The organism is Blautia sp. MCC269 (assembly GCF_018785655.1).
Taxonomy (GTDB): Bacteria; Bacillota; Clostridia; order Lachnospirales; family Lachnospiraceae; genus Blautia_A.
The window spans coordinates 1-57671 of sequence record NZ_WQQE01000001.1 but is presented as its reverse complement, the minus strand read 5'-3'; the positions used below and the strand labels follow the sequence as shown (position 1 = coordinate 57671).

Below are 57671 nucleotides of genomic sequence, written 5' to 3'. Positions count from 1 at the left end.
ACAGGCAAAAACCTTTTCCAGGAGACCACAGGACTTGGAACCATGATCGAGGATATCCACACCATGCTGACCACGGATGATGATTCCCTAGATAACCTGACTTACATGCACAAACTGAAATAAACGAAAATACGGCTTTACACGAATTACACCACAGAAGAGGAGTGTACCAGAAAAAATGAATGACAGAAAACGCGCGGTCCGATATGGGATCTCTTTTGTGATCCTTGCGGTACTTTTGATCTTTTTATTTATATGGAATGTAAATTCCGGAAGTATCCACCTCTCTGTGCAGGAGATCCTGAATATCATATTCCGGCATCAGGGAGATGAAACTTCTTATAATATTGTCTGGGAGATCCGTCTTCCAAGAATTCTGGCAGTTATCATCCTCGGCGGAGCACTTTCTGTTTCCGGATTTCTGCTGCAGACCTTTTTTAATAACCCTATCGCGGGACCTTTCGTGTTGGGAATTTCTTCCGGAGCCAAGCTGATTGTGGCTTTTCTGATGATCTTTCTTTTGAGCAGATCGGTATCCATCGGTTCCGGAGCCATGATCCTGGCTGCTTTTGCCGGTTCCATGATCTCCATGGGCTTTGTGCTTCTTGTGGCAAAAAAAGTCCACAATATGTCCATGCTGGTCATCAGTGGTGTTATGATCGGTTATATCTGTTCGGCCATCACGGACTTTGTGGTGACGTTTGCGGATGATTCCAACATCGTGAATCTCCACAACTGGTCACTGGGAAGTTTTTCCGGTATGACCTGGGGCAATGTGCGTACTATGGCTGTGGTGGTATTTCTTACCATGGTGATCGTATTTTTTATGTCAAAACCCATCAGCGCTTATCAGCTGGGCGAGACTTACGCACAGAATATGGGAGTTAATATCAAAGTGTTCCGGATCCTTCTGATTCTGCTTTCAAGTATTCTTTCTGCCTGTGTGACTGCATTTGCAGGGCCGATCTCTTTCGTGGGAATCGCTGTGCCCCACATTGCAAAAAGTCTTTTAAAAACAGCAAAACCGCTGCTTGTGATCCCGGCCTGTTTCTTAGGCGGTGCAGTGTTCTGCCTGTTCTGTGACCTGATTGCAAGAACCGTATTTGCACCGACGGAGCTGAGCATCAGTTCTGTGACGGCAGTTTTCGGAGCACCGGTAGTTATCTATATCATGATTCGCAGACAGCAGAGGATATAAACCATGAAATCATATTTTTTTTATACCGATCAGCTGACCGTAGGGTATGACGGAAAACCGCTGATCAAAGAGATCAATATTCAGCTAAATAAAGGAGAAATCCTCACACTGATCGGTCCCAACGGCGCCGGAAAATCCACGATCCTGAAGAGTATCACAAGACAGCTTTCCCTGATCAGTGGAACCGTATATCTGGAACAGGAACAGATGAGCCGCATGACAAACAAAGAAGTTTCCAGGAAGCTAGCTGTAGTGCTTACTGAGCGCATGCGTCCGGAACTTATGACCTGTGAAGATGTGGTATCCACCGGACGTTATCCGTATACCGGAACTCTGGGAATCCTTTCCCCGGAGGATAAGAAAAAAGTGAAAAATGCCATGGAGATGGTTCATGCCTGGGATCTGAAAGACCGGGATTTCACAGCCATCAGTGACGGACAGCGTCAGCGTATTCTTCTGGCACGTGCCATCTGCCAGGAACCGGAGATCATCATTCTGGATGAGCCGACTTCCTTCCTGGATATCCGCCACAAACTGGAGCTTCTTGCAATCTTGAAAAAGATGGTACTGGAAAAACAGATGACTGTGATCATGTCTCTCCATGAGCTGGATCTTGCTCAGAAGATTTCTGACCAGGTGATCTGTGTGCATGGAGACCACATTGAAAAATACGGAGCGCCGGAAGAGATTTTTACCTCGGATTATATCCGCAGACTTTATGGAATTACCCGTGGAAGCTACAACGCAGAGTTCGGCTGCGTGGAAATGGAACCACCGGCAGGGGAACCCCAGGTGTTTGTAATTGGCGGAAACGGAAGCGGAATCCCGGTGTACCGGAAACTACAGCGCCAGGGAATCCCCTTTGCAACGGGAATTCTTCATACCAATGACGCAGATTATCAGGTAGCAAAAGAGCTGGCTGCAGAGACTATTACAGAGAAGCCGTTTCAGTGTATTTCTGAAGAAAATTACAGAAAAGCACTGGAGGTTATGGAAAAATGCCGGGAAGTTTACTGTCCTCTGAAGGACTTTGGCCCTGTAAATGAGAAAAACCGGGAATTAATAAAAAAAGCAGAACAGATGGGAAAATTACAGAAACTGTGAAAATATCTGTAAGAAAATAAGAGAACATAAATTACAAATTCCCATATATCTGTGCTATAATATGAAACAGAAAAAACGGCAGTCCGGAATTTATATATGGAGGGAAATTTCATGAAGAAAAGAAATCTGATTGCAGCAATTCTCTGCAGTGCATGCCTTGTGGCAGGAAGTGTAAACCCTGTATTTGCGGATGCATCAAAAGTAGTAACACTGGGTGCAGACCTCACAGATGCCCAGAAGCAGACCATGATGAAATATTTTAATGTAAGTGCGGATCAGGTACAGATTATGACCATTACCAATCAGGATGAACATAATCATCTGGATAATATCGCACCACAGTCACAGATCGGTTCCAGAACCTTAAGCTGCGCTTACGTAAAACCTACACAGTCCGGTGGAATCAAGGTTCGTACAGCCAATCTGAACTGGGTAACCGGTAATATGATCGCCAGCTCACTTTCCACATCCGGAGTTAAGAACTGTGAAGTTGTTGCGGCATGCCCGATGGAAGTATCCGGAACAGGTGCCCTCACAGGTATTCAGATGGCCTATGAAAAAGCCAGCGGACAGAAGCTGGATGAGACCAAGACCAAGCTTGCCAATGAAGAAATTGTCACAACCGGTGAGCTGGCAGACAAGGTCGGAAAAAATGAGGCAACAACTGTTGTAAACCAGTCCAAGATTGATGTCATCCAGAACAATGTACAGAATACACAGGAAATTCAGAACATTGTTGTCAATGTGGCACAGGAGAACAATGTCTCTGTAAGCCAGGAGGAGATTGACAAGATCGTATCTCTTCTGGAAAAAATTGCAGAGCAGGGGTATGATTACGACGATGTGAAGGATACACTGGAGCAGGTAGATGCCAACACCACAGGCAAGACTACTACTGACGATTCCCTGGACGGTGAGAATACAGACGAAACAGTAGATCCCAATGAAGCGACAGATGATGATGACGATATCATGAATAACGTAGATGAAAGTGCTCTTGGCGGAGATGTAATTCAGAGTTCCACAGAAGATCCGGATCTTGAAAAGGAGACCGGAGATTCCGCAGACAGCAGTAATGAGACAGGAATTCCGGAAGCAACAGATGATGGAACTTATGTCGGTGAAGACAGTACGGATGAGAGTACCGATGATACAGTTACTGTAGATGAGAGTACAGCTGATGAGTCCAATGCAGATGAAAGCACTTCAGAAGAAACTGACCAGGATGAAACAGGAATTCCGGAAGCAACAGGGGATACAGACAGTTCTGAGGAAACAGAAGCAGCCGGAGAAACCACATCAGCAGAAACAGACAACACAGAAGTTGACACTTCGGTTCTTGGCGATGAGGCAAAGAACAACTATGACAGATTTGCCCTCTTTGCGAAGGGAGAATACGAAGGGGATGCAGACTCTCTTCTTGCGGCAACTGAGAATACAGAATCCACAGCCACAGTTGTGCTGGATGAGCAGACCGGAAAGAGCCTTGCAGATACCGTTGAGAAGGATTATTACGACGTTCTGAAGGACGGTGCGGCATCTTATGTGGCAGATGGAACAGAAACATATGTCAGTGCAGAGCTGAATATGATGGATCAGAAGCTGAAAAAACTGTTCGGCATTGATGCTACGGAAGAAAACACAGACGTTACCGACGAAACTGCAGTTCTTCTTGCGGATGTACCGGAAGAAGACAAACAGACACTGTATAAGGATACCATGAAGTTCCTTGCAGGTCTCTATGGAGAAAATACAGACGCCACAGAGGAGTCAGCAGCAGAATAAAAATATATCATTGCCATCAGAGAAACCGGAAAATGACAGAGCTCCGGTTTCTCTGGTGGCTTTTTTGTGTGAACGGGAAATAAAAAGATCATGAAAATTCTGTGATTTATCTTAAGGATTCGGGTAAGCACTGGAAAAATGATTTTTTCTGTGATAGAATTGACCATAAATCGGTTTTATGGAATTCATACACTGTAAACCGTCACAGGGAAATGAGAAAGGGAAAAGGTAGAATTTATGAGCCTGGCAGTAGTAACATTAAAAAAAGGCGAAGGCAGATTCCTGAAATCAGGAGGCCTCTGGGTATATGATAATGAAATCGCAACCATTATGGGAAGTTTTGTAAACGGAGATATCGTTCTGGTTCATGATTTTGACGGATATCCGATGGGAAGAGGATTTATCAACACCAATTCCAAGATTATGGTACGTATGCTTACCAGAGATGAACATAAGGAGATCAACGAAGAGTTTTTGAGACAGCGTGTCCGTGACGCATGGGAGTACCGCAAGAAGATTGTGGATACAGGAAGCTGTCGTGTGATTTTCGGAGAAGCAGATTTTCTTCCGGGACTTGTTGTGGATAAGTTTTCCGATGTGCTGGTAGTACAGTCTCTGGCACTTGGAATTGACCGCCTTAAGGGAACCATCATTGATGCACTGAAGGAGATTCTTGCAGAAGACGGAATTCAGATTCGTGGTGTCTATGAGCGAAGCGATGCCAAAGTCCGCCGCCAGGAAGGAATGGAACTTACCAAGGGATTTATCGGAGAAGAGTTTCCTACCCTTGTCCAGATTGAAGAAAACGGCGTGAAATACGAAGTAGACATCAAAGACGGACAGAAAACAGGATTTTTCCTGGATCAGAAATACAACCGTCTGGCAATTCAGAGACTCTGTAAAGATGCAAAGGTTCTGGACTGCTTCACACATACCGGCTCTTTTGCCCTGAATGCGGGATTTGCAGGGGCAGAAAGTGTTCTTGGTGTGGATGCATCTGAGACTGCCGTAAATCAGGCAAGAAGAAATGCAGAACTTAACGGGCTGGAAGGAAAAGTGAAATTCCTCTGCGAGGATGTGTTTGAACTTCTTCCGGAACTTGAGGAAAAAGGTGAGAAATTTGATGTGGTAATCCTTGATCCACCGGCATTTACCAAGTCCAGAAGTTCTGTCAAAAATGCCATAAAAGGATACCGTGAAATCAATCTCCGGGCTATGCGCCTTGTAAAAGACGGAGGTTTTCTTGCAACCTGTTCCTGTTCTCATTTCATGACCTACGAACTGTTTACACAGACAATTGGTCAGGCTGCGAAGAATGTTCACAAGAGACTGCGCCAGGTGGAATATCGCACACAGGCTCCGGATCATCCGATTCTCTGGTCCGCAGATGAGTCCTATTATCTGAAATTCTACATTTTCCAGGTATGTAATGACCGCTAGGAAATGTCCGTGAATCTCTTTGGAGAGCCTGGACAGTTATGGCGGCAGTGAAAAGGAGAAGCAGATTTTATGAGAGACAAATTCAATAAATTTATGCAGGGACGCTACGGAGTGGATGATTTTTCCAGATTTATTATGGGAGTCGCTCTGACTCTGATTATACTGACCATGGTTGTTACCATGTTTAACAGAAATGTTGGCAGTATTCTGGATTTCCTTGGAATTGCGGCGATTGTATATGCGTATTTCCGCATTTTTTCCAGAAATATTCAGCAGCGTTATGCAGAAAATCAGAAATATCTTCAGGTGACATCGAAATTCCGTCTTCGTTTCAATAAAGAAAAAAATCTGATGAAACAGAGAAAAACTCACCATATCTACAGCTGTCCGGGCTGTGGACAGAAGATCCGTATCCCCAGGGGAAAAGGAAAGATTGAGATTGAATGTCCGAAGTGCCACACCAAATTTGTAAAGAGGAGCTGACATGTTCGGATATGTGACAGTTAACAAACCGGAAATTAAATTCAAAGATTTTGACATGTACCGTTCTTTTTACTGTGGGCTTTGCAGAGAACTCCGTGAGAGATATGGAATACCGGGGCAGATTTCGCTGACGTACGATATGACATTTGTTGTGCTTCTGCTCAGTGGGCTGTACGAGCCGCCTACGCAGAAAGGAACTTCCCGGTGCGCGGTTCATCCGCTGAAGCCTCAGCTGGTACGCCGCAATGAGATAACCACATACTGCGCGGATATGAATGTGATTCTTTCATATTATAAATGCATGGATGACTGGCAGGATGAGAGAAAACCTCTGCGGTATGCCTATGCCAGACTTCTGAATGCAGGCGGAAAGAAACGCATGGCCGGTTATCCGGAAAAAATCCGGAAAATTCAGGATGCCCTTCTTAAGCTTTCACGTCTCGAAAAACAGGGCGAGACAGATGTGGACCGGGTGGCAGGATGTTCCGGACAGATTATGGAAGAGGTTTTTGCGTTCCGTAAGGATGTGTGGGAAGCTTCGCTGCGGCGGATGGGATTTTATCTCGGGAAGTTCATTTATATCCTGGATGCCTATGACGACGTGGAAAAAGACGCGGAAAACGGAAATTACAATCCATTTCTTGAGAAATATAAGATGGAAGGGTTCGAAGAAGAGATACGCCGGATGCTTATGATGATGCTTTCAGAAAGTTGCAGGGAATTTGAAAAAATGCCGGTGATCCGATATGGAGATATCCTTCGAAATATTTTATATTCCGGCGTCTGGTGCCGCTTTGCGGCCATCGGGCAGAAACGCAGGGAAGAACGGGAGAAAGAGAAAAAATGTTAGATCCATACAGTGTGCTGGGAGTTCCCAGAAACGCATCTGATGATGAAATAAAAAAGGCATACCGGAAACTCAGCCGAAAGTACCATCCGGATGCCAATATTAACAATCCGAATAAGGATCAGGCTGAAGAGAAATTCAAGGAAGTACAGCAGGCTTACGAGCAGATTATGAAAGAACGTGAGTATGGCGGCAGTGCTTCCGGAAATGGCTATGGAAGTTATGGCGGTTTTGACGGCTATGGCAGCGCAGGATCAAGTACTTACCAGGACGAGGAGAGCATGCGGAGACGTGCGGCTGCCAATTATGTGCAGAGTGGCCATTATCAGGAAGCTATGAATGTGCTGAATTCTCTTGGACAGAAAAATGGCGAATGGTATTATCTGGCCGCCTTGGCAAATATGGGGCTTGGAAATAATGTGACTGCTCTGGATCAGATCCGTGAGGCGGTTCGTCAGGAACCAAATAATATGCAGTATCGCATGCTTCTTCAGAGAATGGAAGGCGGCGGAGGCTGGTACCAGCAGCAACAGGATCCGTTTGGAGGAATGCCCACAGCAGGGGGAGATATGTGCGATGCCTGCTGCAGAACTATGGCCTGTGCCATGTGCTGGCCGGGCGGAATTTTCTGCTGTTGATAAAAATGCCGGTTTTGTCCGGGGATTGACAACGGCAGAGAGCATTAAATTGTTTGTGAGGTGGATCCTGCAGATCTGCTTTGCGATATAGAGTGCAGGTTTTCCTGCAGAGAAAAAGAGGAGGAAATCGTTATGAGCATAAGAATTGGTATTTTAGGCTATGGAAACCTTGGACGCGGCGTGGAGTGCGCGATCAAACACAATCCGGATACAGAGCTGGTTGCAGTATTCACCAGACGTGATCCGGAAACAGTGAAGATTCTTACAGAGACTGCCAAGGTTTATTCTGTAAAAGATGCAGAGAAAATGAAAGATGAGATTGATGTTCTGATTATCTGCGGAGGAAGTGCTACCGATCTTCCTGTTCAGACACCGGAATATGTAAAATATTTCAACGTTGTGGACAGCTTTGATACACATAAGAGAATTCCGGAGCATTTTGCAAATGTTGACAAAGCAGCAACGGAGAACGGTCATGTAGGAATTATCTCTGTAGGCTGGGATCCGGGAATGTTCTCACTGAACCGTATGTATGCAAACGCAATCCTTACAAACGGAAACGATTACACATTCTGGGGCAAGGGTGTCAGCCAGGGACATTCTGACGCAGTCCGCCGTATTAAAGGTGTAAAAGACGCAAAACAGTACACAATTCCTGTAGAAGCTGCACTGGAAGCTGTAAGAAACGGAGAAAATCCTGAGCTTACCACACGTCAGAAACATACAAGAGAGTGCTTCGTTGTTGCAGAGGAAGGTGCTGATCTTGCACGCATCGAGGAAGAGATCAAGACCATGCCGAACTACTTTGATGAGTATGACACAACGGTACACTTTATTTCCCAGGAGGAGCTGGATCGCGATCACAGCGGAATTCCACATGGTGGTTTTGTAATCCGCAGTGGAAAAACCGGCTGGAATGATGAGAACAGCCATGTAATCGAGTACAGTCTGAAACTGGATTCCAATCCGGAGTTTACCTCTTCTGTTATCGTTGCCTATGCAAGAGCTGCATACCGTATGAATCAGGAAGGACAGAAAGGCTGCAAGACGGTATTTGATGTTGCACCTGCATATTTAAGTGCACTTGATGGAGCAGAGCTTCGCAAAAAATTCCTGTAAGAAACAGACTGTAACAGAGTTGTTACAGAAAGCAATATTTTTATAAATGCTTGGATCCCCGGAATATTCAGCAGGTATTTCTGATATTCCGGGGATTTTTGCGTGGATAAGAGGGTGCATGACAGGGAAAAAGCCGGAAAGAGTTGACGACAGGTAAAGAATGGTATATAATATGGACGTAAATTTGTAACAGAATTGTAAAGAATTGAATGCTTTACACACGGTTCACAGGATGGGCAGTGAAGATAACAATCAGCCGGACTTCAGAAATAGTAAATATCAATTATCTATCAAAGGAAGGTATGTATGCGAAAATTAAGCAAAAAATGGAAACTGTGGGGGCTTTTTTTGATCTTGATGTTTTTTGCAGCTGGAGCGACTGTACATACAACTGCAACAGATGTACAGGCCGCAACCAAAAACGGCTTTAAAACAGAAAACGGAAAGTCCTATTATTACAAGAATGGTAAGAAAGTAAAAGGCTGGCTTACCCTCAATGGAAAGAAGTATTATTTCAATGCTTCCACAGGTGTTCAGGTAAAAGGCTGGGCAAAAGACAGCAAAGGCAAACGTTATTTCTACAATGCCAACGGTGTAAAAGGCTATATGGCAACCGGCTGGCTTACAGACAGCAAGAAGAATACCCGGTATTTTAATACCAGTACCGGTTATATGACAACCAAATGGGCAACTATCAGAAATAAGAAATATTATTTCTACAGCAATAACGGAGTTGCAGCCAAGAGTAAATTCCTTACAGATTCCAAGAATGTGACCAGGTATTTTACAAGCAAATGCTACATGGCAACCGGCTGGGCAACCAATACCAAAAAACAGAAACGTTACTTTAATCCGACCACAGGAGCCATGTATAAAGGCTTCAAGAAAATCGGCAGCAACACATATTATTTCTACAGCTCAAGTGGAATTATGGCAACCGGCTGGGTGGAGAATACATCCAAGGGTTATAAATATTATTTTAACCCATCTACAGGTGTAATGGCTACCGGAACCAAGACAATCGACGGAAAACAGTACACATTCAGCAGCAGCGGAGTCCTTCAGGTCAACAATAACCCGAGTACAACGACACCGACCAGTTCACGTACAATTAAGAATTTCCTTGCAAATGCACTGAAACCGGTTGGACAGACCCTTTATGTATGGGGCGGAGGCCACAATACTTCGGATGCCACCAGAAAAGGCGTAAGTTCCAGATGGAAAAAGTGGTATGACAGCAATTCCAGCTCTTATAACTATAAGAACTATATGGATCTTACAGAAGCTACAGAACAGAAAGGCCTTGACTGCTCCGGATATGTAGGATGGTCTGTATATCAGATTATGCAGAGTAAATCCGGCGGAGTGAACTATACAACAGTTTCCGGAGATATCGGTTCCTTATATACCAGCAGAGGAATGGGAACTACAATTTCTCAGTCACAGCTTTCAAGCTCCGGCTGGAAACTGTATCCGGGAGATATCGGATACAATGACGGACATACATGGATGGTTCTTGGACAGTGTGCAGATAAGAGTGTTGTGATCCTGCACTGTACACCGAATGCGGGTGTTCAGATTTCCGGAACACCGACACCGGATGGAACATATGGAAGCCAGGCAATCAAGCTTGCAGAGCTTTACATGGCCAAATATCCAGGATCCAGCAAATATGATTATCACGAATCAAGTGGTAACTATATCCGTAATGGTGCTTACTTCAGATGGAACAGAAGTACACTTTCCGATCCGGATGGATACCTGAACAAGACCGCAAATCAGATTCTTGCAGACCTGTTCTGATTAGGCAGGAAGAGAAGTACCCGAAGAAATTTCTATGTAATAATTAAATAAGATTAAGAGAAGGAGAACCTGTAAAATGCAGAGTTCTCCTTCTTTAATGTCAAATTCATTAATAAATGTTACAGAATTTTAAACTAAATAATAGAAAATCCTTGCAAACCAGAGAACACTGTGTTAATATATAAAAAGATTGAAACAAGATATTGCGGAAATGTTACATTGATTTGCTGAAATGAAAGAACAGCAGAAATGAGTAAACGAGGGCAGGTGATATGTGATCTGCCGAATAATCAGAATTCAAAATCAGATTGCGAGGGTGAACAGTCATGAAGAAAAGAATATTATGTCTGACACTGGCGCTCCTCATCAGTGGAGCACAGGTAGTTAGCGTAAGTGCAACAAGAGAAGATGAGGCAGCGCTTCAGCAGGAAATGGATGCAACCAATGAACAGCTGAATGCAACTTATTCCAGATTGGATGAGCTTTCCGCACAGAAGTCACAGATCGAAGGCGAGATCTCCACTCTTGATGCCAATCTTGTAAACGTGATGGTTTCGATCCAGACACTGGAAGGAGATATCTCCAATAAAGAAGCCGACATTGCATCTACACAGGCCAACCTTGAGAAAGCCAAGAATGCCAAGACCAAACAGTATGAAGCAATGAAAAAACGTATTCAGTATCTTTACGAGAAAGGCGGAGACGACGCATGGTTCCAGATGATGCTGAATGCAGAGAACCTGTCTGATCTTCTTACAAAAGCTGAGTACACACAGAAGACATATGAGCAGGACAGAAAGAGCCTTGAGAAATATTCCAACACCATTCAGCAGGTAGCTAACCTGGAAGCTCAGTACACACAGGAGAAGGCAGAACTTGAGGGAATGAAGCAGGAATATGAGGCAGAGTCCCAGAACCTTCAGGCACAGCTGGATGAGAAGCGTGCAACATCCGCAGATTATGACAATGAGATTGCTTATGCACAGCAGCAGGCTACAGACTATGCGAACCTTCTTGCAGAGCAGACTGCAGAGCTTCAGAGATTAGAGGCTGAGCGTATCGCCGCAGAAGAGGAAGCAAGACGTCAGGCGGAGGCTGAGGCAGCAGCAAGAGCGCAGGCAGAGGCAGAAGAGGAAGCAAGACGCCAGGCAGAGCAGGAAGCACAGCAGGATGAGGCGGACGAGAGCGAAGACGTACAGTACGATGAGGACGGCGACGTGATCGAGAATGCAGATGAGGATACTGCAGAAGATGACACCGAGGATGTGGATGAAGATGCAGACAATGGTGAGAATGATGATGCGTCCGAGGATACTGAGAATACAGAGGATAATGCAGACGCAGATTACGATAACAGCACAGACGCATCTGAAGAAAGTGCAGAGGACACATCTAATGCAGAGGATACATCTTCAGACAGTGACAGTTCTTCTTACAGCAGTGGTTCCGGATCTTCTGTTGTGAATTATGCTACACAGTTTGTGGGAAATCCTTACGTATGGGGCGGAACAAGTCTTACCAACGGTGCAGACTGCTCCGGTTTTGTACAGAGTGTATATGCCAACTTTGGTGTAAGCCTTCCGAGAACTTCCTATGAGCAGCAGAATGCAGGTACTGAGGTATCTTATGCAGATGCACAGCCTGGAGACCTGATCTGTTACGGTGGACATGTGGCTATTTATATGGGCAACGGACAGATCGTACATGCATCCAACTCTCAGGATGGAATCAAGATCAGCAACGATGCGACATACAGAACTATCGTTTCTGTAAGACGTCTTGTATAAGGCGAACAGACAACAGAAAATAAAAGTACAGCAGCCTGGCAGCAGTTTGCCAGGCTGTTTTTTTGCGTTTACAAATGTATCGGAAAAATATGATCAAAAATATGTAAATATGATGGAAATAGTATTGACATATAATTAACAGGGTGTTATTATAATGTCAGTATAATTCCATATTGAACATAGCAAGTGCTGAGGGGATCTGACAGTCATTGATTATCAGATGCCAGCAGAAAAGGGAATCAGGTGTGAAACCTGAGCGATCCGGTCACTGTAACGGAGGAGCGAATCTCACAGTCCATTGTACTAGGTATGAGAAGGAGAGACAAGCCATGATCCCGGAGCCAGGAAACCTGCTTGTTATGGCGAGGTTAAACTTCCGTGTAAAGTGTAACAACCATTTCAGGGACTCCGCACCCCTGGGACGTTGTCTACTTTTTTACGAGAGTAGGCATTTTTTTATGGAATACGCCTGTTCATATGAATTATACATGATTAAATGGCAGGCGATACTACTCCGGATACATTCGTTCCCTCCGCGCACTCATGAACGGATTATATTTCTACCCCGGGGTGGCATCGCTACCTCTTTTTTTATAGGAAAATTAAGAGTATATATGATCCGGGAGGAGATAAGAATCATGGAGAAACCATATTGGGAAGGAAAAGAGTATTCCTATTTCAGCCACAAAAAATGCGAGTATTTTCCATGCCATAAAGGAGTAGATCCGGAGAATTTCAACTGCCTGTTCTGTTATTGCCCGTTGTATGCACTGGGAGATAAATGCGGCGGTAATTTCCACTTTACAGAAAGTGGGATCAAGGACTGCACGGCGTGTAAACTTCCTCACAGAAGAGAAAATTACGGATATATCACAGGGAAGTACCAGGAACTTGCGGATATGATAAGAAAACAGAGAGAAAATTCTCAGGCAGATGAGAAGAGATAATAGAGAATATATAATATAGTTATAAATAATAGTTCGAAATAATGAGCCAGCTCTGACACATAGAAAAATGTGTGAGCTGGCTTTTTTACTTTATCAGGTCATCTGGTCTGCAGGAACACTTTTAATTTTGGAAGCTGGTTGTTCAGGATCAGCTGTTCCGGGAACATGGCCTGGTGAACAAACTCCGCGGCATAGGTAAAATCGCCAATGTGCTCCGGACCGTGACTGTCGCTGGAGAGAAGCAGTGGCAGATCATATTTTCGACAGCAACGAAGGATCTCGAAACAGTTTTCTCTTGTGTCACCACGATAGCCATAAGGCGCAAGAGAAGCTTCGTTGATCTCGAAGATGGTTCCGGTTTCTTTTGCAGTTCGGGCAAGAACTTCATAATTTACCGGATAGTGTGTGTTATCGCTGTGGCCGAGGATCTTGACGCAGGGATTTTTCATAACATTGATAAAGGCTTCGGTGTTTTCGTCCCTGGTGCCGGGGCGGTAATTCCAGGAATGCATGCTTGCAATGGCGTAGTCAAGTTTACATAATAATTCCTGATCCAGATCGATACTTCCGTTCCGATCCAGGATATTCAGTTCAATCCCGTAGAGCAGGTCTACGCCGAAATGTTTTTTCGGAGAATAGGTAAGGCTGCGGAAATAGGAGGAAGTTCCGGCTGCCAGAGTGCCGGGACCGTGATCAGTGATCCCGAGAAGCCGGAGACCTTTTCCTGCGGCCGCCCGGGCCATGTTGGTGATAGTACATTCCGTGCCGTGACCGCTGGCGATGGAATGGGTATGCATATCAGAAAGATACATAAAAATACACCTCTTTTGCTGTTTGAGAACATGTGACAGAGCGGAATACGAATGTCCGCTTTGTATAAATTTTTTCTGAAAAACAAAGGAATTCCTATATAAATCCAAGTATGGCAGAGCAGAAAAACAAAGTCAATAGAGAAAAACATAAAAACACGAAAAACAAATAAAACCAACGGGTCCTGCCCTATAAAAACCACAAAAACAGCAAGAAACACGTGTTGGATTTCGTTGACATCAAAGAGGGGGTAAGGTATAATAAAATTACATGAGCACATAGCCGGAAAGAAGCGGTTCTGGAAGCGGGAAGGCGGACAGATCACCAGAAACAACCGGTTATGAGAAAGGAGAATCATGGAGAAATTTCATATAGCAGATATCCCGAAAACAGACAGGATCACCCATCTTGTGGATAATCTTTATGCAAAGATGCCGGTGATCGAATCTGCCAGAGCCAAGCTGGTCACAGAGTCCTATAAGCAGACCGAAGACGAGCCGATCATCACCCGCAGAGCCAAGGCATTTGCCCACATCCTGCGTAATATTCCCATCATTATTCGTGATGAGGAGCTGATCGTCGGAAGCAGCACCCTGGCTCCGAGAGGATGTCAGACATTCCCGGAGTATTCTTTCCAGTGGCTGGAGGATGAGCTGGATACAGTGGCTACCAGAACAGCCGATCCATTTTATATTGCGGAGGAAACCAAGGCGGAACTCCGTGAGGTACATAAATACTGGAAAGGCAAGACAACCAGTGAACTTGCAACTTCCTACATGGCACCGGAAGCAATTCTTGCCATTGACCACAACATTTTTACACCGGGAAATTATTTTTACAATGGTGTAGGACATGTAACCGTTAAATATGAAGAAGTCCTGGCAATCGGTTATGAAGGAATCATTGCCAAAGCACAGAAAGAGCTTGAGGAGTGCAATGTGGGAGATGGTGATTACGCAAAGAAATCCCGTTTCCTGGAAGCCGTGATCTTAAGCTGCCAGGCTGTTATCGACTATGCACATCGTTATGCCGAGCTTGCTGAGCAGATGGCATATCAGTGTCAGGACCCGACCAGAAAACAGGAACTTCTTCAGATCGCATCCAACTGCAGCCGTGTCCCGGCCAAAGGCGCACGCAACTTCTATGAAGCCTGCCAGTCCTTCTGGTTCGTACAGCAGCTGATTCAGATGGAGAGCAGCGGACATTCCATTTCACCGGGACGTTTTGATCAGTATATGTATCCATATTATAAGAGTGATATGGAGGCAGGCAATCTGACCAGAGAGTTCGCTCAGGAACTGATGGACTGCATCTGGGTAAAATTAAACGACCTGAATAAATGCCGTGATGCCGCATCTGCAGAAGGTTTTGCAGGCTACAGCCTTTTCCAGAACCTGATCGCAGGTGGCCAGAACAAAGACGGCGAGGATGTGACCAATGATCTCTCCTTTATGTGTATCCAGGCGTCCATGCATGTACATCTTCCGGCACCGTCTCTTTCTGTAAGAGTATGGAACGGATCTCCCCATGAATTCCTGATCAAGGCTGCAGAGCTTACAAGAACAGGAATCGGACTTCCGGCTTATTATAATGATGAAGTTATCATCCCTGCACTGCAGAACCGGGGACTTTCCCTTGCAGATGCCAGAGAGTATAACATCATCGGCTGTGTAGAACCGCAGAAAGCAGGTAAGACAGAAGGTTGGCATGATGCCGCATTCTTTAACATGTGCCGTCCACTGGAGATGGTTTTCTCTAATGGTATGGATAAAGGTGTGCAGGTTGGTGTTCAGACTGGCGATGTCACAGAGATGAAGAGCTTTGACGAGTTCTATGACGCATACAAGAAACAGATGGAATATTTCATCTCCCTGCTTGTAAATGCAGATAATGCCATTGATGTTGCACATGCTGAGAGATGTCCGCTTCCATTCCTTTCCTGTATGGTGGATGACTGCCTGAAACGAGGTAAATCCGTTCAGGAAGGCGGAGCTGTTTATAACTTTACAGGTCCTCAGGGATTTGGTATTGCCAACATGGCAGATTCCCTGTATGCAATCCGCAAGCTTGTATATGAAGAAAAGAAAGTTACCATGGAAGAGATGAAAGAAGCTCTGGCATGGAACTATGGCAAAGGTATTGATGCACAGTCTGCGGCAGATATCACTACCATTGTTATGCAGAAACTTCAGGAGAATGGCATCAGCGTAAATGAGCAGACAGCTACCGCTGTTATGACAGCCGCTCTTGGCACAGAGCCATCCCCGGAGAAAAAAGCAAGATTCGAAGAAATCCACAAGATGATCGAGGAAGTTCCGAAGTTCGGAAATGACATCCCGGATGTGGATTACTTTGCAAGAGATGTGGCTTATACTTATACCAGACCACTTCAGAAATATATGAACCCGAGAGGCGGACATTATCAGGCAGGACTTTATCCGGTATCTGCAAACGTTCCTCTTGGCGGACAGACTGGTGCTACACCGGATGGCCGTTATGCACATACACCAGTTGCAGATGGCGTTTCTCCGTCAGCAGGCAAGGATGTGAAAGGCCCGACAGCAGCAGCAACTTCCGTATCCCGTCTGGATCACTTCATTGTATCCAACGGAACACTGTTTAACCAGAAATTCCATCCGTCTGCACTTGCAGGAAGAGAAGGACTGGAGAAGTTTGTGGCACTGATTCGTGGATACTTTGATCAGAAGGGCATGCATATGCAGTTCAACGTTGTCGACAGAGAGACACTTCTGGATGCACAGAAACATCCGGAGAAGTACAAACACCTGGTTGTACGTGTTGCCGGATACAGTGCACTGTTCACAACGCTTTCCAGATCTCTGCAGGATGATATTATCCGTCGTACAGAACAGGGCTTCTAAAGGAGTAACTTATGGACTATTTGGATACAAAGGGCAGGATCTTTGATATTCAGAAATATTCAGTACATGATGGTCCGGGCATCCGTACCATCGTGTTCCTGAAAGGCTGCGTTCTCCGCTGCCGCTGGTGCTGCAACCCGGAATCACAGGAGTACCGGATCCAGAACATGAAAGTTCTGGGCGAGGACAAGGTGATCGGCCGGGATGTAACTGTCCGTGAGATGATCGAAGAGGTTGAGAAGGACCGTGCATATTATTACCGCTCCGGAGGGGGAATCACCCTCTCCGGCGGAGAATGCATGTGCCAGGCAGATTTTTCCAGAGATCTTCTCCGTGCGGCAAAAGAGCGCGGCATCAACACAGCCGTGGAGAGTATGGCCTGTGCCCCCTGGGAAAAGATCGAACAGGTTCTTCCCTATCTGGATGTGTATCTGATGGATATCAAGCATATGAATCAGGAAAAACATAAGGAATTCACAGGACGGGCCAACGGACTGATGCTGGAGAATGCAAGAAAGGTTGCACTCTATGGCAAGACCAGACTGGTGATCCGCGTTCCGGTTATTCCGACTTTCAATGATTCTGTGGAAGAGATCCAAGCAATCTCCAGATTTGCGGCATCCCTTCCAGGTGTAAACAAGATCCATCTTCTTCCGTACCACAGATTGGGACAGGATAAATATGATGGCCTTGGACGCCCCTATTTAATGGAAGGAATTCTTCCACCGACAGCAGAACATATGCAGATGTTAAAGAATGCGGTACACGCGGTATGCGCCCTGGACTGCCAGATCGGCGGCTGAGAAATAAAAGAATTACAGAGAAAAGATCCTCTGCAAACAGACAACATAAAAAAACAATAAAAACAACATAAAAAGCAACAAGAAACCAACACAAAACAACGGATTGTCCTTGACTTATTTTGTGGTATGGAGTAAAATATTTTCAGAAACAAAATAGTGCAATCCAATGCTCAAGGAGGAAATTAAGCATGGTAAACGAGTTTGAAATCAAAAAACAGCTTTGCGACATCGGTAAAAGAATCTACAACCGTAACATGGTTGCAGCTAACGACGGAAACTTCTCCGTTAAAGTAGCAGAGAATGAATATCTTTGCACACCAACAGGTGTATCCAAAGGTTTCATGACACCAGAGTTCATCTGTAAAGTAGATGGCAAGGGTAATGTAATCCAGGCTAACCCGGGATTCAAACCATCATCTGAGATCAAGATGCATATGAGAGTATATGAGAAGAGACCGGACGTAGGATCTGTTGTACATGCTCATCCGATCTATGCTACATCTTTCGCAATCGCAGGTATTCCGCTTACACAGCCGATCATGCCAGAGGCAGTTATCGCTCTTGGATGTGTTCCGATCGCTGAGTACGGTACACCTTCCACAATGGAGATCCCGGACAACCTTGAGAAATACCTTCCATACTTCGATGCAGTACTTCTTGAGAACCACGGAGCACTTACATGGAGCACAGACCTTAACGCTGCATACATGAAGATGGAGTCTGTAGAGTTCTACGCACAGCTTCTGTATCAGACCAAGCTCCTTGGCGGACCGAAGGAATTCGACAAAGAGAACATCGAGAAGCTCTATGCGATCCGTCGTAAATTCGGTATGCCTGGAAAACATCCGGCAAGCCTCTGCCTGAACAAAGACGGCAAGAACTGCCACAACTGCGGCGGCGCATGCCACAGCGAGGACTACAAACAGTTCCCGGGATATCAGTATGATTTCGTTGGAAAAGACTGTGATTGTGATAAAGATGCAGCTCCTGCAGCAGACGCAGCAAAGAATGATGCAGAGCTTGTTGCTCAGATCACAAAACAGGTTATGGCTCAGCTTGGCCTGAAATAATTTTTTGACGGAATATTAAGGAGGACATCTCATGCCAATAAGTGAGAATATGGTACAGGAAATTGTACAGGAAGTTATGGCAAAAATGCAGATTGCAGATGCTCCGGCCGGAAAACATGGCGTTTTCAAGGATATGAATGATGCTATCGAAGCAGCGAAAAAAGCGCAGCAGGTAGTTAAGACAATGTCTATGGACCAGAGAGAAAAAATCATCACCTGCATCCGTAAAAAGATCAAAGAAAATGCGGAAGTACTGGCTCGTATGGGTGTTGAGGAAACTGGTATGGGTAATGTAGGAGACAAGATCCTCAAACATCACCTGGTAGCAGACAAGACACCTGGTACCGAAGACATTACAACAACTGCATGGTCCGGAGACAGAGGACTGACTCTGATCGAGATGGGACCATTTGGTGTAATCGGTGCGATCACACCATGTACAAACCCAAGTGAAACAGTTCTCTGTAACACAATGGGTATGCTGGCAGGCGGAAATACAGTTGTATTCAACCCGCATCCGGCAGCTGTAAAAACTTCTATTTACGCAATCAATCTTTTAAATGAGGCTTCCCTGGAATCAGGCGGCCCGGATAATATCGCTGTTACTGTTGAGAAACCAACACTTGAGACCAGCAATATTATGATGAAACATAAAGATATCCATCTGATCGCAGCAACAGGCGGCCCTGGTGTTGTAACAGCAGTTCTTTCCTCCGGTAAGAGAGGAATCGGTGCAGGAGCAGGTAACCCGCCGGCACTGGTTGATGATACTGCTGATATCCGTAAGGCAGCTCAGGATATCGTAAACGGATGTACATTTGATAACAACCTTCCATGTATCGCTGAGAAGGAAGTTGTTGCAGTATCTTCCGTAGTTGATGAGTTAATGCACTACATGATCACAGAGAATGACTGCTACCTTGCATCCAAGGAAGAGCAGGACAAACTTGTTGAGACTGTACTTGCAGGTGGCAAGCTGAACCGTAAATGTGTAGGACGTGACGCGAAGACACTTCTTTCCATGATCGGAGTTCAGGCACCGGCAAATACCCGCTGCATTATCTTCGAGGGCCCGAAGGAACATCCGCTCATCACAACAGAGCTTATGATGCCAATCCTCGGAATCGTAAGAGCTAAGGATTTCGACGACGCTGTAGAGCAGGCTGTATGGCTTGAGCATGGCAACCGTCATTCCGCACATATTCATTCCAAAAATATTGATAACATTACAAAATATGCGAAAGCAATTGATACCGCAATCCTTGTAAAGAACGGCCCGTCCTATTCCGCACTTGGATTTGGCGGAGAAGGTTTCTGTACATTCACAATCGCAAGCCGTACAGGTGAGGGACTTACAAGCGCAAGCACATTCACAAAGAGAAGACGCTGCGTAATGACAGACAGCCTTTGCATTCGTTAATCAGGAGGAACAGAAACAATGGATATGAACAATGTAAATATCGAAGAAATCGTTAAACAGGTTCTCTCCGGCATGACAGGAAACGCTCCTGCAGCAGCTGCTGCACCAAGCGCTCCGGCTGCTCCGGCAGGAAACACAATTCCGAAAAAAGCAAGAGTAGCAATGATGACAGAGAAGAAACATTTTGAGCTTCAGGAGTATGATCTTCCGGAAGTTGGCGACGACGACATCCTCGTTAAAGTTGAGGGATGCGGTGTCTGCGGAACAGATGCTCATGAGTACAAAAATGACCCGTTTGGTCTTATCCCGGTAGTTCTCGGACATGAGGGAACCGGTGAGATCGTAAAAATGGGTAAAAACGTTAAAGTTGATACAGCTGGTAAATCGGTTAAAGTCGGCGATAAGATCGTTACCTGTATGATCTTCAAAGATGATCCGGAAATCACAATGTTCGACCTCAACAAGAAGAACGTAGGCGGCGCTGACGTATACGGACTTCTTCCGGATGACGACGTTAAATTCAACGGCTGGTTCGCTGATTACATCTTCATCAGAGGCGGAAAATTCGGTTCTACATTCTTCAATGTAAGCGACCTGGATCTTGATTCCCGTATCCTCATCGAGCCATGTGCAGTACTTGTACATGCAGTAGAGAGAGCAAAAACAACAGGAATCCTGAAATTCAACAGCAGAGTTGTTGTTCAGGGCTGCGGACCGATCGGTCTGATCTGTATCGCTGTTCTTCATACAATGGGTGTTCACAACATCTGTGCAGTAGACGGAAACGAGCAGCGTCTTGAATTTGCCAAGAGAATGGGCGCAACTACAACTGTAAACTTTATGAACTTCAAGGGTGTTGAGGCACTTGCTGAGGCTGTTAAAGAGGCTCAGGGCGGACATCTTGCAGATTTCGCTTTCCAGTGTACTGGAAATCCTCATGCACACTCCAACATCTACAAATTCATCCGCAACGGCGGCGGTCTTTGCGAGCTTGGTTTCTTCATCAATGGTGGAGACGCTACAATCAACCCGCACTTCGACCTCTGCTCCAAAGAGATCAACCTTGTTGGTTCCTGGGTATACAACCTCAGAGACTATGCAACAACATTTGATTTCCTTAAGAGAGCAAAAGCAATCGGACTTCCAATGTCTGAGCTGATCACACACAAGTTCCCGCTTGAGGAGATCAACGAGGCACTTGAGACAAACCTTGCAATGACAGGTCTTAAGATCGCGATTGTTAATAAATAACCTTAACGGGAAAGGAGAAGCAACATGGCAGAAGCTGTAGGAATTCTGGAGGTCTTCGGACTTGCAACAGCCTTTGTGGCAGCTGACGCCGGGTGCAAGGCTGCAAATGTCCACCTGGAGGTATTCGATAAGAATAAACCGGCGAATGCGGACAGCCTGCCAGTACCGCTTCTTGTCTGCATCAAGTACCGCGGAAGCGTGTCAGATGTCACGGCAGCGGTAGAAGCCGGCATGAAAGTCGCAGAGAGCATGACAGGTGTGGTACAGCATTACATAATCCCCAACCCGGAACCAGGTACACAGAAAATGCTGAAGATCAGCGCCCTGGATAAAGATTAAGAGGATTCCGAAGTTCACTTTACAAAAGTGGCGGAATCATATATGATAAAAATGTAACGAAGATAAGATTCAGGAGGATAGAATCATGGCACAGGAAGCATTAGGAATGGTTGAGACAAGAGGCCTCACAGCTGCAATCGAGGCAGCAGATGCAATGACAAAAGCAGCTGAGGTTGCACTTGTAGGAACAGAGAAGATCGGTTCCGGTCTTGTAACTGTTATGGTTCGTGGAGACGTAGGCGCTGTAAAAGCAGCAGTAGAGAGCGGAAGCGCAGCAGCATCCAGACTTGGAGAGCTCGTAGCTACACACGTAATCCCGAGACCTCATACAGACGTAGAGAAAATTCTTCCGAAGCTCTAATTCAGGCTTTGAGAGGAACAGAAATTAATTAAGGAGTTCGCTCATGGGAAAATCATATGGATTTATAGAAATCACTGGTGTGGTTGCGGCAATCAATGCCCTGGACATCATGTGCAAAACGGCAGACGTTGAGCTGGCGTCATGGGAGCGTAAGCTGGGCGGACGACTGGTGACCCTGATCGTACAAGGCGATGTATCAGCAGTTACAGCAGCTGTCAATGCGGCAGTAGAGCAGGCAATCAAGAAACCTGCCAGCTATGCAGTAATTGCCAATCCTCACGAGGAAATCGTCAAACTGGTTGAGCTGAGTGCAAGCCGGTGGAAAAAGAAACAGCAAGAGAATCCGGAAACAGCACTGGAAAGCAAAAACAGCAGCGAAAAATAAACTGCTGCACCAAAAAAGTCAGAAGTAAACAGAACAAATAAAGCATTAGCAATCCATAAGGAGGATATAATCATGACACAGGAAGCATTAGGAATGGTTGAGACAAGAGGACTTACAGCAGCTATCGAGGCAGCTGACCAGATGTGCAAGGCAGCTAACGTTGCACTTGTAGGAACAGAGAAGATCGGTTCCGGTCTTGTAACTGTTATGGTTCGTGGAGATGTAGGAGCAGTTAAATCTGCAGTAGAGAGCGGAAGCGCAGCAGCATCCAGACTTGGAGAGCTTGTAGCTACACACGTAATCCCGAGACCTCATACAGATGTTGAGAAAATCCTTCCGGTTCTTAAATAATTTCAACTGATTCTTACTGATACGCACCGGCCGAAGGGCCATTAAGGCTTCTGGCCGGTGCTTTTCAGTTTTCAGTTATGAGACCGAAAGAAAGCAGGTGTACTCTTGGAAACGAATAATATTGAAATGATCACAAAAATGGTGATCGATGCGATCAACAAAAACGAAGACAAGGGCAATGGTTTTGTTGTACCTATCGGAGTTTCCGCAAGACATATTCACCTGACACAGGAGCATGTGGAGGCACTGTTCGGAGAAGGCTATCAGCTTACCAAGAAAAAAGATCTGATGGGCGGACAGTTTGCATCCAATGAAACAGTTACCATCGTAGGACTGAAGCTCCGTGCGATCGAGAATGTAAGAATCCTCGGACCTGTCCGCAGCAAATCTCAGGTTGAGGTTTCCGCAACAGATGCGATCAAGCTGGGAATGAAGGTTCCGGTACGTATGTCCGGTGACCTTGCCGGAAGCGCGCCGATCGCCATTGTCGGACCGAAAGGTGCTATTTATCTGAAAGAGGGATGTATTGTGGCCATGCGTCACATTCATATGGCTCCGAAGGATGCCCAGGCTGCGGGTGTACATGATGGTGATATTGTTTCTGTTAAAGCGGACAATGAGCGCGGAACAATCTTTAATCAGGTTAAGATCCGTGTAGATGACAGCTTTACACTGGAAATGCATATTGATACAGATGAAGCAAATGCAGCAAGAATTGCCACAGGCAATACAGTTACCATAATCAAATAATATTCCTCCTTTGGGGATGCCACTTTCTGGCATCCCTAACAGAGGATATGGAGAAAAACGGAGGCTCATATGATCGTAGGCAAAGTAGTTGGAAGCATTGTTTCCACACGAAAAAGTGAAAAACTGATAGGAAATAAATTCATGATTGTAGAGCCGGTGCATCATATGAAAGCCGAGCACAGCCAGATTGTTGCCATCGATATCATCGGTGCGGGAATCGGCGAGTATGTATTGGTGGCACAAGGAAGCGCAGCAAGAATAGGCTGCGGCGTAGAAACAGCACCGGTAGATGCCGCAATCGTCGGAATCGTAGATGACGGTGCAGGATTGGAGTAACGCCATGGATATCAAAGAATTACAGAAAATTATGCAGGAGAATGGTGTTGTCGGAGCAGGTGGTGCAGGTTTCCCTACATACATGAAACTGACAGACAAAGCGGATACCATTCTTATGAACTGTGCAGAGTGCGAACCATTACTGAAACTTCACAGACAGTTGTTGGAAAAGCACGCATATGAGATCATGAAAACATTCGATATGGTTGCGGAGACGGTAGGAGCTTCCCAGGCCATCATCGGAATCAAAAAATCTTATGTACAGACAATCAATGCCTTAAATCAGCATATCGAAGAATTCCCAAGGGTTAAGATCCATCTTCTGGATGAGGTTTATCCGATGGGTGATGAGGTTGTTCTTATTTATGAGGCAACCGGACGCGTGGTACGGCCAGGAGGACTGCCTATTGAGCAGGGAGTAGCCGTATTCAATGTAGAGACACTTTACAATGTATATCGCGCGGTAGAAGAACACAAACCGGTCACAAGCAAATATGTTTCCGTTGTTGCAGAGGTTGAGAACCCTGTTACAGTGAAAGTTCCGTTAGGATGTACACTGGAAGAGGTTGTTGCCCAGGCAGGCGGAACAACTGTGAAAGATCCAGTATATTTCGTAGGCGGCCCGATGATGGGACGTATCGGAAATGGTTCTGATCCGGTTACAAAAACAACGAATGCAATCCTGGTTCTTCCCAAGGACCATGTTATTGTCATGAAGAAGCAGCGGACTTCTTCCATAGATTTAAAGAGAGCAGCATCCATCTGCTGCCACTGCCACACATGTACAGATCTTTGCCCGAGACATAATCTGGGACATCCGATCGATCCGGCAATGTTCATGATGGCAGCATCAAACCAGGATTTCAGAAATGTAAATCCTTATATCAATTCTGCATTCTGCAGCTCCTGTGGTGTCTGCGAGATGTATGCGTGTCCGCAGAGCCTGGCTCCGAGAACACTGCTTGCAGATATGAAAGGCGGACTTCGTAAAGCCGGAATCAGACCACCTCAGGGTGTTCAGCCGAAACCGGTACAGGAGTCAAGAGAATACCGCAAGGTTCCTGAGGAGCGCCTGATGGCACGTCTGGGACTTACCAGATATGACAAGGATGCACCGCTTCAGGAAGAGCTTGTAAATGTATCCAAGGTAAAAGTTCTCTTAAGCCAGCATATTGGTGCACCGGCACAGGCAATCGTAAATGTAGGCGATATGGTAACAGAAGGTCAGATGATCGCACAGCCTGCACAGGGATTAAGTGTCGGAATCCATGCAACGATCAGCGGAAAAGTTACAGAAGTAACAGACCGCCATGTTGTAATTGCAAGAAATTAGAAAGGACGTGCACAAAATGAGTAGAGCAATCGGAATGATTGAGTTTAAAACCACACCAGCTGGTATCACTGCAGCAGATGCCATGGTTAAGACATCTGAAGTAGAGATCGTGGAGGCGCAGACAGTATGTCCGGGAAAATATATTGCAATTATCACCGGAGATTTAAGCGCAGTGAAAGCTGCTGTAGACACAGCAGTAACAACATACGAGGATAAATGCATTGACAGTTTTGTACTGGGCAATCCGCATGAGTCCATTTTCCCGGCAATCTACGGAACCACACAGGTTGAGGAGATCAGTGCCCTGGGAATCCTGGAGACCTACGATGCAGCATCTATCATCGAGGCAGCAGATCAGGCTGCAAAGACAGCAATCGTTGATCTGATCGAGCTTCGTATCGCAAAAGGTATGTGCGGTAAATCCTACATGCTTCTTACAGGTGAGGTTTCTGCAGTAGAGGCTTCCATTGAGAGAGCAAAAGAGCTGGTAGCTGAAAAAGGAATGTACATGGATTCCTCAGTAATCGCTCATCCGGACAAGAGAATGATCGATACGATCCTTTAATATTGTCTATGATAACGGGATATCCTTTTTGAAGGGTATCCCTGCAATGACATCTGAAAAGGAGGCATCTTATGCTAGCATTAGAGAGAAGAAATCTGATTCTCGAGAAATTACAGGAAGAGAAAAGGGTTGTTGTAAGTGAACTAAGCCAGCTTTACAGTGTCTCAGAAGAAACCATCCGCCGTGATCTGGACAAGCTGGAAAAAGAGGGACTTGCCACAAAGAGTTATGGCGGTGCGGTGATCAACGAAGATGTCGGTATTGATTTACCATTTAATGTTCGTAAAAACCAGAATGTACAGGGAAAGCAGAAAATGGCGGAGATTGCTGCTTCCATGGTGAATGACGGAGATCACATTTTTCTGGATGCCAGCACAACGGCAGTTTTTGTGGCCAAGGCGCTGAAAGAAAAAGAACGTCTCACCGTTGTTACCAATTCTATGGAGATCCTTCTGGAGCTCTCGGATGTATCCGGCTGGAATATTATTTCCACCGGTGGAGTGATGAAGGAAGGGTATCTTGCATTTCTTGGTGCCAGAACCGAAGAAGTGATCCGTTCTTATTATGTGGACAAGGTGATCTTTTCCTGTAAGGCATTAAACGAGGATATGGGGATCATGGAATCCAAAGAAGCCTTTGGAACAACAAAAAAAGCCATGATCAATTCCGGAAAAATGCGTATTCTGGTGGTAGACAGCACAAAATTTGATCAAACTGCTTTTTCCGTGGCAGGACAGCTGCGGGATATCGAGACGGTCATCACAGACAAAAAACCGTCTGAAAAGTGGCTGAACCATTTCAGCGCGCATAAGATCGAATGCATCTACCCGAAATAGGTTGGACATATATCGGAAAACGATTGTGTTCATGAGCATGCAGTGTATGCGGAATGCGGAGATCCGCTTTACTTTATCCGGCCACAGGCAGACAAAAGAGACCTGTGTTCCGGTATGACGAGAGGGAGCAGTTTCTATGAATACATTTGAAATGAAAACAGCCATCCATTTTGGAGCTGATGCCCTGGGAAGACTGAAAGAAATTCCATACAAAAGAGTCCTTGTTATCACAGACCCGTTTGTTGTAAAAAGCGGAATGATCGATATGATCACAAAACCGCTTCAGGCAGGTGGAAAAGAATTTGATATTTTCTGTGATGTTGTTCCGGATGCACCGGTTGGAAAAATTGCCGAAGGAGTTAAGAAATTCCTTCAGTATCAGCCGGAAGCTATTGTTGCAGTAGGTGGTGGTTCTGCCATCGACTCTTCCAAGGCAATCCGTGAGTTTGCCCTGAAGATCAATAATTACGGAAAAGTCGGACTGGTTGCCATTCCTACAACAAGTGGTACCGGTTCCGAGGTTACTTCTTTTGCAGTTGTAAATGATACAGAAGCACATGTGAAGTATCCGCTGATCTCAGACAGCCTGACCGCTGATGAGGCAATTCTGGATGCGGAGCTTGTACGTAGTGTTCCGCCTGCGATTACAGCAGATACAGGTATGGATGTTCTGACTCATGCAATTGAGTCTTATGTCAGCATCAACCATAATGAGTTTACATCTGCACTTGCAGAGAAAGCAATCGAGATCTGTGGCGTATATCTTTATCGTGCATATGTTGACGGTAATGATATGCATGCAAGACAGAAGATGCATGTAGCGTCCTGTCTGGCAGGACTTTCCTTCAATGCAGCAGGTCTTGGAATTACTCACAGTATGGCTCATCAGCTGGGTGCTATTTTCCATATTCCTCACGGAAGAGCTAATGCGATGCTGTTGCCGCATATTGTTGAATATAATGCAAATATCAACAAACGCAGCAGAAGTCAGAAAGAATATCTTCCGGCAGTAAAGAGATATTCCAATATTGCACATCTTCTTGGACTGAGCAATTATAACGAAGTTATGAGTGTCAGATCTCTTGTAAACTGGATTCAGTTTATGCAGAAAGAGATGAATATCCCGCTTACCATCGAAGAGATGAAGACGATCACACCGGATGCTTATTTTGCAGCGGTTGATAAGATGGCGGATATGGCTCTTGCGGATGCCTGCACGGCAGCGAATCCGCGTGTACCAAAGAAAGAGGATATAATCAAAATTTATACTAAACTTTGGTCTTTTTGATAAAAGAAAAATCGCAAAGGGTCCGAAGCCCCGGACCCTCTGCACACCCTTCGGGCTTTTTTTAGAGTGCTTGACTGTGGCGGGCGGAAGGTTATTGACTTGTGCCTGTATGCTTGGTTTGTTCCGGGCGTGATGTTGTGCCGATATGGTATTCAATCGTAGTATTGTTGAGTATTGTAAAAGTGGCCTGATATAGATAAGTGTTTATTATCAGGATTTACTGGGAGGTTGAGCGGTGATGGAGGTTTATACCGGGTATGGTGATAAGGGAATGACGGATCTTTCCCATACGAAGAATGTTTCCAAGTCGGATGACCGTATCTGTCTGATGGGGTCTATTGAGGAGCTGTTGAGTCATATTGGGCTTGTCAGGGCTCTGATTGGTGACGGGGATATTGTCCGGATGCTGGAGAAGATTTCGGAGACTCTGAAGAAGATTACGGATGGGGTTTCTGATCCTTATAACAGAGAATTTAAGGTCAGTGAAGACCGGACGGAGCTTTTGGAGGAAGAGATTGGCCGAATGAAAGAAATTTTTTTCGGAGAAAGACTTCCGATTCTTCCGGGAGATTCCAGAGTTGCGGCTGAGATTGATGTGACAAGAGCTGTGGCCCGGAGGGCTGAGAGAGAGCTCGCACTGGTCAGCGTGAAGTTCGGATCGGATACCGGAGCCAAGAAATATATGAACCGGCTGTCAGATTATTTTTATGTGCTGGCAAGGTATGTGGATGCGGCGAAGATCAAAGAGAAGAAAACAGAAGTTTTTGAACGTGTTCAGGGAGCTGCCGGATCAGAAAATACTGAGAAAGAAGTTGCAGGAACTGTTGAAAATAATGCGAATGTTGCAGCAGGTACAGCAGAACCACAGACAGAGCAGATACAGCAGAATACATTGATGCAGGCTCAGAATACACAGGAAAATGTGTCTGTGGTGACAACAGCAGGAGGAAATACAGCGATGGCACAGAATGACAGTATGGCGGCAAGCACAGCGATGATCCAGGAAGTGCTGAAGCGCATGGGGATCCAGGGTCGTATCACACTGGATTCTGCCAAACGTCTGATCGAGAAGATCGAGCAGGAAGCCCTGAAAAGAAACAAGCCTTCTGTAATTGCGGTATGCAGTCCGGACGGAAATCCGGTTGCGGTTCATGTGATGGACGGATCTTTTCTTGTAAGTTTTGATATGGCTGTAAAAAAGGCTTATACATCCGTTGCCGTGAAGATGTCAACCATGGAGCTTTCCAGACTGACACAGCCAGGCCAGACATTCTATGGTCTTGGCAAGATGAGCGACAATATCGTAATATTCGGAGGCGGCGTACCGCTGAAAGTCGGAGACACCATTATCGGCGGCCTTGGCATCAGTGGTGGTACTGGCGAAGAGGACAACAGTCTTGCAGAATATGGACTGCAGATTCTGAATGAAGTACTCTGAAAGTAAAGAATTAAATACATGACAATAAAGAAAAGAAAAACAGGTTATGAACGCCATTCATTCATAACCTGTTCTTTTTTGTTTAGAAAGATTAGGATTACATAATCTTTCTGAAGAGAGCTTTCAGGTCTTCAACGCTTGCATCTTTCGGGTTTCCAGGTGCACATGCATCTGCATATGCGGATTCTGCCAGAAACTGAAGATCTTCTTCTTTGATAGCTTCCAGTTTTGTCGGGATTCCAACATCAACAGAAAGTTTTTTAACTGCATCAATAGCAGCTTTTCTGTATTCTTCCTGGGTCATGGAGTCTACATTTTTAACACCCATTGCACGTGCGATCTCACGATATTTTTCGCCAGTGCATTCCTGGTTGTATTCCATAACGATCGGAAGCATCATAGCGCATGCAACACCATGAGGTGTATCATAAACAGCACCCAGAGTATGAGCCATGGAATGGGCAATGCCAAGACCTACATTGGAGAATCCCATACCTGCGATCTGCTTTACTGTGATGCTCTCCACAGAAGAAGACTGCATACATTTTTTCATGGATTTTGCCAGACGGTATTTGGTTTTATTACTTTTCGTCAGTGGTTCCTGAGTGATTTTTTCATCCATTTCAGATTCCTCGTTCATTTTGTGTGTGGCCGGCAGATAAAACAGGTTTATCCATCTGCCAAACCGGATAAATCCCATGTTAAAAGAGAATGGGGAATTTGTCAACGGACAGGCAGAAAATAAAGACGTTGCCAGTCACAAAGTAAACAGTAACAATGACACATAAATTGGAAATCACTTTAAAAATATGTTAAAATAAAACATTCAGAAAACAGCAGTTATTTGATTAAAGAAAGGATCATGTCGATTTATGACGAAACAGGAACTTTTAAAGACCCACTTTGGGTATGATACTTTCAGAGAAGGGCAGGAAGCAGTGATCGATGCGCTTCTTGCAGGAAAAGATGTCTTGGCCGTGATGCCTACAGGAGCGGGAAAATCCATCTGCTATCAGGTACCGGCACTGATGATGAAAGGGATTACACTGGTAATTTCGCCTCTGATTTCGCTTATGAAAGATCAGGTGCGGAGTCTGAACCAGGCGGGAATCTCAGCGGCTTATCTCAACAGTTCCCTGACACAGGGACAGTATTTTACCGCTTTGCGCTATGCAAAAGCAGGACGTTACCCAATTATCTATGTGGCACCGGAACGGCTTACCACAGAGGCGTTTCTGGATTTTGCGCTGAGTGCGGATATATTCATGATTGCGGTGGATGAGGCACACTGTGTATCTCAGTGGGGACAGGATTTCCGCCCCAGCTATCTGAAAATTGCGGAGTTTGTGGCGCAGCTACCAAAGCGTCCGGTGATTGGCGCTTTTACAGCTACGGCGACGAAAGAAGTAAGAGAAGACATTGCGAGACTTCTGAACCTACGTGACCCTTTTTGCACCACGACAGGATTCGACAGGGAAAATCTGTATTTTGCGGTAAAAACCCCGAAAGATAAATACAAGGAAGTACACGACTACATACTGGAACATCCCGATGACAGTGGAATTATCTACTGTCTTACCAGAAAACTGGTGGAAGAAGTCTGCGGAAAACTGATTCAGGACGGAATCACTGCCACCAGATATCATGCCGGGCTCTCCGATGAGGAGCGACGGAACAACCAGGATGATTTTATCTATGACCGCTGCCATGTGATGGTAGCGACGAATGCTTTTGGTATGGGAATTGACAAATCGGATGTGCGATATGTCATTCATTATAATATGCCAAAGAACATGGAGGGCTATTATCAGGAGGCAGGACGCGCGGGCCGTGACGGAGATCCGGCGGAGTGTATCCTGCTCTACAGTGGAAAGGATGTTGTGACCAACCAGTACCTGATCGAGCGTGGTCAGGATAATCAGGAGATGGATATGGAAACCTGGCGCCTTGTCCGGGATCGGGATCAGGAACGGCTGAAGCAGATGACGTTTTACTGTTTTACCCATGACTGTCTGCGGGAATATATCCTGAAATATTTTGGCGAATATGGAAAAAGTTACTGTGGAAACTGTCTGAACTGCCAGACAGAATTCGAAGAACAGGATGTGACAGAGGAAGCACAGGCTATGGTACAATGCGTGAAAGAAAGCGGACAGAGGTATGGAGTCAATGTGATTCTGGATACGCTGCGGGGAGCATCCACAGCCAAGATCCGGCAGTATCACATGGAGGAAAATTCTTTTTATAGTGTCTGTGCAAAAACGCCGGTGTACAGGCTGCGGCAGATTTTTAATTATCTGGTGCTGGAAGAATATCTTTCTCTGACAGACGACGGATATACGATTGTAAAACTGACTTCCACATCCCGGGATCTTCTGGAAAAGGGAAGCATGTTAACTATGAAGATGCCTAAGGCGCAGGAGCTGCAGAAGAAGGAAAAGAAAGTCAGACGACGGAAATCCAGTACAGCTGGTGAGCTTAAGGAGCAGGACGAGCCGCTGTTTCAGAAACTGCGTGCGCTTCGGACGGAGATTGCCAGAGAAGAAAAAATCCCTCCGTACATGGTCTTTTCCGACAAAACTCTTATCCATATGTGTATTCTGAAACCGGAAAATGAGGCGGAAATGTTAGATGTGACAGGAGTCGGCAGGCATAAGTTCGAAAAATACGGAAAAAGGTTTATTGATGCGGTGCAGAATCTGTAAGAAAGAGGATTTTGCCGTCGGAAAATGCAGAGCGAAATGTTCTGAAATTTCTTGCATTTCAAAGAGGCATTTGTTAGAATAAAACAAGCAGGAAACATCCGGCAGCCAGGAAGCGGCCGGATTGTTTTATCATGTATGATCATTCTGCTGCATGTTCCAGATGCAGCGTACAGGCATTTCGCAAGCAGAGTTCTATGCACCGTGGAATCCCTTCAATATTTGAGCAAGTAGCAAGTGCGGATTGCGAATATCCACTTGACGAGAATTGATTAAGACAGAATTTCACACAATCTGCGTCGGCTTTTTCATGCAGAAAACCTGCTCCTGCCGGCTTTTTTCCCATACAGAAGAGAAGCATGTATTCTTATCACATGGACATAGCCCGAAGGACAGTCGGGAAGCAGTTCGAAGCAGCCGGTCCGCTGTTTGTACATAGTTGGTTCTTAATAAAAAAGCAGGGTATTCGTAAATATGCGAAATCCTGCTTTTTGTCGTGGGTGGAGTTAACGGCGCTTATATTTTCCAGGAGTAACTCCTTTATATTTTTTGAAGGTGCGGATAAAATAGCTCAGGTCATTGAAACCGTTTCGGTAGGCGATTTCCGTGATGGAATCGTCCGTGGTTGCCAGCTGGCAGCAGGCCTGTTCAATCCGCTGGCGGTTCAGGTAATCCATGGGAGTCTGATGAGTCATCTCGGAAAAGAACCGGCAGAAATATTTCGGGGACATGGAAACTGAAGCGGAAAGTTCCTGCAAAGTAATAGGATTGGTGTAGTTTTTTTCAATAAATTCCACCACCTGTTTCAGCTGTACAATCCGTTTGTAATCCCGGCGTGTTTTCCTCAGACTTTCCAGGTAGTAATGATTACCAAAAACCAATCCGAAAAAGTGGTAAAATTGTCCAAACACAACCAGTTCGTATCCAGGTTTCTTCTGCCAGAAAGAATCAAAAAGAGAGTTTACGGCGCGTTGGATATCCGGCTGTTTTTCGGTAAAATGATGATAGATCAGAAGTTCCTGATGGCTGATTTTCTGCATATATTCCGTGCAGACAGAATTGAATTTCAAAAACATGTTCATGTCAAAAACAATGCACTGATAGATACAATCCTGAGGAATTCCGGAATGCAGCACGCCGCTGTTGACAAAAATTACATCTCCGGCTTTTGCTGTGAAACTTTTTTCGTCTAAAGTGACGGTGAGAGTGCCCTGAAGTACCCGCATGATTTCACACTCCACATGCCAGTGGTAGGACATGACATAACGGGGATGCGTACTGTCAATATGATGAAACTCAAAAGGAAATTCATAGGTACCACGAAGCCGGTCTTCGTTTCTTCCAAGATCGTGCAAAATAAAACCCTTCTTTCATAAATTTTATAGATTTTTTAGGAACTGGAATAATAAAGTGAATATTGTACTGTTTTTTGCTATTATAACACAAGTAATTTACAAGATGCAATCGTATAATAAAATCATCGGTCAGATATATATTATATATTGTCTGAACACAACCCACAGCCGCAGGGCAGGAAGAGATGCTTTGTGGAAAGAAACAAGTTTATTAAATAACGAATATATACATGTAGGAGGTAATTGTTACTATGGCAAAGAGCAGATTAGTAGGCAGCTATCCAGTTATCGGTATCAGACCAACCATCGATGGACGTAGAGGAGCTCTCGATGTAAGAGGATCTCTGGAAGACCAGACCATGAACATGGCGAAATCCGCAGCAAAACTTTTCGAGGAGAACCTGAAATATTCAAACGGTGAGCCTGTAAAAGTTGTTATCGCTGATACAACCATCGGACGTGTTGGTGAGAGCGCTGCATGTGCTGATAAATTCCGTAAAGAGGGTGTAGATATCACTCTTACTGTTACACCATGCTGGTGCTACGGAGCTGAGACAATGGATATGGATCCACAGACCATCAAGGCTGTATGGGGATTCAACGGAACAGAGAGACCTGGTGCTGTATATCTGGCATCCGTTCTTGCTACACATGCACAGAAGGGCCTTCCGGCATTCGGTATCTACGGACATGACGTTCAGGAAGCTGACGACACATCCATTCCGGAAGACGTTAAAGAGAAACTGTTAAGATTCGGCCGTGCAGCAGTTGCAGCTGCATCCATGAGAGGTAAATCCTACCTGCAGATCGGTTCTGTAACAATGGGTATCGGCGGATCTATCATCGATTCTGATTTCATCGAGTCCTATCTCGGAATGAGAGTTGAGTCTGTTGATGAGGTAGAGATCATCCGTCGTATGACCGAGGGTATCTACGATCACGAAGAGTTTGAGAAAGCTCTCAAATGGGCAAAAGAGACCTGCAAGATCGGCTGGGACAAGAACCCGGAAGAGCTTCAGTTCTCACCAGAGAAGAAAGAGGAGCAGTTCGAGTTTGTTGTTAAGATGGCAGTTATCATCAAAGAGCTGATGAACGGCTGTGATAATCTTGCTCCGGAATTCTCCGAGGAAGCAATCGGACACAATGCTCTTGCAGCTGGATTCCAGGGCCAGAGACAGTGGACAGACTTCTATCCGAACGGTGACTTCGCAGAGGCTATGCTGAACACATCCTTCGACTGGAATGGCGCTCGTGAGCCGTACATCCTTGCTACAGAGAACGATGTTCTCAACGGACTTGGAATGCTGTTCATGAAACTTCTTACAGGACGTGCTCAGATCTTCGCTGATGTTCGTACATACTGGAGCCCGGAGGCAGTTAAGAAAGCTACAGGATATGACCTTGAGGGTGTTGCCAAAGAAGCTGGCGGATTCCTTCATCTGATCAACTCCGGTGCTGCTTGCCTGGATGCTAACGGACAGGCTAAAGAGGCTGACGGAACACCAGTTATGAAACAGTGGTGGGATGTTACAGAGGCAGACCAGAAAGCGATCATGGACAATACAGAGTGGTGTATGGCCGACAACGGATACTTCCGTGGAGGCGGATACTCCAGCCGTTATGAAACACGTGCTCAGATGCCTGCAACTATGATCCGTCTGAACCTTGTAAAAGGACTTGGACCGGTTCTTCAGATCGCAGAGGGATGGACAGTAGCCCTTCCGGAAGAAGTATCTGACAAGCTCTGGAAACGTACAGACTACACATGGCCATGTACATGGTTCGCTCCAAGATGCGATGGCAAAGAGGGACCGTTCAAGACAGCTTACGATGTAATGAACAACTGGGGTGCTAACCACGGTGCGATCTCCTACGGACACATCGGTGCAGACCTTATCACAATGTGCTCTATGCTGAGAATTCCGGTATCCATGCACAACGTTCCTGAGAAGGATATCTATCGTCCGGCAGCTTGGAACGCATTCGGTATGGAAAAAGAGGGTGCAGACTTCCGCGCTTGCAAGAACTACGGACCACTCTACAAATAAATCATACTGTTAAAATAACAAATATCATATCCTCCGGCATGTATGTGCCGGGGGATTTTTTTGTGCCATAATGTAAGGATACACAGGAAACGCACTGTTCGGATTCCGGGAAAAAAGTTATAATAGAAAAAGGTATATAAAAAGATATATTAAGAATACGGGAGGTTACTGAAATGAGATATATACAACTGAACAACACAGATCTGGACGTCAGTCGTATTTGCCTTGGGACAGCAGGATTCGGGGATAAATTGGATCAGGAAAAAAGTTTTGAGGTTCTGGATGCCTTTATACGGGCAGGTGGAAATTTTATTGATACAGCCAATGTGTACTGCAAATGGCTGGAAGGACATGGGAACTGCAGTGAGCAGATCATTGGAAAATGGCTGAAAGACCGCGGGGCGGAAGGAAAAGTGATCGTGGCTACCAAAGGTGCACATTATTCTTTTGAAGATCCGGGCCGTAGCAGAGTGAACCGGGAGGATATCCGGGCAGATCTGGATGAAAGCTGCCGTACACTGGGAAAAGATGAGATTGATTTTTATTGGCTTCACAGAGATGATCCGGAAAAACCGGTGGAAGAGATCGTGGATATTCTGGAAGAACTGAAAAAAGAAGGCAGGATTCGCTATTACGGATTTTCCAATTACTGTACAGAGCGACTGAAACAAATTGAGAAATGTCTGAGAGATCGAAATCTTCCAGGCATCACAGCAGTCTCCAATCAGTGGAGTCTTGCAGGAATCAATCCCGGGGGAAATACCAATCCGGATCCCACACTTGTGGAGTTTTCCGGAGAGGAATTTAAGTGGCACTGTGAAACTGGTGCGGCATCCATTCCGTTTTCATCCACAGCAATGGGATTTTTCCCGAAACTTCAGAAAATGGGGCTTTCCTGCACAGAAGCAGAAACAGATGCATCCTGGATGCAGGAGAAAGAAAAACAGATTGCAAATCTTTCCGAAAGCATGAAGAAAGCCTACTGGAATGAGACAAACCTTCGCACATATCAGAAACTGTTAAAATTACAGAAAGAAACCGGACACAGCCTGCAGGCCTTATCTCTGGCGTACTTTTTCCATCAGCCTTTCCAGACAGTGCCGGTAACCGGTGTCAGCAATCTTACACAGTTAAAAGATGCAATAGATGCCTGTGAAATTGATCTTGCGCCGGAACGGTTCGGAGGCTGGGTGAGCGCTGGAGGTGATCAATGAAACTGATTCATTTATCCGATCTTCACCTTGGAAAAAGAGTCAATGAATTTTCCATGATTGAAGATCAGAAATATATTCTGGATGAAATCCTGAGAATCATTGATAAAGAGGAACCGGATGGAATTCTTCTTGCGGGAGATCTTTATGACAGGCCGGTTCCTTCTGCAGAGGCCGTGCAGCTTTTTGACAGTTTTCTCACTAGGCTGGCGAAGCGGAAACTTCCGGTTTATGCCATCGGCGGAAATCATGACAGCGCAGAGAGGATTGCTTTTGGAGCACATATTATGAGCAGCAGTGGAATCTGCATGTCTCCGGTATATGATGGAAAAACAGCAAAGTACTGTTTAATGGACAGTTACGGAGAAGTGTGGATTCATCTTCTTCCGTTCATCCGGCCTTCCGTTGTACGTCATGCACTTTCCGGGGAAGAGAGCGCAGAAGAAATCCGTACTTATCAGGAGGCTGTGCAGGCAGCAGTGGAACACATGGAGATTGAAAAAGATAAGAGAAATGTTCTAGTGGCCCATCAGTTTGCAGTGGGAGCGGTAAGCTGTGATTCCGAGGAGATCACAGTGGGAGGAATTGACCAGATTGAAGTGTCCGTTTTTTCGGACTTTGATTATGTGGCACTTGGACATATCCACAGCCCGCAGAACGTGGGCAGTCCGAAAATCCGATACTGTGGAACCCCACTGAAGTATTCGTTTTCCGAGTCAGGGCAGCAGAAATCCGTGACCGTTGTGGAACTTCTGGAAAAAGGAAATCTGGAAGTGCGGGAGATTCCGCTGAAGCCCCTTCGGGATATGCGGAAACTGAAAGGCACATACATGGAGATTACGTCACTGTCTAATTATCAGGACACAAACACCGAGGATTATGTGCAGATTACACTGACAGATGAAGAAGATATTGTAGATGGAATGCAGAAACTCCGGACGATTTATCCAAACCTGATGCGGCTGGAATATGACAACCGCAGGACAAGAGAAAATCAGGAAATTACAGGTACGGAAGCTGTAAAAAAGAAATCCGAACTGGAATATTTTGAGGAATTTTTTGAGCTGCAGAACAATCAGCCCATGAATGAGGAACAGCGGAAATTTTCAGAAGACCTGATCCGTAAAATTCTGGAGGTGAACTTATGAGACCGGAAAAACTGACCATTAGTGCCTTCGGGCCTTATGCGGACAAAACGGAGATTGATTTTTCCAGGCTTGGAGAAGGAGGTCTCTATCTGATCACCGGAGACACCGGAGCTGGAAAAACTACGATTTTTGATGCAATCACGTTCGCTCTCTATGGACAGGCCAGTGGGCAGGTAAGAGACTCAGCCATGTTTCGCAGCAAATATGCGGATACTGCCACGGAGACGTTTGTGGAGCTTGAGTTTTCCTACCAGGGAAAAAAATATCAGATTTTCCGGAGCCCGGAATATATGGCCCCCAAGAAAAGAGGTACAGGGCTGACGCTCAGAAAAGCAGAAGCGCAGCTGACCTATCCAGATGAACGCCAGCCTGTGACAAAGGCAAGAGATGTAACCAGAGCGGTTGAGGAACTTCTTGGGCTTGACTATGAACAGTTTACCCAGATTGCCATGATCGCACAGGGGGATTTCCAGAAACTTCTTCTTGCGGGAACTGTGCAGCGTGGGGAGATCTTCCGGCAGATTTTTCACACAGGGCTTTATCAGCAGGTGCAGCAAAAACTTAAGGATGCGGCAAGGAACAGATATAAGGAATATGATGAGATGCGCCGCAGTATCACCCAGTATCTGGACGGAGTAAAGTTTCAGCAGGCGGAAGGAACCGGAGCCGGGGAATTTGCAGAGCTGAAAAAAGTGAAATTCGAAGGAAAACTGGAGCGTAGTCTTGAACTTCTGGAGGATTTTATCAATCAGGGAGAAATCAGGGAGAATGCACTTTTTACTGAGGAGCAGGAAGTGGATCAAAAGATCCGGACAATGGAAAAACTGCTGCATCTTTCCTCACAGAAACAAAGTCTGGAACAAAAAGAAACTTTTGCAGAAGAACAGCTTAAGAAACTTCTTCCGGAGCTTGAGAAAGCGACAGCAGAGGCAGAAAAATATCAGGATACAGACCAGAAATGCGAAAAGCTGGGACTTCTGATCCGTGAAAAAGAGGAACAGCTGAAAAAATATCAGCTTTTGGAACAACTTAAGGAAGAACTGGATGAAATCGGTACACAGCTGGAAAAATCCAGGGCACAGAAGGAAGCGAATATCCGGCAGGAAGAGCAGATTCAGAAAGACATGGAACAGCTGAAAAAGGAACGTTCCACATTGGAAAATTCTGAGGTTGACCTTCAGAAAGCAATGACGGAGAAAGAAAAACGGACACAGAGAAAGACAGAACTGAATGGGCTTGAGACAGAAATCCGGGAATTTCGAAATCTTTATGACGCAACAAAAGAACAGCAGAAAAAGTATCAGGCAGCGTGTCAGGAAGAAAAGCAGCAGAATGAATACTATCAGCAGATTTTTCACCGTTTTCTGGATGCTCAGGCAGGACTTCTGGCGCAGGAACTTAAAAATGGTCTGCCCTGTCCTGTGTGCGGTTCCACAAGCCATCCCCACCCTAAGATGCTGTCCGGAGGACATCCGGTTACTCAGGAAACACTGGACAATGAGAAACGCGAACTGGATAAACTGGTAAAGGATTCCACAGACCAGAGTGTGAAAGCCGGAAAATTAAAGGAACGGAGCAATGCAGCCTGGAAACAGATTGTGCTCAGTGCAGAAGAACTTTTAGAGGATTTTCAGAGGTTCCGTAAGGAAAGCAGAAGCACAGCCGGTCAGGCAGGGGATTTCATGACCGTGTGGAAACAGATGATTCTTATGATAAACAGGGAAAAAGAACAGTGCGGAAATCTTCTGGAAGAAAGTGACAGAAAAATCCGGGAAGCCCGGGAAAACACAAAAAGAAAGAAAACTGTGGAAAAACTTCTGGAGAATCTTCAAAAAGAAAAAGATCGGATTCAGGAAAAAAAGAACTTCTGTGACAGAGAACAGGCCGGTCTTACGATGAAAGCAGCCGAAAATAAAAAACAGCAGCAAAATGCGGCGGAAGAAATCAGACAGATCCATCTGGAAACAGGAAAAGAAGTTCTGGAAACAGAAATAAAGGAAAAACAGCAGGAATACAGAAATCTGAAAGAAAACCACAAAAAGGCAAAAGAGACCTTTGAGAGATTTCAGGCAGAGAAGGAAAGAATAACTTCCACTATAAAGACTCTCAGAGAACAGCAAAAAGAAATCGGAGAGATTCACGAAGAAGAGATCCGGGCGCAGTATACAAAAAGTACAGCACAGAAAGCAGAACTTACAGAAAAAAGAAAAGAACTTTTTTCCATTCAGAGCGGAAACCGGGAAATTTTCCAGAAGGTACAGAAGCAAAAGGAAGAGATGACAGCTGCGGAAAAAGAATATGTCTGGATAAAAAATCTCTCGGACACAGCTAACGGAAACCTTAACGGAAAGGCCAAGATTGAGCTGGAAACCTATATCCAGATGTCCTATTTTGACAGAATTCTCCGAAGAGCCAATGTGCGTCTTATGACTATGAGCAGTGGCCAGTATGAGCTGAAACGCCAGGAACAGAGCGAGAACCGAAAGGAAAAAGCCGGCCTGGACCTCAATGTCATTGACCATTATAACGGAACAGAGCGAAGCGTAAAAACACTTTCTGGAGGAGAAACCTTCCAGGCTTCCCTGTCTCTGGCGCTGGGGCTTTCCGATGAAATCCAGGCATCTGCAGGAGGAATACGCCTGGATTCCATGTTTGTGGACGAAGGCTTCGGTTCCCTTGACGAGGAAGCCCTTTCCCAGGCAGTCAAAGCCTTAAGCGGCCTGGCAGACGGACACCGCATGGTAGGAATCATCTCCCACGTGGCCGAGCTGAAAGAACGCATCGAAAACAAGATCATCGTCACGAAACAGTGCAGCGGGAAAGGCGTTGGCAGTAGCATCCGGATACAGTAGCAGATATAAGACAGAAAAAACTCCGACAGGGATTATTATGTATCGTCCCGGTCGGAGTTTATATATTTGATTATATAGGAGTTATGATATCAGAAGATCAGTCCTTCTGATATTTTTTCTTTTTTTCAGCCTTGGCTTCGCAGGTAAGCTCAATGCCGAGTTTTCGGAAACTGATCACATCCACATCGGAGAGCATAACAGAGGTATGGGCCTGGCAGCCACGGAGGTTCGGGATCTGCTCCAGGGCAAGGCGTGCGGCGTCGCTGGTTGCGGCACTCATGGACAGGGCAATCAGGATCTCGTCAATGTGAAGACGTGGGTTCTTACTTCCAAGATATTTGGTCTTCAGCTGCTGAATCGGATGGATGGCATCCGGGGAGATCACATGCTGCTCATGGTCAACTCCTGCCAGCTCTTTCAGTGCGTTCAGAAGGAGAGCTGCGGATGCACCGAGAAGATCGGAAGTTTTTCCGCATACGATTCTGCCGTCCGGAAGTTCCATAGCTGCAGCAGGGCCATTGGTTGCTTTCTCTTTTTCAAGGGCAGCAGGTACAACTTTTCGGTCAGTGATCTCTGCGTGGGCCTGCTGAAGGAGAAGTTCGATTTTACGTACTTCATTCTCTGTGCCGGAGCCGGAAACCAGGGCGTCCATACTCTTATAATAACGGCGGATGATCTCCTGGCGGGAAGCTTCCTGGCATACTTCATCGTCAACGATGCAGTTACCGGCCATATTAACGCCCATATCTGTCGGAGATTTGTAAGGGCAGCTGCCCATGATCTTCTCGAACATAGCCTGTACAACAGGGAAAACTTCTACGTCACGGTTGTAGTTGACGGTAGTTTTGCCGTAAGCTTCCAGATGGAACGGGTCGATCATGTTGACGTCATTCAGATCTGCAGTGGCAGCTTCATAGGCAAGGTTTACCGGATGTTTCAGAGGAAGATTCCAGATCGGGAAAGTCTCGAATTTCGCATATCCGGCTTTTACGCCACGTTTGTATTCGTGATAGAGCTGGGAAAGGCAGGTTGCCATCTTTCCGCTTCCAGGTCCCGGGGCTGTGATCACAACCAGAGGTCTTGTGGTTTCAATATAGTCATTCTTTCCATAGCCCTCATCACTTACGATCAGAGAGGTGTTGCTTGGATATCCGGGGATCAGGTAAAGCTTGTAAACACGGATACCCAGTTTCTCCAGACGTTTCTTGAAGAGATCGGCGCTTTCCTGGCCGGAGTACTGTGTGATGCATACGCTTCCTACATACAGGCCACGGCTTGTAAACTCATCCATAAGACGGAGAACGTCTTCGTCATAGGTAATGCCAAGGTCGCCGCGTACTTTATTCTTGTCAATGTCATTGGCACTGATAACAATAACGATCTCCGCCTGATCAGAAAGCTGCATCAGCATGCGGAGCTTGCTGTCCGGTTCAAAACCCGGAAGAACACGGGATGCATGGTAGTCGTCAAACAGTTTGCCGCCGAATTCAAGATAAAGTTTGTTGCCGAACTGACCGATTCTTTCACGGATATGTTCTGACTGCATTTTCAGATATTTTTCATTATCAAAACCTATTTTCATTTGTCTGATTTCCTCTCCTCTTTAATTTTCCAAATTACTGGGAACAGTATACTACAATTTAATGTTCACTGGCAATATCCTATGAGGTGTTTTTTCACAGGTATTTTTACAATCTCACGGTTGATTTATACGGTTTTTCTCTTTATAATAAAGAAATGACAAGAGGAGGAAAAAAATGAATAATCAACTGAAAAATGATCAGGATGGAAAGCAACCTGATAACAAAGATCCCAAACAGGGTTCAGGTAAAAATCATCAGTCGATTCTGGCTTTTCTGATATGCCTCCTGGTCACACTGGTGTGTTTTGCATTGTTTACCAACATGCTGAAAGATAACAGCAGTGAGATCTCCTATGATAAATTTATCGATATGGTGGATAAGGACCAGGTTAAGGAAGTAACGATCCAGTCCAGCACACTGACGATCGTACCTAAGAAGCAGAACTCCAAGTACGAGGATGAAAGCTATTATACTACGAAGACCGAGGACAGCACAGCACTGACCAAGAGACTGGAAGGTAAGGGAATCAAGTTTGAGACCGATCCGCCCGATGTGTTTGGCGAGTTTGTTGCCATGATCTTAAGCGTGGTTCTTCCAACCCTGCTGCTGTTTGGCCTTCTGATGTTCTCCATGCGCCGTATGAACAAAGGCGGCGGAATCATGGGCATGGGTGTAGGCAAGAGCAAGGCCAAGGCCTATGTTCAGAAAGAAACAGGAGTTACTTTTAAAGACGTGGCAGGCCAGGATGAGGCCAAGGAATCACTGCAGGAGGTTGTGGATTTTCTTCATAATCCTGAGAAATATACAGCCATCGGAGCCAAACTTCCAAAAGGCGCACTTCTTGTAGGACCTCCAGGAACCGGTAAGACACTGCTTGCCAAGGCGGTTGCCGGTGAGGCTCAGGTACCGTTCTTCTCCCTTTCCGGATCGGAGTTTGTGGAGATGTTTGTGGGTGTGGGAGCATCCCGTGTCCGCGATCTTTTTGAGGAAGCCAAGAAGAATGCACCGTGCATCGTATTTATTGATGAGATCGATGCCATCGGTAAAAGCCGTGATTCCCGCTATGGCGGCGGAAATGACGAACGTGAGCAGACACTGAACCAGCTGCTTGCGGAGATGGATGGTTTTGATACTTCCAAAGGTCTTCTGATCCTTGCGGCAACCAACAGACCGGAAGTCCTTGATCCGGCGCTTCTCCGTCCGGGACGTTTTGACAGACGTGTGATTGTTGACCGTCCGGATCTTAAAGGAAGGGTGGATATTCTGAAGGTACATGCCAAGAATGTACTTCTGGATGATACGGTTGATTTTGAGGCAATTGCCCTTGCAACTTCCGGTGCAGTAGGATCGGATCTTGCCAATATGATCAATGAAGCAGCAATTCTTGCAGTCAAGAAAGGCCGTAAGGCCGTATGCCAGAAAGACCTGGAAGAATCCGTTGAGGTAGTTCTTGTAGGTAAAGAAAAGAAAGACCGCATCTTAAGCAAACAGGAGCGCCGGATTGTATCTTACCATGAGGTAGGCCATGCGCTGGTAAATGCTCTTCAGAAAGATGCGGAACCTGTACAGAAGATTACCATCGTACCACGTACCATGGGAGCACTTGGTTACGTTATGCAGGTACCTGAGGAAGAAAAATATCTCAACACCAAGAAAGAACTGGAAGCGATGCTGGTAGGTTATCTTGGCGGACGTGCCGCAGAGGAAATTGTATTTGACACAGTGACCACAGGCGCTGCCAACGATATTGAGCAGGCGACCAAGGTTGCCAGAGCCATGATCACACAGTATGGTATGTCTGAGAAATTCGGGCTGATGGGACTGGCAACGCAGGAAAATCAGTACTTAAGCGGAAGAGCAGTCTTAAACTGTGGCGATGATACTGCAACAGAGATTGACCATGAGGTTATGAAACTGCTTCATCATTCCTACGAGGAAGCTAAGAGGATTCTTGGAAGCCACAGAGCGGAGATGGATAAAATTGCGGAATATCTTATTCGTAAGGAAACCATCACCGGTAAGGAATTTATGAAGATTCTCCGTGCAGTGCAGCAGGGACTGGATATTCCGGAGAATCTGGATGACCTGGTACTTTCTGAGGATGAAAAAGAAGTGTCCAATAAACAGGACATCACAAATAGCCCGGAAGAGGCCACCTTTGTGGAAACAGAAGAATCTGTTCAGACAGCAGATGCCACTCATACAGAAACAGAAGAAAAGCCGGGATCACAGGCATAAAACAGATCATCGGAAAACCGGGAGAAATCCCGGTTTTCTTATTACCGTGATGGTAAAACAGGAGAATAAAGTATGTTCATAATTGAGGAAGAATTAAAGAAACTTCCGGCAAAACCGGGAGTTTATATCATGCATGGCGAGAAAGATGAGATCATCTATGTAGGAAAAGCCATCAGCCTGAAGAACCGTGTGCGCCAGTATTTTCAGAGCAGCCGTAATAAAGGAGCCAAAATTGAGCGGATGGTTACACACATTACCAGATTTGAGTACATTATTACGGACTCTGAACTGGAGGCACTTGTTCTGGAGTGCAATCTGATCAAGGAACACCGTCCTAAATATAACACCATGCTCAAGGATGACAAAAGTTATCCGTTTATCAAGGTGACTGTCAACGAACCATATCCAAGAGTACTTTTTGCCAGAAGAATGAAAAAAGATAAGGCCAGATATTTCGGACCTTATACAAGTGGCGGGGCAGTGAAAGACGTGATTGAACTGGTGCGGAAACTGTATCAGGTACGTTCCTGTAATCGCAGTCTTCCGAGAGATACAGGGAAGGACCGGCCCTGTCTGTATTATCATATGAAGCAGTGCAAAGCACCCTGCCAGGGATATATCAGTCAGGAAGAATACAGGAAAAACATCAATAAAGTGATCAAATTTCTGAATGGAGATTTTCAGGATACTATTGATGAGCTGATGGTCAAAATGCAGAAAGCTTCGGAGGAAATGCGCTATGAGGATGCCATGGAATACCGGGATCTGATCCATAGTATTGAGAAGATCGGGGAACGCCAGAAGATCACAGGCTACGGACAGGAAGACAGGGATATCATTGCGGTAGCCATGGATGAGAGTGAAGACCTCCGTGATCAGGATGCTGTTGTGCAGGTATTTTTTATCCGGGATGGCAAGCTGATTGGCAGAGATCATTTTTATCTCCGGGTGGCAAAAGGCGATACAAAGGCCCAGGTTCTTTCCAGTTTCCTGAAACAGTTTTATGCAGGTACTCCGTTTATTCCCTCTGAGATTATGCTTCAGAGCGAAATCGAGGATGCGGATATTATCGAAGAGTGGCTGACAACAAGGCGGAAGCAGAAAGTGCATATCCGTGTTCCCAAAAAAGGAACCAAGGAAAAACTGGTAGAACTTGCCCTTGAAAATGCCCGTATGGTTCTCTCCAAGGACAGAGAACGGATTAAAAGAGAAGAAGGCCGTACCATCGGTGCAGTTCATGAGGTGGAAGACTGGCTGGGACTTGAAAATGTGGTACGTATGGAGGCATACGATATTTCCAACATCAGTGGTTTTGAATCCGTAGGTTCTATGGTTGTCTATGAAAAAGGCCGTCCGAAGCGCAGTGATTATCGTAAATTCAAGATCAAATGGGTGCAGGGGCCAAATGATTATGCCAGCATGGAGGAAGTGCTCACCCGAAGATTTACCCATGAAAGCAACGGCGAATTTGACAGTTTTGCAAGGCTGCCGGATCTGATCCTGATGGATGGAGGAAGAGGCCAGGTGAATATTGCACTGAAAGTGCTGAATAATCTGGGGATAAGTATTCCGGTCTGTGGTATGGTGAAAGATGATCACCACAGAACCAGAGGCCTGTATTTTGACAATGTGGAAATTCCCATTGATACTTCCAGTGAGGGATTCCGGCTCATTACCAGAATTCAGGATGAAGCGCACCGTTTTGCCATTGAGTACCACCGTTCTTTAAGAAGCAAGGAACAGGTACATTCCATTCTGGATGATATCCCCGGAATCGGAGATACCAGGAGGAAAGCGCTTCTCAGGAAATTCAAATCTGTGGAAAACATCCGTGACGCTTCAGAAGAAGAACTGGCACAGACAGAGAGCATGAATGCGGGAAGTGCCCGCCAGGTTTATGAATTTTTCCATAAATCCTGATGCTGCATTGCAGTTTCAACTGTGATTGTGTATAATTAAAGATAAGGTGTCTCACGCCACGGCAAAACGGCAGTGAGAATGCAAACTTTCAGCGAAAAGGAGACAAAAGTATGAAGGGTGTACAGTTGACAAAGATGGTACAGGAACTGGAGCTTAACAATCTGACTCCGGAAATCGACCTGTCAGGCATCGTGATCAAGACTGCGGAGATCAACAGACCTGCGCTTCAGCTTACCGGATATCTGGAGCATTTTGCAAATGAGCGGGTACAGATTATCGGATATGTAGAGTATACGTATCTGATGCAGCTCAATGAGGAAGAGAGACGTTTTAAATATGAGCGTTTTATCTCCAGTAAGATTCCCTGTGTTATTTTCAGTACCATGACCCGTCCGTCTCAGGACATGATTGATCTGGCTGTTAAATATAATGTTCCGACATTCGTGACAGAAAGAACAACTTCCAGCTTTATGGCTGAGATTATACGCTGGCTGGGTGTACAGCTTGCACCGTGCATTTCTATTCATGGTGTACTGGTGGATGTTTACGGCGAGGGAATTCTGATCACTGGTGAGAGTGGAATCGGTAAGAGCGAGGCTGCTCTGGAGCTGATTAAACGTGGCCACCGTCTTGTCAGTGATGATGTTGTTGAGATCCGTAAGGTCAGCGATGTAACGCTGGTAGGATCTGCGCCGGATATCACACGTCATTTTATTGAGCTTCGTGGTATCGGTATCATCGATGTAAAAACACTGTTCGGTGTAGAGAGTGTTAAGGATACCCAGTCGATCGACCTTGTTATCAAGCTTGAGGAGTGGGACAGAGATAAGGAATATGACCGTCTGGGACTTCATGAAGAGTATACAGAGTATCTTGGAAACAAGGTTGTATGCCATTCCCTTCCGATCCGTCCGGGACGTAACCTGGCGATTATCGTTGAGGCAGCAGCTGTCAACCACAGACAGAAGAAGATGGGATACAATGCAGCAGAGGCACTGTACAAACGTGTTCAGGCGAACCTTGCCAAGAAGAGAGAGAATACAGACGACGAAGAGTAAGGGAGGATAAGAAATGGGAACATATTGTTTTGGAATTGATGTAGGTGGAACTACTGTAAAATGCGGACTTTTCCGCACAGATGGCACTCTTGTTGAGAAATGGGAGATTCCGACACGTAAGGAGAATAACGGAGATCAGATCCTTCCGGATGTGGCAGCAGCCGTAAATGCCAAGATCGAAGAAAAAGGCATTTCCAAAGATGATGTAGAAGGCGTTGGAATCGGTGTTCCGGGACCGGTAAACTCCAAAGGCGAGGTGGACCGTGCAGTAAACCTTTACTGGGGCTATAAGGATGTTGCAGGAGAAATGGAAGAACTGACAGGACTTCCTGCGAAAGCTGGCAATGATGCAAATGTAGCTGCTCTTGGAGAAGCGTGGAAAGGTGCGGCAGCAGGTTCCTCCGATGTGATCATGGTTACACTGGGAACTGGTGTTGGCGGTGGAATCATTGTTGACGGTAAGATCGTGACAGGACATCACGGTGCAGGTGGTGAGATTGGACATGCCAATGTGGATCATCACGAGACAGAATCCTGCAACTGCGGAAATAAGGGCTGTCTGGAGCAGTTTGCCTCTGCAACCGGAATTGTCCGTATGGCAAAAAAAGAGCTTGCAGTTTCTGCAGAGAAGAGTGTACTCAGAGATGTGGAGAATATTTCCGCAAAAGCAGTTCTGGATGCGTTCAAGGAGAATGATCCAGTTGCAGTTGCGACCATGAAAAAAGTTGGAGAGCAGCTTGGTGGCGCTCTTGCGATCATTTCCTGTGTGACGGATCCTGAGACAATCGTAATCGGCGGAGGCGTTTCCAAGGCAGGACAGCCGCTGATTGACTGCATTCAGAAGTACTACAGAGAGTATACATTTTCATCCTGTAAAGATACTCCGATCGTGATTGCAACACTTGGCAATGATGCCGGAATTTACGGTGCAGCCAAGATGGTTCTCTGATTTTAAGTTCAGAAGAGATATAAAAAAGTGGATTCCCTGTTTCGGGAACCCACTTTTTTTATTCCTAAAATAAAATCATCAATTGTAATATTCTACAGGATCTTCGCCGGAAGTGTCTCCGCCATCGTCTCCGCCGGAAGTGTCTCCGCCATCGTCTCCGCCGGAAGTATCTCCGGTGTCATTTCCTGTATTATCACCTGAATTATCCCCGGAGGTGTCATCTCCGCCGGTGTTATCGCCGTCACCGTTGTCGCCGCCGGTGTTATCAGAACTGTCGGTATTATCACCGTTGGAATCGGCGTTCGTGCTATCCGTACTGTCCGGAGATGCGCTTGGAATTGCGTCGGTATCGGAATCCGTGTTTTCGTAATAATAGTCTTCGTCGTAATCATAGCTGCTTCCATAAAAATGTTCATCGCAGTATTCAGTCGGAAGACTGGAAATATCAAAATATTCGGTGATAGTCGGGCAGCCTGCACGTGGAAGAAGTCCGGTTTCAGAGCAGACACTTGCTTTTTCCACGCTGGAAGGCATTTCAAAATCTTTATCTTCCAGGCCTTCATGGATACGTGTCATTACTTTTTTCCAGAGATTTTTATGGAAGTTACGTGCATCTTCCGGGATTTTTTCGTTGTTGTCATAACCGGACCATACTGCACAGGTGTAATACGGGGTATAGCCTACGAACCACAGGTCATTGTAATCCTCAGTTGTACCTGTTTTTCCTGCAACAGTCATATTGTCAAGCTGGCAGGCAGTACCGGTACCTTTTTTGACAACGTCTTCCATGGCGCTTGTAAGCAGGTAGGCAGTGCTGTCTTTGATTACAGATCTGGAAACGGAAGTATTCTCGATCAGAACATTTCCATCATGATCAAGGATCTGTGTATAATAAATCGGTTTGATATAATTGCCGTTGTTTGCAATTGCTGCGTATGCGGCACAGAGTTCTACATTTTTGACACCCTTGGTAATACCTCCGAGGGCAGTTGCCAGGTTAGCGTCACTCCATACATTTCCGTTGGCATCTTTATCTGCCTCAGTTCCATGGGCCAGAGTAGTAAATCCGAAATCATCCAGATATTTAAGACCAAGAGCCGGGGTAACCTGTTCCAGACATTTGACTGCCACAACGTTGATGGAATTCTGGATTGCCTTACGGATGGTGGTCTCGCCGCCGTAGCTTCGTGTGGCGTTGTTAACCGGAGAACCGTCCGGATATTCATATGGCTCATCCATAAATGTAGTAGCCAGTGTATCACCTTTTTCATTCAGAGCCGGAGCGTAAGTGGATACAATTTTAAAGGTAGAACCAGGCTGTCTGGTTGTATCCGTGGCACGATTCAGAGTCAGGCTGGCTGTTTTTTCACCACGGCCTCCGATCAGGGCTTTTACATAACCGGTATGCTGGTCAATAACAGTCATGGAAGACTGCGGCTGAGGTGCAAAGTTTACACGCTCGGAAATAACGGTGCTTCCGTCAGAAAGAATGCTGGCTTTGTACTGGTCTACATACTGCTGGCCCTCTTCCGGAGAATCGAAGAGAAGGTCAAATTCCGGATCCTGATCACGGAAATAAAGCTGAAGCATTTCCTTGCTGTAATTTTTCTGGTTTCCATCTGCATCCTGAACGGTCAGTGCGTAATCCAGTTCATACTGTACATCAGCCGGATAGTTATCCGGATTTGCATATTCTTCATCAAGAATCTGCTGAATGTTGGAATCCAGTGTTGTCATGATTTTCAGGCCGCCACTGTAAAGAAGATTAGTAGCCTGTGTTTTTGTGTAACCTTTGATATTCATAAGGTCGCTGATTACCTGGTTGGTGACCTCGTCCTCAAAATAGGTGTAGACGGTGCTTTCTTCTTCTGTGTTTTCAAGCTGTGCAGCCTGAATACGGGAGTAAACATCATCATTCAGGGCATTGTTATATTCGTCCTGGGAAATATAATTCTGATCCAGCATGTGGTCCAGAACTTCTTTCCGTCTTTTGGCGTTGGCTTTCGGGTTGGTGATCGGATTGAATTTGGTTGGGTTCTGAGTGATACCTGCAAGGGTTGCACATTCAGAAAGATTCAGATCCCATACATCTTTATTGAAATATTTCTTGGAAGCTGCCTGTACGCCGTAGGAACCTGCTCCAAGGTTGATGGTGTTCAGGTAATTTTCAAGAATTACAGATTTATCGTATTTCTTTTCAACCTGTACAGCCAGGTACTGTTCCTGAAACTTACGGGTGAAACGTTCCAGCTGTGTGGACTCATTGGTCCAGTCTGTGAAAACGTTGTTCTTCAGAAGCTGCTGTGTGATGGTACTGGCACCCTCGGAAAAATTACCGGTGGTAATTGCCTTCATTCCGGCACGCGCAATACCGCGGACATCAATACCGTTATGTTCATAAAAACGTTCATCCTCAATGGCTACCACTGCATGCTGCAGACTGACCGGGATCTGGTCCAGGGAGACCGGAAGACGGTTGGATGTAGGGGCTGAAAGCTGTCGGATCTGTGTTCCCTGGTCATCATACAGGAAGGTTGCATATCCGAGAGGTGAAATATCCACATTGTTGACATCAGGTGCTCCGGCGATCACGCCCCGGAAGGAGCCGATACCAAGGCAGACAACCATGACGCAGACTGCGATCAGAGCTGTAAATAAAACCCGGATAAACGAAACATGTGCTCTTTTTTCCAGCATGGAAGTACGGGAGATCAGAGCATTCCGCTTCTTGGAAGTGGATCTTTTTCCGTAGTTCATAATATTCCTCCTTTATAATCCGTTCTATTATATCAAATATAGAATGCCAAATAAACCCTTAAAAAAAATTTCACAATTCGTGATATCTTATACATTGTGCAAAGCAGATAATTATTATACAATAAAGAAAACTCTGCCGGTGGCAGATTTCAGTTATAGATAACGGAGGCGTAAACCATGCTGGAACATTATAAAACCATATACGAAGGCGGCGAGGGCGAACTTGTGGAAAAAAAATCCCGTTTTATCGCAACGGTCCGTCCTGTGGAAACCGAAGAAGAGGCTCTTGCTTTTATCGAAGAAATGAAAAAGAAATACTGGGATGCCCGTCATAACTGCTATGTATATTCGGTAGGAATGAATCGGGAAGCCACCCGCTGCAGTGATGACGGAGAACCATCCGGAACTGCAGGAAGGCCCATGCTGGATGTGCTTCTGGGAGCCGGGATCTATAATGCGGCCATCGTGGTGACCAGATATTTCGGCGGCGTCCTTCTTGGAACCGGCGGACTTGTGCGGGCATATTCAGGGGCAGTCCAGGCCGGACTTGCGGCCAGCACTGTAATTGAGAAACATCACGGGATTTCTCTTCAGGTGACAACGGATTATACAGGGATCGGTAAGATCCAGTATATCGCGGGAGAAAGAAGCCTGCCAATCCTGGATTCCGAGTATACCGACAAGGTTGTTCTGAAGCTTCTTGTGCCGGATGACCAGATCGAAGAGGTCAAAAAAGCCATCACAGAGGGAACCAACGGAAGAGCCGGACTTGAGAAAGATGCAGAGCTGTATTTTGCAAAAGTAAACGGAGAGGTGAAAACCTTCGAGAAATAGAACAAAAAACACCCCGGAAACGGCAGATAACTGATTTACAGTCTGCCTTTCACGGGGCATTTTCATGTCTTTTTAAATAATTTCTTTATTTTAGAAAATTCTGCCTATCAGCATTTCTCCGGTTCCGGATAATCCACACCAAAGGTTTCAACAGTCATGGATTTGATCTTCTGCTCGTCAAGAGGACGGTCACTGTAGTCTGTGTCTGTCTCTGCGATAGCATTTACAACATCCATGCCCTCAATGATCTGGCCGAATGCAGCGTAGCTTCCGTCAAGATGCGGAGCAGCTTTATGCATGATGAAGAACTGGCTTCCGGCAGAGTTCGGATGCATGGCTCTTGCCATGGAGAGAACACCTGGTGTATGTTTCAGGTCATTTTTGAAACGGTTCTGGGAGAACTCGCCCTTGATGCTGTATCCTGGGCCGCCCATACCGGTTCCATCAGGGCATCCGCCCTGAATCATGAAACCGTTGATAACACGGTGGAAGATCAGGCCGTCATAAAAGCCTTTTTTTACAAGGCTGATGAAGTTATTTACTGTGTTCGGGGCAACTTCCGGATATAATTCCGCTTTCATTACATCGCCATTATCCATTGTGATGGTAACGATAGGATTTGCCATAGTTTTCGCACTCCTTTTCAAAAAGTATTGTATTTCGCTGTTCGCTCTATTATAATATGCAAAGAATAATTGTGCAAGAAAAAGGTGGAAAATATGATCATAGAAACGCATGATCCGGAGGAGACATTCGAGGTCGGAAGAACGATCGGAATGAATGCGAAACCGGGACAGATCTACACACTGACAGGCGATCTGGGAGTTGGAAAAACCGTGTTTACACAGGGCGTGGCAGCAGGTCTTGGGATTACAGAACCTGTAAACAGCCCTACGTTTACCATTATCCAGGAATACGAAGACGGACGTCTGCCATTTTATCATTTTGATGTATATCGTATCGGGGATCTGGAAGAAATGGAAGAGATCGGATACGATGATTATTTTTTCGGACAGGGAATCTGCCTTATAGAATGGGCAGAACTTATTGAAGAGATCCTCCCGGAAAAAAGAATCGAAGTTACTATTGAGAAAGACCTTGAGAAAGGTTTTGAGTACAGAAAGATCACCATTGAGGAGAGAGGGGAAGAGGTAGAATGAGAGTTTTGGCACTGGACAGTTCCGGAATCGTGGCATCTGTAGCTGTTGTGGAGGATGATACACTGGTAGCGGAATATACGGTTAATTATAAAAAAACACATTCACAGACCCTTCTTCCCATGCTGGATGAGATCGTGAAGATGACAGAGCTGGATCTTAAGACCATTGACGCCATTGCGGTAGCCAAAGGCCCGGGATCTTTTACCGGACTCCGTATCGGCTCTGCCACAGCCAAGGGGCTGGGACTTGCCCTTGACAAACCACTGATTGGGATTCCCACTGTGGAAGCACTGGCATACAATCTTTATGACGTAAATGGGCTGATCTGCCCGATCATGGACGCCAGAAGAAAACAGGTTTATACGGGAATCTACCGTTATGAAGACCACAGACTTGTGACTGTAAAAGATCAGATGGCAGTGGGAATCGAGGAACTTCTTTCCATGCTGAATGAAATGGGAGAAACCGTAACATTTCTGGGAGACGGTGTCCCAGTATTTAAAGATATTATTGCAGATAAGCTTGAGGTACCGTTTTCTTTTGCACCGGCCCATCTTTCCAGACAGAGAGCCGGAGCAGTAGGCGCACTTGGTGTCCTTTATTATAAAGAAGGCAGAACTGAGACAGCAGCTGAGCACAAACCGGACTATCTCCGTGTATCACAGGCAGAGCGGGAGCGTGCCCAGAAACTGAAAAAAGAATCAGAAGGGGAAAACGCATGATCTTAAGAGAAATGCTGGTGGATGACCTGGATCAGGTTATGGAGATCGAAGAGGAACTTTTTTCTGTCCCATGGACAAAAGAGGGATTTCTGACATTTCTTATGAAAGAGAATGCAATGTTTCTTGTTGTGGAAGAAAAAGGCCGGATCCTGGGGTATTGCGGTCTTCTTACTGTACTGGACGAGGGGGATGTGACCAATGTTGCCGTCCGCAGGGACCGCCAGAGAGAGGGAATCGGAAATTTCCTTATGGAGAGCATGATCCGTCTGGCCGAAGAACGAGGGATCACCATGATCCATCTGGAAGTCCGTGCGGGAAATGAGACGGCGATCCGGCTTTATGAGCGGCAGGGGTTTGTGAGAGACGGACTGCGTAAGGCGTATTATACAGATCCCACAGAGGATGCTGTTCTTATGACACGCACAGGAGGAAAAATATGTTAGATGTTTGTTTACTTGGCTGCGGAGGAATGATGCCGCTGCCACGCAGATGGCTTACCGCGCTGATGACCCGCTACAACGGCAGCAGCCTGATGATCGACTGCGGGGAAGGTACCCAGGTGGCCATTAAAGAAAAAGGCTGGAGTTTCAAGCCCATTGATGTGATCTGCTTTACCCATTATCACGGGGATCATATCAGCGGACTTCCGGGACTTCTTCTGACCATGGGAAATGCGGATCGTACGGAACCGCTGACACTGGTGGGCCCAAGAGGACTGGAACGTGTGGTAAACGCACTGCGTGTGATCGCACCGGAACTGCCTTTTGAAATTAAATTTATCGAGATCACGAAACCGGAGGAGGTTCTGGAACTGAATGGTTACCGGATCACCGCATTCCGGGTAAACCATAATGTTACATGCTACGGGTATACCCTTGAGATCCTTCGCCAGGGGAAATTTTCTCCGGACAGCGCCAGAGAGCATGAGATTCCACTGAAATTCTGGAATCCGCTGCAGAAGGGCCAGACCGTGGAGAATGAAGGAAGGGTCTACACACCGGATATGGTACTTGGCCCGCCGAGAAAAGGGATCAAGCTTACCTACACCACAGATACCAGACCAACTGAGTCCATTTTACGCAATGCAAAAGACTCCGATCTTTTTATCTGCGAGGGAATGTACGGCGAAGATGACAAGATCGAAAAGGCAAAAGGCTACAAACACATGACGTTTCGTGAAGCGGCTACCCTTGCCCGGGATGCGGGAGTAGGGGAAATGTGGCTGACCCATTACAGCCCGTCTCTGGTACGCCCGGATGATTACATGGATACAGTCCGTGAGATCTTTCCGAAGGCATGGCCGGGAAAAGACGGTAAAAGTGTGGAACTGAATTTTGAAGAGGACTGAAAAAAATGAAAGATACATTAATTCTTGGTATTGAGAGCTCCTGTGATGAAACAGCAGCCTCCGTTGTAAAAAACGGAAGGACTGTCTTATCAAACGTGATTTCCTCACAGATCGAGATCCATAAACTGTATGGAGGTGTTGTACCGGAAATCGCCTCCAGAAATCATATAGAAAGAATCAACCAGGTCATCCAGGAAGCGCTGGACGAGGCAAATGTTACCCTGGATGATATTGATGCTATCGGTGTAACTTACGGACCAGGGCTTGTGGGTGCGCTTCTTGTAGGCGTGGCAGAAGCCAAGGCCATTGCCTATGCAAGAAATCTGCCCCTGGTAGGCGTGCATCATATAGAAGGACATGTTTCCGCCAATTATATTGAGCATCCGGATCTGGAACCGCCATTTCTCTGTGCCATTGTATCCGGTGGACACACCCATCTTGTCATTGTGAAAGACTATGGCCAGTTTGAGATCCTGGGACGTACCAGAGATGATGCAGCAGGGGAAGCTTTTGACAAAGTTGCCCGTGCCATCGGTCTTGGATATCCGGGAGGCCCAAAGATCGACAAGCTTGCAAAAGAAGGAAATCCGGATGCTATTGAGTTTCCACGTGCAAAAATTGGTGAAAATCCGTATGATTTCAGCTTCAGTGGCGTGAAGTCCGCAGTTCTCAATTACTTAAACGGTGCAAAAATGAAAGGCGAGGAAGTAAACCGTGCGGATATCGCGGCATCCTTCCAGAAAGCGGTTGTTGATGTGCTGGTAGAACATACCATGCAGGCAGCAGCTGATTTTGGCATGAAAAAAATTGCTATTGCAGGAGGTGTTGCCTCCAATGGAGCGCTCCGCACTGCCATGGAAAAGGCATGCACAGACCGTGGATACAAATTTTACCGTCCGTCACCGATTTTCTGTACGGATAATGCGGCAATGATCGGAGTGGCTGCCTATTATGAATATATCAAGGGAACACGCCATAGCTGGGACCTGAATGCAGTTCCGAACCTGAAACTTGGCGAAAGATAAAAGAATCCGGGGTAATTGATTATGGAAGAGTGCAGAAATACAGCCATTGTCCTGGCAGCAGGTCAGGGAAAGCGTATGCACAGCAAAATACAGAAGCAGTTTATGGAGCTTAACGGAATGCCGGTGCTCTGTTATTCTCTGCAATGTTTTCAGGAAAGTCCGCTGATCCGGAATATCATTCTGGTGACAGGGGAGGAGTATGTTTCCTGGTGCAAAGAAGAAATCGTGGAAAAATACGGTTTTACAAAAGTTTCTGCCGTAGTATCCGGCGGAAAAGAGCGGTACGATTCCGTTTATGAAGGACTTCGTGCGTGCAAAGACACGGAATACGTACTGATCCATGATGGTGCCAGACCGTTTATTGATCATGAGATCATTGAAAGAGGACTTATGGCAGCAGCACAGACAGGTGCCAGTGTTGTGGGTATGCCCTCCAAAGACACGGTTAAGATTGCAGATGTGGAGGGAAATGTCAGTGAAACTCCGGATCGCAGCAGTGTATGGATCGTTCAGACTCCACAGATCTTTCGGTATCCGCTGATCTACGACGCATATACCAGCATCCTTAAGAAAGAAATGACCGGGATTACAGATGATGCCATGGTAGCAGAACATGAGACCGGGGTGAAAATCCGCTTTTCGGAAGGTTCCTATCGTAATATCAAGATCACAACACCGGAAGATCTTGTCATTGCAGAGGCATTTTTGAGAGAAAACAGAGAATAGAACAGAGGAAAAATCCCTGTAAATATGGGCATATAGCGGAAATTGAAGCTATATGTCCAATTTTTTGAAAAAAATATCAAATTTGTTATTGACAGGTAAGATATTTGATGATAGAATACAACATGCGCTGACAAAACAGCACAAAAAATGTTGAAAAACAACATATGGAGAGATATCGAAGTGGTCATAACGAGGCGGTCTTGAAAACCGTTTGTCCGCAAGGGCGCGTGGGTTCGAATCCCACTCTCTCCGCTAGTCAAATACAGAATAAAAACTTTTGAAAAAAGTTGAAAAAAGTACTTGACAACATAAAAGATACGAGATATAATATCACCTGTCGCTGAGAGCGATAGAGATAAATATCAGAACTACTTAGTAAGTAGGGCAATTTGGAGAAGTACCCAAGCTGGCCGAAGGGGCTCCCCTGGAAAGGGAGTAGGTCGTTAACGCGGCGCGAGGGTTCAAATCCCTCCTTCTCCGCTTTGATTTTTTGAGAAATTAAAAACTTCGAAAAAAATTAAAAAAAGTTCTTGACAAACGGTTTTGAATGAGATAAAATAAACAAGCTGTTCGAAAGAACAAAACTAACCTTGATAACTAAACAGTGAAACACATACGATTCTCGAAAATTTCTTTACATTTTAAAGAACGGTTTTAACAAACCAA

General features: G+C 45.7%; 49 protein-coding genes, 2 tRNA genes, 1 pseudogene and 1 riboswitch (1 of these 53 running past the window's edge). Of the genes and pseudogenes, 46 read left to right on the top strand and 6 right to left on the bottom strand.

Going from position 1 to position 57671, the window contains the following annotated elements:
- The 12 genes from GPK88_RS00260 to GPK88_RS00205 all read left to right on the top strand — a co-directional run.
- Positions 1-123: the final stretch of an ABC transporter substrate-binding protein gene (locus GPK88_RS00260; protein WP_148448441.1), read on the top strand. It extends 1023 nt beyond the left edge of the window; the window shows 123 of its 1146 coding nt (coding positions 1024-1146); its start codon lies beyond the left edge, outside the window; it ends in the stop codon at positions 121-123.
- Positions 124-178: 55 nt separating this feature from the next.
- The gene (locus GPK88_RS00255) at positions 179-1198 is read left to right on the top strand and encodes a FecCD family ABC transporter permease (protein ID WP_118062692.1); all 1020 of its coding nucleotides are present in this window, start codon (positions 179-181) and stop codon (positions 1196-1198) included.
- Positions 1199-1201: 3 nt separating this feature from the next.
- Entirely contained in the window at positions 1202-2302 is a 1101-nt protein-coding gene (locus tag GPK88_RS00250) for an ATP-binding cassette domain-containing protein (protein WP_215707438.1), read from the top strand.
- 111 nt (positions 2303-2413) lie between these two features.
- Positions 2414-4087: a DUF1002 domain-containing protein gene (locus GPK88_RS00245; RefSeq protein ID WP_173762630.1), complete on the top strand. Its 1674-nt coding sequence runs from the start codon at positions 2414-2416 to the stop codon at positions 4085-4087.
- A 237-nt stretch (positions 4088-4324) separates the two neighbouring features.
- On the top strand, positions 4325-5527 hold the full coding sequence (locus GPK88_RS00240) for a class I SAM-dependent rRNA methyltransferase (protein ID WP_215707437.1): 1203 nt from the start codon (positions 4325-4327) through the stop codon (positions 5525-5527).
- A 69-nt stretch (positions 5528-5596) separates the two neighbouring features.
- On the top strand, positions 5597-6010 hold the full coding sequence (locus GPK88_RS00235; protein WP_173772158.1) for a hypothetical protein: 414 nt from the start codon (positions 5597-5599) through the stop codon (positions 6008-6010).
- Between the two features lies 1 nt (position 6011).
- Positions 6012-6860: a DUF5685 family protein gene (locus tag GPK88_RS00230; RefSeq protein WP_195567132.1), complete on the top strand. Its 849-nt coding sequence runs from the start codon at positions 6012-6014 to the stop codon at positions 6858-6860.
- Positions 6854-7495, top strand: a complete 642-nt coding sequence (locus GPK88_RS00225; protein WP_173762628.1) for a DnaJ domain-containing protein — start codon at positions 6854-6856, stop codon at positions 7493-7495. The genes GPK88_RS00230 and GPK88_RS00225 overlap by 7 nt, the downstream gene beginning before the upstream one ends.
- Before the next feature lie 132 nt (positions 7496-7627).
- Positions 7628-8614, top strand: a complete 987-nt coding sequence (locus tag GPK88_RS00220; protein ID WP_148448425.1) for a diaminopimelate dehydrogenase — start codon at positions 7628-7630, stop codon at positions 8612-8614.
- A 357-nt stretch (positions 8615-8971) separates the two neighbouring features.
- Positions 8972-10417: an N-acetylmuramoyl-L-alanine amidase family protein gene (locus GPK88_RS00215; RefSeq protein ID WP_173762653.1), complete on the top strand. Its 1446-nt coding sequence runs from the start codon at positions 8972-8974 to the stop codon at positions 10415-10417.
- Between the two features lie 326 nt (positions 10418-10743).
- Positions 10744-12204: a C40 family peptidase gene (locus GPK88_RS00210; protein WP_148448423.1), complete on the top strand. Its 1461-nt coding sequence runs from the start codon at positions 10744-10746 to the stop codon at positions 12202-12204.
- A gap of 170 nt (positions 12205-12374) precedes the next feature.
- Positions 12375-12576, top strand: a riboswitch (cobalamin riboswitch).
- Between the two features lie 266 nt (positions 12577-12842).
- On the top strand, positions 12843-13151 hold the full coding sequence (locus GPK88_RS00205) for a cysteine-rich small domain-containing protein (protein ID WP_148448421.1): 309 nt from the start codon (positions 12843-12845) through the stop codon (positions 13149-13151).
- A gap of 98 nt (positions 13152-13249) precedes the next feature.
- Here GPK88_RS00205 and GPK88_RS00200 read toward each other — a convergent pair whose 3' ends face one another.
- Positions 13250-13963 (bottom strand): phosphatase, encoded by a 714-nt coding sequence (locus GPK88_RS00200; RefSeq protein WP_215707436.1) that lies wholly within the window; start codon positions 13961-13963, stop codon positions 13250-13252.
- A gap of 354 nt (positions 13964-14317) precedes the next feature.
- Between GPK88_RS00200 and GPK88_RS00195 the strand changes: the two genes are divergently transcribed.
- The 16 genes from GPK88_RS00195 (at position 14318) to GPK88_RS00120 (ending at position 29369) form a co-directional block, all read left to right on the top strand.
- A complete protein-coding gene (locus tag GPK88_RS00195) occupies positions 14318-16843 on the top strand; it encodes a glycyl radical protein (protein ID WP_173772690.1) in 2526 nt (841 codons plus the stop codon).
- An 11-nt stretch (positions 16844-16854) separates the two neighbouring features.
- The gene (locus GPK88_RS00190; RefSeq protein ID WP_215707435.1) at positions 16855-17646 is read left to right on the top strand and encodes a glycyl-radical enzyme activating protein; all 792 of its coding nucleotides are present in this window, start codon (positions 16855-16857) and stop codon (positions 17644-17646) included.
- Positions 17647-17834: 188 nt separating this feature from the next.
- Positions 17835-18716 (top strand): class II aldolase/adducin family protein, encoded by an 882-nt coding sequence (locus GPK88_RS00185; RefSeq protein ID WP_118368607.1) that lies wholly within the window; start codon positions 17835-17837, stop codon positions 18714-18716.
- A 31-nt stretch (positions 18717-18747) separates the two neighbouring features.
- Positions 18748-20136 carry an aldehyde dehydrogenase family protein gene (locus GPK88_RS00180; protein WP_148448411.1) on the top strand — a complete coding sequence of 463 codons (1389 nt, stop codon included), beginning with the start codon at positions 18748-18750 and terminating at the stop codon, positions 20134-20136.
- Positions 20137-20154: 18 nt separating this feature from the next.
- The gene (locus GPK88_RS00175; RefSeq protein ID WP_215707434.1) at positions 20155-21387 is read left to right on the top strand and encodes a zinc-dependent alcohol dehydrogenase; all 1233 of its coding nucleotides are present in this window, start codon (positions 20155-20157) and stop codon (positions 21385-21387) included.
- Positions 21388-21411: 24 nt separating this feature from the next.
- Entirely contained in the window at positions 21412-21726 is a 315-nt protein-coding gene (locus tag GPK88_RS00170; RefSeq protein WP_015525953.1) for a BMC domain-containing protein, read from the top strand.
- Positions 21727-21811: 85 nt separating this feature from the next.
- Positions 21812-22087, top strand: a complete 276-nt coding sequence (pduA, locus tag GPK88_RS00165) for a propanediol utilization microcompartment protein PduA (RefSeq protein WP_015525952.1) — start codon at positions 21812-21814, stop codon at positions 22085-22087.
- Positions 22088-22130: 43 nt separating this feature from the next.
- Positions 22131-22472 carry a BMC domain-containing protein gene (locus GPK88_RS00160; RefSeq protein ID WP_021977483.1) on the top strand — a complete coding sequence of 114 codons (342 nt, stop codon included), beginning with the start codon at positions 22131-22133 and terminating at the stop codon, positions 22470-22472.
- A gap of 72 nt (positions 22473-22544) precedes the next feature.
- On the top strand, positions 22545-22823 hold the full coding sequence (locus GPK88_RS00155; RefSeq protein ID WP_005427721.1) for a BMC domain-containing protein: 279 nt from the start codon (positions 22545-22547) through the stop codon (positions 22821-22823).
- 138 nt (positions 22824-22961) lie between these two features.
- Positions 22962-23573, top strand: a complete 612-nt coding sequence (pduL, locus tag GPK88_RS00150; protein ID WP_370816971.1) for a phosphate propanoyltransferase — start codon at positions 22962-22964, stop codon at positions 23571-23573.
- 69 nt (positions 23574-23642) lie between these two features.
- Complete coding sequence (locus GPK88_RS00145) at positions 23643-23909, top strand: EutN/CcmL family microcompartment protein (RefSeq protein ID WP_015525950.1); 267 nt, start codon at positions 23643-23645, stop codon at positions 23907-23909.
- A 4-nt stretch (positions 23910-23913) separates the two neighbouring features.
- Positions 23914-25242, top strand: a complete 1329-nt coding sequence (locus GPK88_RS00140; RefSeq protein WP_021977480.1) for a 4Fe-4S dicluster domain-containing protein — start codon at positions 23914-23916, stop codon at positions 25240-25242.
- 16 nt (positions 25243-25258) lie between these two features.
- Entirely contained in the window at positions 25259-25807 is a 549-nt protein-coding gene (locus GPK88_RS00135; protein ID WP_015525948.1) for a BMC domain-containing protein, read from the top strand.
- Positions 25808-25878: 71 nt separating this feature from the next.
- On the top strand, positions 25879-26643 hold the full coding sequence (locus GPK88_RS00130) for a DeoR/GlpR family DNA-binding transcription regulator (protein WP_195567126.1): 765 nt from the start codon (positions 25879-25881) through the stop codon (positions 26641-26643).
- Between the two features lie 136 nt (positions 26644-26779).
- Positions 26780-27931, top strand: a complete 1152-nt coding sequence (locus tag GPK88_RS00125) for a 1-propanol dehydrogenase PduQ (protein ID WP_118752780.1) — start codon at positions 26780-26782, stop codon at positions 27929-27931.
- 238 nt (positions 27932-28169) lie between these two features.
- Entirely contained in the window at positions 28170-29369 is a 1200-nt protein-coding gene (locus tag GPK88_RS00120) for a cob(I)yrinic acid a,c-diamide adenosyltransferase (protein WP_195567124.1), read from the top strand.
- Positions 29370-29466: 97 nt separating this feature from the next.
- Here GPK88_RS00120 and GPK88_RS00115 read toward each other — a convergent pair.
- A pseudogene (locus GPK88_RS00115) lies at positions 29467-29871 on the bottom strand (lactaldehyde reductase); the annotation flags it as partial.
- A 370-nt stretch (positions 29872-30241) separates the two neighbouring features.
- Between GPK88_RS00115 and recQ the strand changes: the two are divergent.
- Positions 30242-32074, top strand: coding sequence for a DNA helicase RecQ (gene recQ, locus GPK88_RS00110; RefSeq protein WP_215707433.1), 1833 nt, complete (start codon positions 30242-30244; stop codon positions 32072-32074).
- A 503-nt stretch (positions 32075-32577) separates the two neighbouring features.
- Here the strand turns inward: recQ and GPK88_RS00105 are convergent.
- Positions 32578-33426 (bottom strand): AraC family transcriptional regulator, encoded by an 849-nt coding sequence (locus tag GPK88_RS00105; RefSeq protein WP_148448398.1) that lies wholly within the window; start codon positions 33424-33426, stop codon positions 32578-32580.
- A 251-nt stretch (positions 33427-33677) separates the two neighbouring features.
- Here GPK88_RS00105 and GPK88_RS00100 point away from each other — a divergent pair, with 251 nt between their 5' ends.
- From GPK88_RS00100 to GPK88_RS00085, 4 genes are all read left to right on the top strand, one after another.
- Entirely contained in the window at positions 33678-35474 is a 1797-nt protein-coding gene (locus tag GPK88_RS00100; protein ID WP_015525941.1) for an L-fucose isomerase, read from the top strand.
- Between the two features lie 173 nt (positions 35475-35647).
- Complete coding sequence (locus GPK88_RS00095; protein ID WP_195567122.1) at positions 35648-36688, top strand: aldo/keto reductase; 1041 nt, start codon at positions 35648-35650, stop codon at positions 36686-36688.
- Positions 36685-37833 carry an exonuclease SbcCD subunit D gene (locus GPK88_RS00090; RefSeq protein WP_173763112.1) on the top strand — a complete coding sequence of 383 codons (1149 nt, stop codon included), beginning with the start codon at positions 36685-36687 and terminating at the stop codon, positions 37831-37833. Before GPK88_RS00095 ends, GPK88_RS00090 begins: the two co-directional genes overlap by 4 nt.
- Positions 37830-40685, top strand: coding sequence for an AAA family ATPase (locus GPK88_RS00085; RefSeq protein WP_173772418.1), 2856 nt, complete (start codon positions 37830-37832; stop codon positions 40683-40685). Before GPK88_RS00090 ends, GPK88_RS00085 begins: the two co-directional genes overlap by 4 nt.
- A 97-nt stretch (positions 40686-40782) precedes the next feature.
- Here the strand turns inward: GPK88_RS00085 and GPK88_RS00080 are convergent, their stop codons facing one another.
- Positions 40783-42267: a DUF1846 domain-containing protein gene (locus GPK88_RS00080; RefSeq protein ID WP_148448391.1), complete on the bottom strand. Its 1485-nt coding sequence runs from the start codon at positions 42265-42267 to the stop codon at positions 40783-40785.
- A gap of 175 nt (positions 42268-42442) precedes the next feature.
- Between GPK88_RS00080 and ftsH the strand changes: the two genes are divergently transcribed.
- The 4 genes from ftsH (at position 42443) to GPK88_RS00060 (ending at position 48433) form a co-directional block, all read left to right on the top strand.
- Positions 42443-44506 (top strand): ATP-dependent zinc metalloprotease FtsH, encoded by a 2064-nt coding sequence (ftsH, locus tag GPK88_RS00075; RefSeq protein WP_173763110.1) that lies wholly within the window; start codon positions 42443-42445, stop codon positions 44504-44506.
- 72 nt (positions 44507-44578) lie between these two features.
- A complete protein-coding gene (uvrC, locus tag GPK88_RS00070; protein ID WP_173763109.1) occupies positions 44579-46426 on the top strand; it encodes an excinuclease ABC subunit UvrC in 1848 nt (615 codons plus the stop codon).
- Between the two features lie 110 nt (positions 46427-46536).
- Positions 46537-47484, top strand: coding sequence for an HPr(Ser) kinase/phosphatase (gene hprK, locus GPK88_RS00065; protein ID WP_173763108.1), 948 nt, complete (start codon positions 46537-46539; stop codon positions 47482-47484).
- Between the two features lie 13 nt (positions 47485-47497).
- Complete coding sequence (locus GPK88_RS00060; RefSeq protein WP_173763107.1) at positions 47498-48433, top strand: ROK family glucokinase; 936 nt, start codon at positions 47498-47500, stop codon at positions 48431-48433.
- A gap of 78 nt (positions 48434-48511) precedes the next feature.
- Here GPK88_RS00060 and GPK88_RS00055 read toward each other — a convergent pair whose 3' ends face one another.
- The gene (locus GPK88_RS00055) at positions 48512-51190 is read right to left on the bottom strand and encodes a transglycosylase domain-containing protein (protein WP_173772421.1); all 2679 of its coding nucleotides are present in this window, start codon (positions 51188-51190) and stop codon (positions 48512-48514) included.
- Positions 51191-51367: 177 nt separating this feature from the next.
- Between GPK88_RS00055 and GPK88_RS00050 the strand changes: the two genes are divergently transcribed.
- Positions 51368-52024 (top strand): YigZ family protein, encoded by a 657-nt coding sequence (locus GPK88_RS00050; protein WP_148448379.1) that lies wholly within the window; start codon positions 51368-51370, stop codon positions 52022-52024.
- Between the two features lie 107 nt (positions 52025-52131).
- On the opposite strand, the gene GPK88_RS00045 is transcribed toward GPK88_RS00050, so the two are convergent.
- Positions 52132-52650 carry a peptidylprolyl isomerase gene (locus GPK88_RS00045; RefSeq protein ID WP_148448377.1) on the bottom strand — a complete coding sequence of 173 codons (519 nt, stop codon included), beginning with the start codon at positions 52648-52650 and terminating at the stop codon, positions 52132-52134.
- A 93-nt stretch (positions 52651-52743) separates the two neighbouring features.
- Between GPK88_RS00045 and tsaE the strand changes: the two genes are divergently transcribed.
- The 8 genes from tsaE (at position 52744) to GPK88_RS00005 (ending at position 57485) form a co-directional block, all read left to right on the top strand.
- Positions 52744-53184, top strand: a complete 441-nt coding sequence (gene tsaE / locus GPK88_RS00040; RefSeq protein ID WP_148448375.1) for a tRNA (adenosine(37)-N6)-threonylcarbamoyltransferase complex ATPase subunit type 1 TsaE — start codon at positions 52744-52746, stop codon at positions 53182-53184.
- Positions 53181-53906 carry a tRNA (adenosine(37)-N6)-threonylcarbamoyltransferase complex dimerization subunit type 1 TsaB gene (gene tsaB, locus GPK88_RS00035; protein WP_195567741.1) on the top strand — a complete coding sequence of 242 codons (726 nt, stop codon included), beginning with the start codon at positions 53181-53183 and terminating at the stop codon, positions 53904-53906. Before tsaE ends, tsaB begins: the two co-directional genes overlap by 4 nt.
- On the top strand, positions 53903-54349 hold the full coding sequence (gene rimI / locus GPK88_RS00030) for a ribosomal protein S18-alanine N-acetyltransferase (RefSeq protein WP_118062669.1): 447 nt from the start codon (positions 53903-53905) through the stop codon (positions 54347-54349). The genes tsaB and rimI overlap by 4 nt, the downstream gene beginning before the upstream one ends.
- Positions 54343-55254 (top strand): ribonuclease Z, encoded by a 912-nt coding sequence (locus GPK88_RS00025; RefSeq protein ID WP_118062668.1) that lies wholly within the window; start codon positions 54343-54345, stop codon positions 55252-55254. The genes rimI and GPK88_RS00025 overlap by 7 nt, the downstream gene beginning before the upstream one ends.
- A gap of 5 nt (positions 55255-55259) precedes the next feature.
- Entirely contained in the window at positions 55260-56279 is a 1020-nt protein-coding gene (tsaD, locus tag GPK88_RS00020) for a tRNA (adenosine(37)-N6)-threonylcarbamoyltransferase complex transferase subunit TsaD (protein ID WP_118062667.1), read from the top strand.
- Between the two features lie 21 nt (positions 56280-56300).
- Positions 56301-57005: a 2-C-methyl-D-erythritol 4-phosphate cytidylyltransferase gene (gene ispD, locus GPK88_RS00015; protein ID WP_118062666.1), complete on the top strand. Its 705-nt coding sequence runs from the start codon at positions 56301-56303 to the stop codon at positions 57003-57005.
- A gap of 166 nt (positions 57006-57171) precedes the next feature.
- A tRNA-Ser gene (locus GPK88_RS00010) sits at positions 57172-57257 on the top strand.
- 139 nt (positions 57258-57396) lie between these two features.
- Positions 57397-57485, top strand: a tRNA-Ser gene (locus GPK88_RS00005).
- Positions 57486-57671: the final 186 nt, after the last annotated feature.

Coding starts and splice junctions, on each gene's coding strand:
- hprK (WP_173763108.1), top strand. CDS start 46,537: ATGAAGGGTGTACAGTTGACAAAGATGGTACAGGAACTGGAGCTTAAC.
- ftsH (WP_173763110.1), top strand. CDS start 42,443: ATGAATAATCAACTGAAAAATGATCAGGATGGAAAGCAACCTGATAAC.
- GPK88_RS00195 (WP_173772690.1), top strand. CDS start 14,318: ATGGAGAAATTTCATATAGCAGATATCCCGAAAACAGACAGGATCACC.
- rimI (WP_118062669.1), top strand. CDS start 53,903: ATGATCTTAAGAGAAATGCTGGTGGATGACCTGGATCAGGTTATGGAG.
- GPK88_RS00185 (WP_118368607.1), top strand. CDS start 17,835: ATGGTAAACGAGTTTGAAATCAAAAAACAGCTTTGCGACATCGGTAAA.
- GPK88_RS00145 (WP_015525950.1), top strand. CDS start 23,643: ATGATCGTAGGCAAAGTAGTTGGAAGCATTGTTTCCACACGAAAAAGT.
- GPK88_RS00215 (WP_173762653.1), top strand. CDS start 8,972: ATGTTTTTTGCAGCTGGAGCGACTGTACATACAACTGCAACAGATGTA.
- GPK88_RS00205 (WP_148448421.1), top strand. CDS start 12,843: ATGGAGAAACCATATTGGGAAGGAAAAGAGTATTCCTATTTCAGCCAC.
- pduA (WP_015525952.1), top strand. CDS start 21,812: ATGGCACAGGAAGCATTAGGAATGGTTGAGACAAGAGGCCTCACAGCT.
- tsaD (WP_118062667.1), top strand. CDS start 55,260: ATGAAAGATACATTAATTCTTGGTATTGAGAGCTCCTGTGATGAAACA.
- GPK88_RS00140 (WP_021977480.1), top strand. CDS start 23,914: ATGGATATCAAAGAATTACAGAAAATTATGCAGGAGAATGGTGTTGTC.
- GPK88_RS00135 (WP_015525948.1), top strand. CDS start 25,259: ATGAGTAGAGCAATCGGAATGATTGAGTTTAAAACCACACCAGCTGGT.
- GPK88_RS00245 (WP_173762630.1), top strand. CDS start 2,414: ATGAAGAAAAGAAATCTGATTGCAGCAATTCTCTGCAGTGCATGCCTT.
- GPK88_RS00095 (WP_195567122.1), top strand. CDS start 35,648: ATGAGATATATACAACTGAACAACACAGATCTGGACGTCAGTCGTATT.
- GPK88_RS00080 (WP_148448391.1), bottom strand. CDS start 42,267: ATGAAAATAGGTTTTGATAATGAAAAATATCTGAAAATGCAGTCAGAA.
- GPK88_RS00160 (WP_021977483.1), top strand. CDS start 22,131: ATGGGAAAATCATATGGATTTATAGAAATCACTGGTGTGGTTGCGGCA.
- recQ (WP_215707433.1), top strand. CDS start 30,242: ATGACGAAACAGGAACTTTTAAAGACCCACTTTGGGTATGATACTTTC.
- GPK88_RS00220 (WP_148448425.1), top strand. CDS start 7,628: ATGAGCATAAGAATTGGTATTTTAGGCTATGGAAACCTTGGACGCGGC.
- GPK88_RS00200 (WP_215707436.1), bottom strand. CDS start 13,963: ATGTATCTTTCTGATATGCATACCCATTCCATCGCCAGCGGTCACGGC.
- GPK88_RS00085 (WP_173772418.1), top strand. CDS start 37,830: ATGAGACCGGAAAAACTGACCATTAGTGCCTTCGGGCCTTATGCGGAC.
- ispD (WP_118062666.1), top strand. CDS start 56,301: ATGGAAGAGTGCAGAAATACAGCCATTGTCCTGGCAGCAGGTCAGGGA.
- pduL (WP_370816971.1), top strand. CDS start 22,962: ATGGTGATCGATGCGATCAACAAAAACGAAGACAAGGGCAATGGTTTT.
- GPK88_RS00175 (WP_215707434.1), top strand. CDS start 20,155: ATGGATATGAACAATGTAAATATCGAAGAAATCGTTAAACAGGTTCTC.
- GPK88_RS00190 (WP_215707435.1), top strand. CDS start 16,855: ATGGACTATTTGGATACAAAGGGCAGGATCTTTGATATTCAGAAATAT.
- GPK88_RS00235 (WP_173772158.1), top strand. CDS start 5,597: ATGAGAGACAAATTCAATAAATTTATGCAGGGACGCTACGGAGTGGAT.
- GPK88_RS00120 (WP_195567124.1), top strand. CDS start 28,170: ATGGAGGTTTATACCGGGTATGGTGATAAGGGAATGACGGATCTTTCC.
- GPK88_RS00250 (WP_215707438.1), top strand. CDS start 1,202: ATGAAATCATATTTTTTTTATACCGATCAGCTGACCGTAGGGTATGAC.
- tsaB (WP_195567741.1), top strand. CDS start 53,181: ATGAGAGTTTTGGCACTGGACAGTTCCGGAATCGTGGCATCTGTAGCT.
- GPK88_RS00050 (WP_148448379.1), top strand. CDS start 51,368: ATGCTGGAACATTATAAAACCATATACGAAGGCGGCGAGGGCGAACTT.
- GPK88_RS00025 (WP_118062668.1), top strand. CDS start 54,343: ATGTTAGATGTTTGTTTACTTGGCTGCGGAGGAATGATGCCGCTGCCA.
- GPK88_RS00225 (WP_173762628.1), top strand. CDS start 6,854: ATGTTAGATCCATACAGTGTGCTGGGAGTTCCCAGAAACGCATCTGAT.
- GPK88_RS00255 (WP_118062692.1), top strand. CDS start 179: ATGAATGACAGAAAACGCGCGGTCCGATATGGGATCTCTTTTGTGATC.
- tsaE (WP_148448375.1), top strand. CDS start 52,744: ATGATCATAGAAACGCATGATCCGGAGGAGACATTCGAGGTCGGAAGA.
- uvrC (WP_173763109.1), top strand. CDS start 44,579: ATGTTCATAATTGAGGAAGAATTAAAGAAACTTCCGGCAAAACCGGGA.
- GPK88_RS00210 (WP_148448423.1), top strand. CDS start 10,744: ATGAAGAAAAGAATATTATGTCTGACACTGGCGCTCCTCATCAGTGGA.
- GPK88_RS00060 (WP_173763107.1), top strand. CDS start 47,498: ATGGGAACATATTGTTTTGGAATTGATGTAGGTGGAACTACTGTAAAA.
- GPK88_RS00100 (WP_015525941.1), top strand. CDS start 33,678: ATGGCAAAGAGCAGATTAGTAGGCAGCTATCCAGTTATCGGTATCAGA.
- GPK88_RS00090 (WP_173763112.1), top strand. CDS start 36,685: ATGAAACTGATTCATTTATCCGATCTTCACCTTGGAAAAAGAGTCAAT.
- GPK88_RS00125 (WP_118752780.1), top strand. CDS start 26,780: ATGAATACATTTGAAATGAAAACAGCCATCCATTTTGGAGCTGATGCC.
- GPK88_RS00130 (WP_195567126.1), top strand. CDS start 25,879: ATGCTAGCATTAGAGAGAAGAAATCTGATTCTCGAGAAATTACAGGAA.
- GPK88_RS00055 (WP_173772421.1), bottom strand. CDS start 51,190: ATGAACTACGGAAAAAGATCCACTTCCAAGAAGCGGAATGCTCTGATC.
- GPK88_RS00155 (WP_005427721.1), top strand. CDS start 22,545: ATGACACAGGAAGCATTAGGAATGGTTGAGACAAGAGGACTTACAGCA.
- GPK88_RS00230 (WP_195567132.1), top strand. CDS start 6,012: ATGTTCGGATATGTGACAGTTAACAAACCGGAAATTAAATTCAAAGAT.
- GPK88_RS00045 (WP_148448377.1), bottom strand. CDS start 52,650: ATGGCAAATCCTATCGTTACCATCACAATGGATAATGGCGATGTAATG.
- GPK88_RS00240 (WP_215707437.1), top strand. CDS start 4,325: ATGAGCCTGGCAGTAGTAACATTAAAAAAAGGCGAAGGCAGATTCCTG.
- GPK88_RS00180 (WP_148448411.1), top strand. CDS start 18,748: ATGCCAATAAGTGAGAATATGGTACAGGAAATTGTACAGGAAGTTATG.
- GPK88_RS00170 (WP_015525953.1), top strand. CDS start 21,412: ATGGCAGAAGCTGTAGGAATTCTGGAGGTCTTCGGACTTGCAACAGCC.